The following is a 55,712-nucleotide window of genomic DNA, read 5'->3' on the forward strand; positions in this document are numbered from 1 at the left end:
AGTACAGGACATGGACGTCCTTGAGTTATGTCCGGGCGTCTGGCTTGGAATCAGGGAGGGGATTTATAGCCGGGGTTAGCGCCGATAATGGCCTGCCGACGAGAATGTTTTTTCTCGACGAGCGGACCAACAGAGTCACGGAAATTAATAACGGTGCGGTCACAGTCCATACCTTCAATAACCTTCCTGAAGGAAACCGGGCTGCCGCCGCCCAGCTTTTTTTCGAGAGCAACCGCCCACCGCAGGCCGTGATTTCCCAAGGGGGCGTGCGCGGCTTGGTTCAGGAGTTTCAGGCGCACAACACGGGCGGGGCGCGACTCTCGGAAGGGGTGATCAATTCGGCGGTCCGCACTCACCTGTCTGCCAATCCGGGAACGGTGCCAACCAACATACCCTATGGATCTTCTGCCGATGCTTTACACGCATCCGAGCAGGCGTTGCAGAGATATCTGGGCTGGGCGGACGCTCCTGTGGGGCAGGTTGATGCGTTCAACAGGCTTCCGACAAATATATCAGCGGATACTCTTTCAAGAGTCAGTCCTAACGCTATCGAACCCGTGAGGGATTTGATTCACGCCAAGGAAATGGCGATGAGCCCGGACGCAGCGACGCGCGAAATGGGACTGAAGTTTTTCGACGAGACCTTTAGGGGTATGGATGCTTCGACCAGAACGGCCGTGATGACGGCGCTGGAAACTGTTGCTCGGGCGCCCATTGCCGAGACGGCCCGGGCTGCCCGCGGCTTGGCAACCCTTTCCGACTTGGCCGAGGCGGCCCGGGCGTTGAAGGCTTTGCGCCTGCCCGCGAATATCGGCAAGGCCGGGGTCGTGACGACAGTGGCGCTCACGGCCGCTTCTGTCGCCTTGACGGACAGGGCGAACGCCATGACTCTCGATCTGGCTGGACAGCTTCATGCTTCAGGCCGCCTCACGGACGCGGCTTATCGCGATTATCGTCAGATGATGGGCGAAGTCGGCCCGATGCTGACGGCCCAGGCCGCCGACCCCTTTATAACGTCCATTCCCGGGATGGCGATCGTCGAGCGCATCGCCTACAACCGTTTCAGGGAATTTTCCGACCGCCATCAGTTGCCGCAGGACGTGCACGAAATGCTCAGCCCTTCGATGGTCGCGGGAACGTCCTTGCGCGGCCAGATCGGCAACGACACCTACCGCATGATCCCCACCAACGCGGCCTCAGCGCCGCCGTCCCTCAGGGAACTTGTCGAAGCTAGGCAGGGCGTGGAGGCCGCGCAAACGGCTTATAATCAGGCCTACGAAAGAAACCGCCCTCATTGGTTTACGGAGGCCTTGATGAACATGGGGTCGGGGGAAGTTCCTATGGGGATGCCTCCCTCCCATTATATCATTACAAGCACGCCGGAGGTGCAGGCGGCGCAGCAAAGGCTCGATGAAGCTCGATCGAATTTCCAATCGGAATTCGATCAGGCGCTGGCCAATCCTTCAGGGGCAAGGGCATTGGCAGGGTTGATGACCCCGGATCAGCTTCTCGAGGTCGTAAAATCGACGGCCCGGTTCAACACAGGCCGTCAGGATCCCTTGATTGAAAATCTTGTTAGGGCGCAAGAGCAGGGCTTTTTATCCGGGGCTTGGGCGCGTATGCAGGCGGAAAATGCTCTGCGCCAGAATCCGCAAGTGATGCGGGATTATCTCTCGAACCTCTTCACCCCCCGGCCGGGTCAGCGCGCGTCTCTCGATATCGAAAGCAATTCGGATTATGTAACTGTAGCCAGCGCGTTTGAAAGGCTGAAGACGGGGGAAGACCTCGACTCCTCTGAACACGCGGAAATACGACAAATTCTAAACAGCACAGATCCTGAAAACAGGGCGATCGCGGAAGAAATCTCCGCCCGCTACCCCCAGCAGGCAGCCCAATTCATAACCGCCGGCAATTCTCCTTCAGAACCAGAAGTTCCTGCTGCGGCGTCCCAAGCCTCCTACAGCCCGTCAGCGACAAGAACGCAAGCAATGGCCATTTAAGTCGCCGCTGGTCACCAGAACGCCCAGAAAACGAACGCCCCCGCAAACAGCCTGTAGACCGCAAACGGATAAAACCCGTAGCGGTTCACCACGCCGAGCAAGGCCTTGATAACCACCAGCGCCGTCACGAATGCTACTCCAAACCCCGTCAGCATCAACGCGAGATAATCCCCGGCAGCAACACTGTCCCAGCTTTTGTAAAGATCATAAGCGACGGCAAGAAACATGACGGGAATCGCCAGGAAAAACGACAATTCCGCCGCCGCCGGACGTGAAAGCCCCGCCATCAATCCGCCGATGATACTCGCCCCCGACCGCGACACGCCGGGAATAAGCGCGAGCGCCTGACAGCACCCGATCATCACAGCGGTCTTGAGGGGAACGGACTGGATATTCTCAATCCTGGCCTTCGGCAGGTTCCGCTCGACGATCAGCATAATGAGTCCGCCCAGAATAAGGGTCGTCCCGATCACCAGGGGATTATTATAAAGCGTACCCTTGATGAAATCCCGCCCGATCGCCCCGGCGACCAGCGCCGGAAGGGTTCCGATAAGCAGGATCGTGGCGAAATGCCGCGACGCCGGATCGGAATGAAGCGTGAAAGCGGTTCTGAAAAGCTTTTTCCGGTAAAGCACAACAACGGCAAAAATCGCGCCCAGTTGAATAAAGATCTCGAAAAGATGCCCCGGCGGTCCGGCGAATTTGAAGAGGTCCGTGAGGATCAGCAGGTGCGCGGTCGAGGAGACCGGAAGAAATTCGGTCAATCCTTCGATAAATCCAAGAAGCGCGGCGGTGGAGAAATCGGACATGAGCCTTCGACAAAAAAATTGAAACGGGAGCGGACAGCGCCGGATCATACATCTGCAAGATTAGAGCCACAAGGATCAAAAAAAGAAGCACATGCTTGCAAAGTGACAAATATGTTATATAGTAACACTTAAAGAGAAGGCAGAGTATTAAGGTCCAATGAAGCACAACACACATTTCTTGACCTCATCCGCCTTGGCCGCATTTTTGAACCTGTCCGCCCCCTTCGAGGCAGTCTCGCAGGAACAACGTGGCCCGCAAACGCCGCAGGACCGCGAATTCACCCAGACTCTCGCAAACGGCACACTTGTGCCCATTGATTGTCATAAGTTGTATAAGGTCGCGGATCGCCCGCCCGCTCTCACCGTGGCCTTTATCGCGCAATATGAGCCCCTGGATGAGCAGGCCGTAGAACGCCTCCAGCCGTGGCAAAGGCAATGGCTCATGGCCTCGCGCAATAATCCCTCGACGAACCCGGATCAGATCCGGGGCATGATCAACCATCTGGCCGTCCATAAGATTACACAGGACGACATAGCGGCCGGATATACGCAATGCCTGCCTTATCTGAAATAACCTGAATAACTTCGGAGGAAATTTATGATGAAAATCTTGAACTGCGGATGTGCATTGGCCGTTTGCGCGTTAGTGTTTATCAGCGGCCTGTCCAAGGCGGATTTCGGCGTGAGGGAGGCGGCGCAATCCCTCGAAAAGAACACCGCCACCCACACCCACGGATCGGGCTGTTGCTGCTATAACTGCACTGAAGAAATAAAGTAAACCATTCGATCACGGCCCCGGATCGGCGGCAAGAAAAGGATCGGCATCCACAGTACTGCCGACCTCAAGCGTCACTTCCCCGCCCAAAAGCCCGGCGGGATTGCCCCACCAGTTATTCTCGGCCATAAGATTCCCGCCATCCAGATCGACCCGCAGCTCAGTGCCAGAGTTTCCAAAAATCCGGTTATTCCCCGCGCTGCCCAGCGTCCCGCCGCCCAGATCGATATTAAACGGCGTAAGGCTAATGGCATCGTCATCCACATAAACCCCGTTTGCCGCATTTCCAGTGGAATAGTGGGTTTCAACAGAAGAGTTGATGTGCGTAAGACTCGAGCCGAAGAAATAGAGCCCAACATTGGAGTTATTGTTGGTCTGGCTGTTTTCGATATGTGAAGACAAGAGGCGTGCGGCCAGAAAACGCAACCAGATACCGTTAATATTGCTATTGGCAGTAACATTGTCCAGATGAGCGGAACCTAGAGAATTGCTTGCTCCGATGCCAAAAATGTAAACACCGGCCAGAGAACTGTTTTGGTTGGCGGTAACATCCTGAAGATCGATAGAATTGATTGTGCTGCTGACCCCGCTCAAAGTAACTTGAATACCTGCACCGGTATTCAAGTTTACGGTCGCGTTGCTGATAGACAGGTTATCAAGAAGACTGGAAGTGTTTTGTATCAAGACACCGCCAAAACTGTTGGAGTTCGCGGTAATGTTATCCATCTGTAGATTCCGGATAACGCTGACTCCGGTATTGATAACATATATCCCGCGCAGGCCATTCGAACTGGAATCGATATCGGTAAGCGAAATCGTATTCCACGTGCTGGCACCATTTGTATCGATCTGTAGCCCTACATTCCCGTTTAATTGTGTTGTAAGGTCGCGGATGGTAATAGATCGCGTTCCGCCATCGGTATTCTGGGCATAGATGCCGCGGCCGAGGTTATTGTTAGTCGCGACATCTTCAATGACAGCACCATCAGCATTGACAACCGAGATTCCGATATCTTGAGCGCCGATAACCCTGATGCCGGAAATTCTGACATCATCAGCGGTAACCGTAACCCCATCGCCGCTGACATTGATGTTGGAGAGCACAGGCGCAGTGGTGGCCTCAGCAATCAGCAGGGCGTGGGGTGCCAGACCGTTCCGGGTGGTAAAGAGCGAAGTGTTGTAAAAGAAATCCGCCCCGCTGCCCAAAAGCTGCTGCCCGGTCTGGCTGAGTGTGATTCCGGTATCCTGATTGGCCGCCGTGCCGTCCCCTTCATGGACATAAATAATACTGTGCGGTGTCGCGGCGGCCTGCGCGTTCGCAAGAGTATTGAAAGGAGCCTCGGCGCTGCCATCCCCGCCGCCCGCCGCCGTGTTATCGACGTGCAGGACGACCTGTGCGTTGCCGGTATTCACATTCTCCACCACGACACGCGCACCGGGATCGACGACGCTCTGCGCGGTGACGATATCGATATCGCGCTCCGGCGCATCGTCCAGCCGCGCTTTCAGCCCCTCCTTGCGGTAGCTTTTCTTATGCCCGAAGGGCAGGCGCACCGTAGCCTCAATAAACCCCTGCGACCCGCGCTCATCATCCCTCTGGAACCGCGCCCCGACCTGAAGATCGGGCGTGATATCGGCGGCGATCCGCGTGCGCCATCCGGCGGTCTCGTCCGTATTCGCCCCGTCGAAATAATACCCGCCGCCATAAACCCGCACCGCATCCGTATGCTCACGGATCATCCCGATCGATTGCCCCAGTTCCCATCCGATCTCGAGATCGAACCCGGCCTGTGGCTCCTCGATGGCCGTGCCGTCCGTATCGACGACGATCCCCGTTCCGGAGAAGCCCGCGCCTTGCGGATCTTCATTCGGGATTGTAAAACGCCGCTCGTCCGAAAGCGGGATATAACCGTTGGCGAGAACATCGAGAGCCTCGCCCCGCCATTCCGCACCCATCGTAATTTGGTGGAAGTGTGAATCGTTTTCGGTGATCCTGCGATCGAACCAACCATTAACGCCGACCACGCCCTTGCCCAGGACGGGAGCGGTCGTAATCGTGCGGTACCCGATTCCGAAATTCCCCTCGCGGTTATCGTGATCGTCGCCCATCAATCGGACATCGGCGTAAAGCACACCGTCTTCATCCTGCGCGAGAGGCGCCCAGAAATCGGTCATCAGGATCGAGCGTTCGGTCCCGTACCGCCAGTTCACCTCCGCCCGCCCCTTGAGCGGCGCATCATCGGCCAGAGCAGCCGGACCCGCGCACAGCATCGCGCATCCGGCCAGCAGGGGCAGGAAGGAGCGGGTAGTCCATCTCGGGGATACAAGGAAAATAATCGGAGGCTTCCCAATAATATCAAGCCACTTACAGGCCCAATTATGGCGGCAATTCATTACAATTTAGTGAAAATGCAAGTCATAATAAAGATTAACTTAAGTATTATGAAAATAATACTTAGGGGTAAATTTTGTCTTTTACCTATTGTTTTTATTGATGTTTTCCGTCCATTGCATAACCAGCAGAGCGCCCACCGACAGCGTCAGATACCCGCCCGCCAGCGGCACGACCGTCCCGTCATAAAGCTGCCCGATCAAGGCTCCGCAAGCAATCGCTACCCCCGTGGAAACAAAACTGACGAACGCCGAGGCCGATCCGGCGATATGCCCCATCGGCTCCATCGCCAGCGCACTCATATTCCCGAACATCAGCCCGAGGCAGAAAAAGCACAGTCCGGCATAGGCCAGAAAAACGGGCAGGGGAACGACGGATACCTGCACCGCCAGCGGCAGAAACAAAAGAGAAAGTCCAATCATGCCCAGCAACGCCAGCCGGATCAACCGCCGCATCCCCAGCCGCTGCACAAGAGCCGAGTTGACGAAAGACGCGGCGCCGATCATTGCCGCCATCATCCCGAAATAAAGCGCGAACAGAGGTCCGGCGTGATAGATATCCTGCAGGATTTGCTGGATGCTGTTGAGATATCCGATGATGGCCCCAAAGCAAATCCCGCTCGTGACCGCATACCCCAGCGTCACCCGCGTCCCCGCCGCCTCTTTGAAACCATCGACCAGATCCAAAAATCTCAACTTCTTGGCCTGATCCGGGGGCAGTGTTTCCGTAAGGCGAAAGAAGGTCCAAATCCCGGCCACCAGCGCCGCTACAATAAAAAATCCGAACATCGCCCGCCAGGACGCCACCGCCAGAACCGCCTGCCCGAGCGCCGGCGCCACGATGGGAACCAGAATGAAAATCCCCATGATGACGGACATCACCCGCGCCATCTCCCGCCCGCTGAACGTATCGCGGACGATGGCAATCGTCACGATCCGCCCGCCCGCCGCGCCCAGCCCCTGCACGAACCGCCCGAGCAGCAGAACCCAGAGGGAGGGGGACAGACAGCAGATCAGGCTCCCCAGAATATAAAGCCCCAGCCCCAGATTGAGCGCCGGTTTCCGCCCCCACGCATCCGCCACCGGCCCGTAGATAAGATATCCCGCCATCATCCCCGCGAACAGAACGGTAATCACAAGCTGCACGCTGTTCGCCCGTGCCACTTCAAGGTCAACGCCGATCTGCTCCAGCGCCGGCAGCATCGCATCCACCGAAAGCGCAGCCAGCGACGTCAAAAAAGCCATGAGAACGATGAATTCGCGCATTGCTCAGAAAATATTAGCCAGAATGTAACTCAAATCATTCCGATCGCTTCGGTAAAAAGATGCTCTTCGAGCTGCTCGAAAGCCTCGCTCCATCCGCCTTCGTGCCCGTCCATCGACTCTTTCGAATCCAGACCCTCCTGAATAAACACCATCTTGGTCTTCCCCTCGAAATCCGCGAACGTGACCGTCACCAGCGTTTTCACGCCCGGACTCCCGTTCGCCGTATCCCAGACATGGGTGAACACGATGCACTCAAACGGCACGATCTCCTGATACACTCCGCTCAGCCAGTGTTCCGTCCCGTCCGGCCCCCGCAGACACGTCCGGTACGCCCCGCCGGGGCGGATATCCCCCTCCTGATGCGGAATCGTGAAATCGAAGGGCTTGCACCAGATTTCAAGCTGGTCCGGGTCGGTCCACGCCTCGAACACCCGCTGGCGCGTATCGTCGAACAGCCGCTCGATAACCAGCGTAAAAGTCTCAGGTTTCTTCTCCGCCCCGCTCATGCCGCCTTTTTCAGAACCTCGCCCATATTCCTGAGCCCGTCCTCGAACGGACCGCCGACCATTTTGTCGCAATCCATCATCAGATGCATCCCCTTGGCGATGAAATTTTTATCGCCGGTCATGCTCCACGTCACGCGGGTGCCTGCGCCTTCCGGCGTGAATGTAAAAATGGTTGTGCTGGTAGCCCGGAACGGCTTGATAAATTCCAGCCGGAATTTGACGATTTCATTTGGACGGCTTTCGATGATCGTCATCTTGCCTTCGCCGACAGTCTTGTTCCCCGCCCAGCTCATGGCGGCATCCACCCCGAACTCCGGCCCCTCGAATGAATTTTTCGCATTCGGGTCCATCCGCGCCCATGGCGACCACGCGTTCCAGTTTCGCAAACTGTTCACCTGCGCGAACACCTCAGCGGGAGATCCGGGCACCACTGCGCTGCGCGTAACCTTGAAACGATCCGGCTGGATATTAACAAAAATCGCCAGCCCGACCAGAGCCGCACAAAGAATAAGAAAAATAAGGGTCATGAATCTCTCCGCTGTTACAAAGCAACCAAAGCCTTGAAGCCCCCGTAAGCCATGCGCTTGCAGTCGAACGGCATACTATCAGGCAGACACTTCATCCGCTCGTCCGCCATGACTTTTGCGTTCACCTTGTCGCGGTGGGCGCGGGATTTATAAACGATATAGGCAAACACCACCGTCTCACCCTTTTTGGTCTTGAAGGCATCGGGGAACGTCTTGCAGAATCCCTTATCTTCCAGATCCTCCCCCACGCACTCGACATAAGCCAAAGCGCCGTGCTCCATCCAGATTTTACCGGCCTGCGCGGCCATCTTTTTATACTCATTGATTTTCCCCTCCGGCACCGGAACAACAAATCCATCGACATAGGTCATGGGGTTTCCTCCTCTTGTATACTTGACACTACTAATTATTTCAGCCCTTGGCCAGAAACGCTTCAAGCTGCTCGAACGTTCCGCCCCAGCCCTTGTTCATGCTGTCCTTGCCTTCGAAGAAGATCTGACGCTCCTCCTCCGTCGCATTATAAGCGGTCCATTCAAGAGAGATCGTGGTTTTTCCATCATTTTCAGTGAAAGTTGTGATGGAGTGCATCTGCAGCGGCCAGGCCGGAGCTAGCGGATGACGGGTCATCTCTCCGTTAGAATCGGAAAACCCCGTAATCATGACAAGCTGCTCCGGCTTCACGATCTCCCTGAAAATCCATTTCCCCCACCATTGATCGCCGTTGGGCATATCCATGCGGTACAGATAACTTCCTCCCACGCGGAAATCCATTTTTCCAAAACCGATGGGGCAGCCTTTCGGCCCGAACCACAGGCCCAGTTGCTGCTCGTCCGTCCACGCGCTCCAGACCCGCTCACGCGGCGCATCGAACGTGCGCTCGATAGTAAAGACGAAATTATCCGCCGTCACATTTTTGTCCTTCGCAGGGTTTGTCATGGGCAAAATCCTTTCTGTTGTTTTATGGTCCTATTTCTTTTTCGCGGTGTCTTCCGCTTTAAGCAAAGCCTCAAGCGCATCGAATCGGTCGCTCCAGAATTTTCTCATCTGCGCCAACCACTGTTCCATTTCTTCAATTTCCGAAGCATTGATCGAATAGATTCGCTGCTGGGCTTTCTTTTCCATGTGCACCAGCTCCGCCTCGCGCAGCACTTTGAGATGCTGCGAAATGGCGGAGGGGGTTGAAGAAAAATTTTTGCTGATGTCCGAAGCTGAAAGCGCATGATTCGCGGCCAGCATCTCTATGATGCGTCTTCGGGTCGGGTCGGCAAGGGCAGCAAACTTGTCCATAGGAGTTATATTATAGATTATACTTAATTAAGTAAACACTAAAAAACATTATATAAGGTTCGCCTTAAGATGCAAAGGCAGGTTATTTAGAAGTTTGCTAACAAATATTGGCAATCTACCCCTTCAATTACTGACCTTAAGGATTTTTCTTCCACCAAAAGGACTCTTTTTTATATGATGAATATCTCCGGTTCGCCCGGACCGGAGAAAACCACAGGAGACACGCATGGCCTTCTCGAATGAACGGAAATCGACTTGCGACGGTTACCTGACCGGAAAACTCCTGATTGCCATGCCCTCAATGGGCGATACGCGCTTTCACCGTGCCGTGATTTTCATGTGCTCCCACGATGAAAACGGCGCTATGGGCCTCGTGGTCAATCACAAACTTCCCGGCGTCGCCTTTCATGAGCTGATCAGCCAACTCGACATCCGCTCCGACATTGTCATCGACCTGAAAAAATACCAGATGCCGGTCATGAGCGGCGGCCCTGTGGAATCCGCCCGCGGCTTCCTGCTCCACTCCCCCGATTTCCGCCGCGAGGAAACGGTGGTCATCGACGGTCAGTTCGGCGTGACCGGAACGGTCGAGGCGGTCAGGGAAATATTCACCGGCAAGGGGCCGGATCACCTGCTCTTTATTCTCGGTTACGCAGGCTGGAGCGCGGGCCAACTCGACTGGGAAATCCAGCAGAACGCCTGGCTGGTCACGGACGCGAACCCGGCAATTATTTTCGATAAAGATCTCGACGCCAAATGGACGAAGGCTGTTGGCCAACTCGGCTTCGATCCCGGAATGCTCTCAGGAGCCGCGGGTAGTGCGTAACTAGGCGGCCAGCCTCTTTCTGATCGTTTCGAACCCCTCCAGCTTCTCCAATGGCCCGAGGGCTGCCAAAGTCGGAGGTGAGGAGAAAATGCGCTTCGCCACGTCTTCGATGGCCGCAACGTCCACGGCGTTGATTTTATCGATAACCTCCGCAATATTGCGGACCTTCCCGTTCAGCAGCAAAGCTTTCGCGCACATATCGATGCGCGAGATCATCGACTCTTGCCCCATCAGTGTCCCCGCCCTCATTTGCGCCTTGGCCCGTTCAAGCTCAGCAGAGCTGATAGACCCCGCAAGCTTCCGGACCTCATCGCACACGACAGGAATTAGTGCGGGCAGCTTCTCCGGTCCCGTTCCGGCGTAAATACCGAACTGCCCATCATCCGTATAGGCGGAATGAAAGCTGTAGATGGAATATACCAGCCCGCGCTTTTCCCGCACCTCCTGAAACAGGCGCGAGGACATTCCACCCCCGAGCAAAGTGGCAAGCGTCTGTGCAGCAAAATACGCATTCTCATGTCGCGGAACACCCTGGAAACCGAGCAGGACATGACTCTGCTCCAGATCCTTTTCAAGACGGTCCTCACCGCCCGTATAGAGAGCTGCGGCTTTTCCGTTGACAGTGTCGTTGGGGAGCGCATTGAAAAACTTTTCCGCAAGCGCGACCAGCGCTTCATGCTGCACGTTGCCCGAAGCGCACACTGCCATCCGCCCCGGCGTATAAAATTCGCGGATATAATGCTGCAGCGTTTCGCGGCTCATCTCCGCGATGATGGATGATTTCCCGAGAATAGGCGCACCCAGCGCCTGCCCCGCATAGGCGGTCTCGTAATAATTATCGAAGATCAGGTCGTCGGGTGTGTCGTTGCACATCCCGATTTCCTCAAGAATGACCCCGCGCTCGCGTTCGATCTCCTCGGGCGGCAGCGTCGAATGCTGCACCATATCCGCCAGCACCTCGATGGCCAAAGCCAGATCGTCCTTGAGCAAATGCACGTAATAGCTGGTGAGTTCCCGGCTGGTGTAGGCATTCATGCTGCCACCCACATTCTCGATCGCTTCGGCCAGATCTAGCGCGCTGCGCGTCTTGGTCCCTTTGAACAGCATATGCTCGACCATATGCGCGACGCCGTTATGCGCCATATCCTCGTACCGCGTACCGACATTCACCCACACCCCGACCGCGACGGTCTCAACCGTTGAAACCGGATCGCTGACAACCCGCAAACCATTAGGTAATGTACTGATTCTTAATGTGTTCATGTCAGAATGCATATAGAAGAAGAGGCGAGAAAACAACGTTTGTTTGACAATTTTGTCATAACTTGATGTAATTCCCGTAGAACTAAAAAAGCGATGAAACGGGTATATCGTGGGTAATTTTATTTCAAAAAAACTGGCACCAATCGCTTTGGCGTTTGTGGTTGCCGGGTGCCACTCCCCGAGGGATATCCCCGATGATTCTGAACCCTCGCACGGCTACGCGAACTTTATTACCACTCTGGCCTCCCTCTGCAAAACCAATAAATATATCCTTTTGGGGGACACGGACCACGGTGCCCCTGTCGTGCGAGAGATGACCGCTGATCCTGCTGTTATACAAACCCTCAAGGATTGTGGAAGTACATTGGTCATAGAGGACGGGGGTGTTAAGGAAAACGAGGGATACAAAACTCCTCGCTACACTCCTGAGCCGCAACAGACGAGAGACAGTATTTTAACGGTCCAAAAATTTCTCAAACAAAAGTTTAATGATCCCGATGTTAACCTTACAGGTGTTTGGGATAAGGAAACGAACAAATCTTTCTCCACCTTTATCACTGCGCTGAACAACTCAGGGGACTCTCTATCAGATTTAATGGCCTCATTATCTGCGTCTGAATCCGTCTACGATCCCTCGATTCCTCAAAAAATTACCAAGGATTTCGGCTCCGGACGGGATGTAAAAGCCTTCCTTAAAGCTCTGAAGTATCTAGATGAGACAGCCCAGCTTCCGGTCAAAACAACTGAAAAAACGAAATATCAGGATATTCAGGCTGCAAATGGCGCGAATTGGACGGGGCGGGAGCATCTTGATGACCCTAAACTGGCAGATAATAGGAATTTAGCAAGGGCGCTTCAAGCACAACTCAATCGGTTATATGAGGCTGCTATGAAAGGCGTTCCGATTGTTTATCCCGACCCGCGCCACGAGGAACTTAATAAAGATATGGAACTGGCCAGCGCCATCTTTGAAACAACATATAAGAAGCAGATCAGGACAACCGATGATGAAATAAATCTGGCGATGACCCTCGACGCTCGGGCAAACAAGGATTTGAAATTCAGACAAGCTTTTAACCGACTGTCAAAACTTATGGAGTATAGCTTATCGGAGCCTCTGAATGGCCAGATTGCTGAAAACATTAAAGCTCTAGCGGGAGCAAACCCTGCCGTCATACTTTATGGCTCCGCTCATATGACTGAAGCGAGAGACCTTGACGAAATGCTTGGGCAGGAATCGGCCGTGACAATCCTTCTGAAAACACGCCGCGACCAAGTATTTATAACGGATCCACCGGGCAGCAGGAAAAAACCGACAGTAACCTATGAGGATACTCCGCAATATATCTATGACATCCATCAGGATAGAATGACGAAAATTATGAAGGGCGAGCCTAGCGAACAAGCTTACCGCAGCATGGTGCGCTACGGAATTACAAAACAGGAATATGACCGCAGCATAAAAGCTATGCCGGAAGACTTGCGCCCTTACGCACTACCTTATAGCTACTACGACTCAAACCCACACAACGATGGTATTCCCGTAAACTGGTTGGAGACGGACGTAATCTACAAAAACACCCCGGGATAAATGTGCTTTAAACCTTTTTTCCCGAAACCCGTGATCGTTGCCGGATGAAATCTTCAACTGTCCGCAGGTTATTCTCCAGAACCGTATACTTTTCTTCCCGTTCCATCAGCCCCGCAAGATGGTTGGGGAGTGAAGGTGTAAACGCCAGCCCCTGCCGCACGGCGTCTGGAAACTTGGCCGGATGGGCGGTGGCCAGAAGGACGATGGTGCCTTTGCCCTCTGTTTCCTCCGAAAGCATCCGCGCCCCCATCATCCCGACCGCCGTATGCGGATCAAGGACATAATCGTCGAACACCGAGCATTTCTGCATCATGTCCAGAGTTTCGAAATCCTCAGCGCGTGAGGAATGAAATTTTTCCCGCGCCGCAATCATCTGCTCACCCTCAACGGCAAAATGCCCCGTTTCCTTGAACGAGTCCATCAGTTGCTTGAGTTTCACCGGATCGCGGTCCAGAAGATCGAACAGGTACCGCTCGAAATTGCTCGAAATCTGAATGTCCATGGAGGGGCTGAGCGTCGCAAACGCCTCGCCCGTGGTCATCTCCCCCGTCGCCAGAAAACGGTCGAGAATATCGTTCTTGTTTGTCGAAACGCACAGATGCTTGATCGGGAGCCCCATTTGCTGCGCCGCATAGGCTGCGTACATATTGCCGAAATTCCCCGTGGGAACCACGAACGAAACCTCCTTCTCCGGTGCGCCAAGCCTCACCGCGGCCACGAAATAATAAACGATCTGCGCCATGATCCGCGCCCAGTTGATCGAATTCACGGCGGAAAGCCTAACCCCGTCTCGGAACGGCGCATCATTGAACATCGCCTTCACGAGATTCTGGCAATCGTCGAACGTCCCTTCGATCGCAATATTGAAAACATTTGGGGCATCAACCGTAGTCATCTGCCGCCGCTGCACGTCTGAAACCCGCCCTTTGGGGTGCAGGATGAAGATGTCCGCTTGATCGCACGCCTTGCAGCCTTCGATCGCCGCAGAACCCGTATCGCCGGATGTCGCGCCCACGATGGTCATCCGCTCCCCGCGTGTCTTCAAAACATGATCGAACAACCGCCCGAGCAGTTGCAGCGCCACATCCTTGAACGCGATGGTCGGCCCGTGAAACAACTCCAGAACAGTGATATTACCACCAGCCTGATGGGGCAGGGGATGCAAAGGTACGACATCCGGGTGTCGGAACACGTCAGGTCCGTAAGTCTCTTCAAGAATTTTCCGGTACTCCACCCGTCCGATGGCGCCCTCGACGAACGGAAAAGTCACCGCCTCCGCGATATCGACGTAGGATTTTCCTTTGAGGGCTTCCACGTTAATGGCAGGCCAGCTGTCAGGAACATAAAGCCCGCCGTCAGGGGCCAGCCCCGCCAGCAGAACGTCCTCGAAGGTCCGGGAGGCGCCGCCCCCCCGCGTGGATAGATACCGGATCATAACCCTGTCTTATGGGACTTCGCTCGGGGTGTCAATTCTTCTAGGAGATTGGGGGTGATGAGAGTAATTTGACACATAAGTTTCAGATAGATTATGCTGAAACAGCGGTAAATTATGAAAATTTAATAATATGGCCAATCAAAGCGGCGCACCCGATAAAGGGTCATCAAAAACTCCGGCATCCAGACTTTTGCCAGAGCTTCCAAGCCATGCTTCGGGTGTGGAGTGCAATCCTGATGACGGTTTCAACCGTCTGGATAAGGATTTCATGCGAGCCAAGCTCTCATCGGTCATACAGTCCGGCGAGATTTTTCAGGATGGCTGGACACTGGTCTCCCGCGCCTACAAAATCCCTTATATGCTCGCCTCCCATAACAATCTGGAACTCATTGCGCCCGACGGCCGTATGTTTGCCTCTCTCGACACGCAACAGATTGAAAGAGGTACTGGCGCCATTAAGGGTTATTTCCCCGACGGACAATATGCAGCGCCTGTTCTCGATGATTGCACCAAGGGTAATACGGTCGTGCTGAAAGAAAATCTTCTGGGCGAAACGGTGATTGTGCAGGGACGAGGTACAAATGCCCTTCTTGGATTCGCCAGGGCCGCACAAATCGCCAATGAGTCCCTTTCTGCAGGAAATTTGAACTATCGGGTCTTTCCTGATACAGGGCAGCGCGAAGCGAACTCGAATACCCTTGCCCGCTCCTTTGCGGAAGTATCTGGTGCGCGGGATATCTATCAGGAGATTGTCCGCTATGCAGCCTCGCCGCTCTTGGGCAGCCCCGGCCTCGACGTCGATTTGATCCCCGATAGAAATCAGCCAAAAACACGCTACGATCAGGTCAGCCAGAGCGACATGATTGTTCTTAACCAGGGTCTTTTTGAGGGTTTTCTGAGTGACATGAAAGCCCTGCACCCCGTTGCACAGCAGGAGAGGGCGCTTCAGATGGGAACACAGCCGCCTGCAGAACCATTGTCGCACACTCCCGCTAAAAAATAACAGAACTCAGGGTTTCGGCGCCGCTGTCGGCGCAGGAGCGGGCGGCGCCCCTTGCGGTATGCCGACACCATCCGCAGCAAACGAAAACTCCCCGGTCAGCCACTTTCTGAATTGGGACTCCTCGGGGAAAAGCCGCAGCAGATCCTCGCGGCTCTGATAGCGCCCCTCCAGCATATTGCCGCGTGTACCGGGGATTTTCCCGAACGCGTCCACGAAATCATCCAGAGAAAACCGTCGCGCCCCGCGCATCAGCTTCTGGAACTCGTCAGGTTGGGAAATCCGCATGGCCTGAATATCCATAAGATACCCCTGCATATACTGCTTGGCCATGCCGCTTTCGCTGAAGAACGCCTCGAACGCCGGAGCCAGCAGCTTCGGATCGTCGCGTAAGGCTTGCAAGCCGTGCTTCTCATAGGCATCGCTGACCGCTTTGAAAATCGCGCCATCGGACTCAGACTCGATGTTCTCAAGAATCTCCTGCCGGAATTCATCGTGTCCATTATCCGCGTGTTCCATGATCATCAGGGCAGCAGCGACTTTGGCGTTGGCCTCGACCCCCAGCGACCACAGGCTGATATCCTGACGGTGGTATCGACCGGGTTCCATGTGGCGGTCAACATTGCGGTCCTTGACCTGATCGGCGTGATAAAGCTCCTCATAAAACGTAAGCAGTTTATCGGCGTCAATCTTGCCGTCGCTTAAATCTCCGGTAGTCGCCGTCAGAAGATTGAGGTCCGTGCTGTAAAACCCCGCGATCATCGGCATCGCTTCCTGGGTGCAGGCGATAACGCTGTTTTTCATGGCGCGGTTGATCAGGGCATTGCCCATAGGGATTTCCAGCGCCGTCTGCACGAAGGCGATATTCGCCAGCATCCTTGGGTCAGTATTTTTGATATCCTCGCCTGTGAGGATTTCGGGGCGGGCCGCGATTCGGGCCGCAAGACCAACCGGCAGACACGAATCCGCCGCGCTGTCCCGAAGTTGCCGCCCCAGCTTGACGACATCTTCCGCAGTACCCACGGCAAGCTCCGGCTCATACGTCAACTCATGCCGGAGGTCGAGAACCTTCTGGGCACGAAGAATAGCCTCTTCATATTCCTTGATGATTTGCGGCAGCCGATCTTTATACTTCCCGTCCTCGTAATAATGGCGCTCCAGAGCCCGCCGCTCTGCCTGTAAAGCACGGTCGGCCTCACCCCCCGCCTGTGGAGCCGGAGCCGGTGTATCCTGGCCCTCTTGAGAGGTCGTCATCCCGCTGACCCTGTTTATTCTTTATTATTTACAGAATACCCATTCTACAGGCCTTGACGCACAAGGTCAACAAATCCGGAATGCATGGGGGAGGGATAAGTAATTGTTAATTCAGGATGAAAGGCACTGGCCCAATATTTCCCGCTCCGCACCCACACCGGCGCCCCCTGATGGCGGGCCAGAATCTCGACCCCCTCACCAACATCCGTGAAAATCGGCGCCCGGATAAAGGAGACCTCATAACCGTCAATCAGAGCATGGTGGCTCTCCAACTGCCGACCGTATCCGTTGCGTTCAACGGTGAGGGGCAACAGGCCGAAAGATTTCTGCTGCGGGTGGGTCACGCGTTCGGCAATCAGGATTGCCCCCGCGCAAATCCCCCAGACGGGCTTGGTCTTGAAATTCCGCTCAAGAGACTCCCACAACCCGAACGTCTCGATCAGCTTGAGCATCGTTGTGCTCTCCCCGCCGGGCAGGATAAACCCGTCTACCGCATCAAATTGCTGCGGGGTCTTGACGGCGCAGAATTCAGCCCCCGCCGCTTCGATATGCGGCCTGTGCGGCTCCACCGCCCCCTGCAGGGCCAGCACGCCGATGATGTATTTTTTATTCTCCATAACTAAGACGACCCTTGCCTATGAATGTCACAAGCGCGAAATTTCTTACCTTCTACGAACCAGTATTTTTGTGCGTCTGGCTTACAAAAAGTTCCCATCAATAACAAAGAACTATCAGAAGGTAATGGAATACGGGATCTATACGCATGATTAGTGGAGAGCCATCTCGGAACCTGAAGCTCATTGTCCAACGCAGAACCAAACGCTTTGTTATCATCATCAATCCAGATTTTTGCTTGTTGACCATTCAAAGAAAAAATAACCCTTTCTCTACATATGTTTAAGCATTTTCTCAACATTATGGGCACTAGAGCGTCAACAAGCACCCTATTAAAAAGCACCCCTTCTTCAACGGATAAGTAATATTGCGCCCTAATCCCTGAAATTCCATTAAAAAATTGGTCATATATAGCGTCTGAAATTGGCATTATGCCTTTAAAACGACCAAAACCAATTTCTGGACAATTACTTGCAACTTCCCACTGACAATCTATAGAGTGTGAGTTAGAAGCTTCAGATTGAATTTTTTCAATTAAAGCTTCGGGATCGACCTGCTCTAGAAGCCTATCTCTACGAACGGTATTAGAAAGATTAATGACCCATTCTTCAGGGCAAGCTGACCGCATTGACCACATATAAAAACCAATCGATATAAATTGTTAGCTCGGTACACCAAACGCACAAGATCTGCAAAGCTAGAATGCCATTATTCAGCAATTAAATTTACCCGCAATTCATCTAAATCAAGGCTTTTTTTGTCATTTCAGCGATAGCTAGTTCTCTAGCCTTATCTTCTGGCACCCCCCTCGAAACAAGCTCTGCTATTCGTCCCTTTAATGTTTTAACTTCCCCAGCACCTTTCTGTTTCCTGCCGCGCCGGATATTTTCAGTCTGGGTTACCTCTTCAAGATTACCAGGGCGATTATCATGAGTATTAGAATTTTTGTGATCTATAACCATGCCATCTTTAGGCCATCGCCCTTTAACCACGGCCCAAATCATTCTATGAGCAGCGATTTTGACAGTTTCTCCCTCAAATTGAAACTGAACCTGTTTATACCGACTGTTTGAGGTAGATTGGCCTTTGAAATTATGCAGAACATCAAGCCTTTTTCCTGTTGCCTTACTAAAAATTGCGCCCTCTTTTAAATCGAAATCAAAACGCCTTTTAAGGTCTGCTACAGTCAGCTTTTGTTCTACAAGCTTGCTTTTGCTTTTTTTCAATATTCAACCACCCTCTGTTGTAACCGCTCATCCTCAAAACACCTGAGCTTATCCAGATCGGCCATGAGCATCTCCAAATTCGGTCTAAAACTCACGGCTGATGAAAAATTTGAGGCTGTGATCCGGCGCGTCCTTGGAAATTCCGGCTCGGTAGCCAACTTCATATTTGTATTTTCCGAACATCTCCCCTTTGATCACCGGGCCGATCGTATGCGACTGGGCGCTGTAACCTGATTGCTCAGACAAATTCCCGAAATCATGGAAACTTTCCAGCGCGATTTTGTGCGTATCGGTGATTTTCCGTGAGACTTGCAAACGCAGTTCGGCGCTCACGCCGTCCTCCGCGTCCTCGCCGATATCATGTTCGAAAATCTGGTTGGCGCGGAATTCATAAGGATCGGCAGGGAACAGCTCATATAGCCCGAACGAAACGGCGCTCGGTTTCTTGTCGCCGTCCTTGTGGTTATAGCTGGCGCGGACCCCGAGATCGAACCCGTGATCCTCGGCCTTCAGAACGTAAAAGCGGTTCTCCAGCGTCACGCCTTCATATTCCAGACTGTCTTTTTTTCTCCGGTCGCCCGCGACGATAACCCGTGCAGCATAATGATCCGTGAACCCGTGGTCGAAATGAGCCCGCATCCGCAGCCGCTCATCATCCGAAGAATCCTCGTCCGCCTCACTGTACCCGAAACGAACGACCATCTCGCTTTTGCCCTTAACGACCTTTGCCGAGCCGACATCGCCTGTCGTAGAGGCTGAGGCAGAAGCAGGTAAAAATAAGAGGAGCGCCAAGAAACACGGAAGCGAAAAACGAGAGTATATATTATACATAACAAACCATTTGCGTCGGAGTTTATTGACAAATCAAGTGCGTTTTAAACGCAAAAGACAAGCGATGCAAATAAATTTGTCTCAGGCGTAAAAGGCACAAAAGGGCTCAAAACTTATTGGAAGGTATTAACCGGCGCACCATCAACATCATATAAAAACCGTCCGCCCAAAACGCATTTTCCCCACGCCCCCGTATCGCAGCAAGTCGAGGAAACGATTTTTTCAACCGAAGAGCCGGAAGAAAAACCAGCGCAGGGATCTGAGGAGTTCGAAGGATACATATAAGTGGCGCCGTTTTTATTTGTAATCAGTGCGCCCTTAAAAAAGCGCAGCAAAAACTCCTCGGAGTCCGCCAGAGTACCATCCTCTTTCTTGAATCGTGCATCGTCAAGAGGATCGAGAGCCTCGCAAGTCTGCACTTCGATGGATGCCTTCACCGGTTCACCTCCAACACAATCCGCATAGGCCCGAACAGGCAGGACCAACAGGAAAGCAAAAAAAGTCAAAGCCAGCAATTCCTGAAACGGTAACACAGCCAAACCTCCTTTAAGAAAGCGACAGCCTAAAGAGAAAAAACAAGCTTTACCAGCCTCTATTCGCCATCCGCATCGTCTCTTCAATCTCGCCCAGATCGGTCCCGCGCATCGCCTCGCCCAAGCCTTTGGAGGCTTCGAGAACGATCTTCGGATCGCTGTAATGCGCCGTCGCCTTAACAATCGCCTTGGCAAAATTGGCGGGATTCTCGGACTTAAAGATACCCGACCCGACGAAAACCGTCTCCGCGCCCAGCTGCATACACAGCGCAGCATCGGCGGGAGTCGCAATGCCCCCGGCGGCGAAATTCGGCACAGGCAGTCGCCCTTGCTCCTTCACAAGCTTCACAAGCTCAAAAGGCGCACCGAGATTCTTGGCCTCGGTCATTAGCTCCTGATCGTCCAGCAAGCGGATACGCTTGATATCCTGATGGATCTGACGCAAATGCCGCACCGCCTCCACGATATTTCCGGTTCCCGGCTCACCCTTGGTCCGCATCAGGGCCGCACCCTCGCCGATCCGGCGCAGCGCCTCGCCCAGATTCTTGGCACCGCAAACGAACGGCACCTTAAAATCATGCTTGTTGATATGGTAATCCTCGTCGGCGGGGGTCAGAACCTCGGACTCGTCGATATAATCCACGCCGATCGCTTCCAGAACCTGCGCCTCCGCGAAATGCCCGATCCGGCACTTGGCCATGACCGGGATCGAAACCGTGTCCATGATCGCCTGCACCAGCTCTGGCGGACTCATCCGCGCCACACCTCCGGCCTTGCGGATATCGGAGGGAACGCGTTCCAGCGCCATGACGGCGACCGCACCCGCATCTTCCGCGACCTTGGCCTGATCCGGGGTCACAACGTCCATAATAACGCCGCCCTTGAGCATTTCGGCCAGCCCGGTTTTGATGTTTATGACGTTTCCGCTGTTATTCTGGGAAATCTTGCTCATCTCCGCATATTCCTGCTAATATCACGAGTTTAGGGGCGGTATTTATGCATAGAAACCGCCGAAATGCAAAGAAAACATAACAAAATTCGGCTATAAGGCCGGATGGTGTGCGGGTATGAGACTGACGGATTTTTTTAGGGGCTGCGCGAACGCTATAAAAAGCGCAGTTTTTGGCAGCCCGGATGATAAAAAGCAATCGTCTGAAACAGGATTCACGCCAACAGATGCCCAGGCGCTGGAGTTGTTCGCGGAAATCCGCGCCATGGAGCTTTCTCACAAGTCGGAGCGCGGGAATGGCGCCGGGTGCAACGAGCGCGCACACGCGATATACGAAACTCTCGCAGACCGGGGCGTAAAGAACATAGAGAAGGCATGGATATCCTCTCCTCTGACTTCCAACGGGAAACCGAATTTTCTGATCAAGCCTCCGGTCGAGGTGCTTTATCAGAGAAATGCAAGAAACTTTGGAGAGGGCGCTTCGAACAGAGTAATAGACAATCAACCCTACAATATTCACGTCGCGCCCGTCATACCCACAGTTGAGGGACGGCGTCTGGTCTTCGACACTTATTTCTATGAAACCCCACCCGAACAGGATCAATGGCAGGACGACTTCAAACCCTATGAGGACGGCGTTGTATTGAACTTTCAACTCACCAGCCCGGAGTATGTCTACTTCAATGAAATTGGCTCAAGACTCCCGAAAGAGGGATCATGGACACAGCTTTGGCAACGCAGCCGTGCCTCCTCTCAAGTCCAAAGTGAACTGAGAAAGCTGGACTCCAACCCCGTCGATACACCATTAAAAGCCAAATGGCTGGAGGAAAGACAAACCCCGGAGCCACGACACGATTCAGGCCCGGAGTCAGCTTTATAAGGCACAGACCATGAAAATCTCCTTCTGTACAACCTGCATGGGCCGCGCCCACCACCTGAAAGAAACGCTTCCGCAGAACATCCGCGACAACATCGACAGCAAGGCAAAAATCGAATTTGTCGTCCTGAATTACAACAGCGGCGACGACCTGCATGAATGGATGATGACCGACCGGGACATGAGGCAATTCATGGACCTCGGTATCCTGAAATATGGCCGGACCACAGAGCCGCAGCACTTTCATATGGCCCACGCCAAAAACCTCGCGCACCGCATGGCCACGGGAGACATCGTCTGCAATCTCGACGCGGATAACTTCACCGGAGTCGGCTTCGCGGACTTTCTGGCACGGGCATTCCATGAGGACTCCGAAATCGTCGTCAACCCCTCACATACGCTGTTTCATACCCCCGGCTTCGAGCAGGGGGGCTATTACGGACGGGTGGCATTGACGCGGGAAAACTTCCACCGCCTGCACGGCTACGATGAAAGCCTGCAAGGTTGGGGCGGCGACGATACGGATATATTGCAGCGCGCAAAAGGCCTCGGCCTGAAGCACATGAAAATTGAAAAACAGAGGTTTATGGGGATCATAGAACACACGAACGAAAGCCGCGTCGAGCATATGGCCGAGGGCGAGGAGCGGGAGGCGATGCTTCGCTATGTGGAATCCCACAAATCGCCCGAACGAACGATGGCATCAAAATTATTCAATAAGTTGAAGGTCTTGGCGGTCCCCGTGCAGGCCAATCCCGACGGGAATTTCGGCCTCGGAACCGTCACCATGAACGACGGTGCAGTCAGGCAGTTCCTTCCCGTAACCGAGGACAGGATGTCCCGCTTCAATGTCTGCGCTTGGGGCTTGCCCGAACTTCTGCGCGGCCGCCTGAACCCGCGGATTATTGATGCTCCTGAGGATGCGCCGGAAGACAATCCGGCCCTGGGCGATCACGCCCATGATCTTTAAGACAGTTGATTTTTTTGTCTGACCCCCATAAAAATAACCTACAGCCCAAAGAGAAAGACGTATTAGAAAAAACTAATTTTGTCATTTTCGAAGGAAGTCTTTATAATTGTGCGTATACCATATGGATCTTAGAAATAAGAGGAAAAGAGAAATGAAAAAGATATTAAATATGGTCTTAGCCATAACACTGGTCTTTTCAGTTTTCCCGGCTCACGCTCAGAAAGAATATCAGGATATCAATCTTTACGCGGAGTGTTCGGCCGTTTTTTCTGTGCTTGCGAAGGAAAAAAGCGGAAAACTCCCTCAGGATACAATTGACAGCTATTATTCGGCCTCCGCGACTTTTTATAAGGTCGCCTTGGCGAAAGGCGGAGAGGAAATGAAGGCTGTATACGGTGCGAAAGCGCAGGAACTGGAAAGCATATCCCGCAAAGACACTGTAGCCGTTCAGCAGAAAAAGGCTCTTGAAAAGCAATGTCGCTTAGCTGCAAGGGAACTGGATATATACATAAGAAAGTAGCAAGAGCCTTCTGCAACCAACACCAGCCCTTTACTTGGGGCCAGACCGTAAATTCTAACAACACCCGCACCCGCCTTTAGGACTGGTCGTATCGCACTCTTCATCGTCATCTAACTCTGACTCTGCCGCAGATTTCGCGCTCTCATCCAAAGGCTCAGGACCGCAGCAATCGCCATCATGCTCATGATGGTGGTCGTGTCGATGAGTATGCGCGTGGCCATGCCCGTGATGATCGTGAGAATGATCGTGATCGTGCCCGCAGCACCCGTCATGGTGATGATGATCGTGGTGGTCGCTGTGGGAATGACCGTGCCCCATCAGCCCGCCTTCAAGCCACAACGGCCCTCCGCCCGATCCGGCGGGCAGGGTGGTGGACATCGAAAGCGCCTTCTTGATCCGGCTGAAATTATTGCTCACGGGCAAATCTCCTGAAAATACGTTCTTCTGCCATTTTAGCGCAGAAACCGCCCGCCGCCACAAGAATTATTTACTTGGAGACCAGTCGGCAGCCCTTCTGCTGGAACAACCCGATCAGCCGCTGTTTCTCCGCCTGCGCCTGATACATCTGCTGGGATTTGACGGCATTGCCCTGTCCCCCGCGAGTGAGTGAACCGACGGTATTGGTGAGCATACCAACCCCAGGAACTTTCCTGACGACTCCTGAAGCATAAAGCCCTGTATTCACGGTCTGAGACGCAAGCCCTCCGTAATTCGTCGGCGTTCCGCCGCCATCGATGATGATCTCGTCCATCGCGTGAATGCCCTGCGCGATCTCGTTACAACTCGCCCCCGCCGAAGTCATCTGCGCGTGCGTCAGCGTACTCTGGTTCGCGCTCGTCCCGCTCCCGCACCCGTTAAGGGAAAGCGCAGCACACAGAAGAAAAACGAAAATCCCGGCCCGTCTCATGACAATCTCCCGAATAAATTCAGCCCACGCACGATACGCTAAAACACCCACGCGCGCAAAAAATCGTCGGCATCCGCCGAAAAATTTTCTTTCCGCATGGGCAACGATACAATCAGCGCCTCCGCCGCCGCGAATTCACCCTCCGCAAAATGATCCAGAAGCGCAATCCGCCCCGTCTCCTGCCCCTCGTTCAAATTCGCCTTCCGCACAATAAGCGCGTCGATCTCCCCCCGCACCGCTTCGGGCAAATCGCACCCGCGCATCAGCTCCTGCAGATTCATCGGCAGGTCGCGCAAATCCTCCCCGCGCAGCCGCAGCCACCGCAGCGCCATCGCGGGCCGCAGGACATAGAGATATTTCTTCACCGCAATCACCTCCCGCGTGCGCCAGTTCTGGTCCACCTGCCGCGTCCCCATATTCACGTAATGGTGCAAAAGCGCCTTCCGGTCGGCCACGCGCAGCCAGAAATCCTTCAGCGCGGTGGAAAAATCCGGCGCGGCGCGGTAGATAATCGGCGAGGTCAGCCACTCCATGACGATGGCGTTGGATTTCAGGCAGAGCTGCAACGTCTTGCGCACATCCCACCCGCTGATATCGAACACGCCCGTGATCGGATATTCAATCACATCCCGCCCCGGAAAGACGCTGAGATACCAGTCCCGCGAATGAGCATAAAAAAACCGCACGTCATAATCGCTGTCCGGCGAGGCGAACCCCCACGCCCGGCTCCCCGACTCCGCCGCATGAAGAATCCGCACCCCGTGCTCCCCCTCCGCCCGCGCCAGCGCAGCCTGAATGTCTTTTCCAACAAGAGGGTCGATAAGGGAGGAGCTTTTGATCATGCTGGATTCTTAGGGGCGGACTCTCCCCGCGTCAACCCGCGCCGCTCAAGGCTCAAAATCAGGACCGTTCCCCCCGTCCCGCACGGCAGGAAGCGCGGCCCCCACGGCGGGCGGCCCGAAAAAATCGATCAACGGCGCGGGGCGAAGCCGCGCCCCCTGAAAGGACATCTCCAGCAAACACCCCTGCGCGGCCACCGCGGCGATATCGCGCTTGACCGCAATCACGCGGTCGCGGTCATCGTCAAGCAGCATCTCGCGCAGCTTGAGCATATCCCGCACCTGCTGCTCCGATAGCGCCACGCGGATGACCATGTCCGAGGATTCTTCCGTGTCCGCCTCGGGATGTTCGGCAAACGTAATCCCCGGCTTCTCACGGATCGGCAGCGGATAAAACCCGAGCTGCCGCCGCACGAAATCATGATAATCCCGGTCCACGAAGCGCGAAGACGCCTCGTCATACTGCAACACCTGCCGCCCGCCGCCCTCGCGCAGCGACCACAGGATCAGATCGTGCATATTGTCGCGGGGAATGGCCTGCACCTGCGCCAGCGCATCCGGCCCCAGCACCCCCTCGGAGAGTTTGGCGGAGATATAGGATTTCCCCACCCCCGGCTCCCCGATCAGGCTGATTTTAACTTCCGCCGCCGCCCCGGACTCCAGCACAGGCGTCACCGACCGCGCAAACGCATCGGCCAGATCGGGCAAATTCTCGGCGGTAATGAATTTCTGGCTTTTCAACCCTCACCCCTATTTTCTTTCCAGAATATATGGGCGGGGCAGGGGGTGTCAAATTATTGAGAAAAGAAACCCTTCTAGGAGGCCGCTATTTTTTCTTCACCTTGAGATTGCTCACTATTATCCTGCAAGGAAGTTTCTTTTGATTTTCTTAATAAGTTCCTTTCACTGCGAGAAACCAGTCTCTTTGCCTGAGTAGCCTTATCGCCTTCTATAACTTCTCTTTTAATGATCTCGTTTTCGAGAACGGCTTTAATTTCTTCATTTGTAACTTTTACATCGCTTGCTGTCCTGCGAAGCTCTTTTCGTATGGTTGAAATCACAGAGTCAGATAAAAGAAGCGCAGCGACCGTAAAGCGGTTAAGAACTTGTCTGTAAGAATGATATTCCTGAAGTTTAGCTTTTTTGTGACCTTCTTTAGCCAGCAAGGCAAGTTTCTCGATATCCTCACTGTTTTTATGGGACAACTGCAACATATCAAACTCAACGACAATTTCCGACGTTATAGGCTTTCCAAAACCAACCTTATATATTCTCCAACAAACGCCGTTGGTTAATCCAACCCATTCGATTCCCTTATTGGCAGCATAATCAATCGCCTGTTTGACGTGCGGTTCTTTTAACTCCAGGCCGATAGCTTTAACTTCGATCAAAATGACTATATTGCCGTCAATCTTCACAGCTAGATCGCAATAGGTTCCCCTGATCGAATATTCCGATGTAATATCAGCATATTTATCGTATCCAAAAACATACTCAAGCATATCTGTAACGATTGTTACGGTATCAGACTCATTGGAATCTTTTGCTTTTGCGGACTGCAAGATGGGCTGAAATCTTTTAAGGGAAGACTTAATTCTTTCAACAGCTTTTGACGGAACAGACATGGCAATCTCCTAAATAGAAAGAACAAAATAACAGAAAAAATATTTTGGTTGTAAATAATTTCACTTCTACTCGATCATCCTCGGGGTTGCTCACATAAAGTATTTTCCTAAAACCCCTTCCATCCGACGGAGGTGCTAATCGCCTCTAATTTTCTGTCTTGGTCCAGATACATTCTGGTCGAGGCTACTCCTTCAAATAAACTGAATGTTCTCTGCCGAGTGAAAAGCATGAGTATCTTATCGCAGGGCTGTGTGCCGCCGAGCTTTAGATAATACTCGTAACGCTGGGGGGAGTCGCAATAATTCTTGGTTATTGTCGCGTTGTATTTGATCTTTTTTCCATCGAGGTACTTTTTTATCCCCGCTTCCGTTGTCCCTTTGGAAAGAACAGGCTTAAGCTTTTCCTCGGCAGCTTGCCGATAATGTTCTTGATCCATGGCGCAGGCGGAAAGAAAAGCGCAGGCAAGCAATAGCGGAAAAATGCGCTTGTTTCTTGCAACTAAATTCCATCTCATCACTCCCACTCGATCGTCCCCGGCGGCTTGGAGGTGATGTCGTAAACCACGCGGTTGATCCCGCGCACCTCGTTGATGATGCGCGTCGCCGTGCGGCTCAAAAATTCATGATCGAAATGAAAATAATCCGCCGTCATCCCGTCCGTGCTGGTGACAGCCCTTAAAGCACACACATAATCGTAAGTCCGATCATCGCCCATCACCCCCACGGTCCGCACGGGCAGCAAAACCGCAAACGCCTGCCAGATCGCATCGTACAACCCCGACGCCCGGATTTCCTCCAGATAAATCGTATCCGCCTTGCGGAGAATCTCCAGCTTTTCCGCCGTGATCTCGCCGGGGATTCGGATCGCAAGCCCCGGTCCGGGGAAGGGGTGCCGCTTGATGAAATCCTCCGGCATCCCCAATTCACGGCCCAGCACCCGCACTTCGTCCTTGAACAACTCGCGCAGCGGCTCGACCAGCTTGAGGTCCATATGCTCGGGCAGCCCGCCGACATTATGATGGCTCTTGATCGTCACGCTCGGCCCGCCCGTAAAGCTCACCGACTCGATCACGTCGGGATAAAGCGTCCCCTGCGCGAGGAACTCCGCCCCGCCCACCCGCGTCGCGCAATGGTCGAACACATCGATGAACAACCCGCCGATCAGCTTGCGTTTAATCTCCGGGTCCGAAATCCCCTCCAGCCCCTGCAGGAATTTTTCCGACGCGTCCTCATGAATCAGCGGGATGTTGTAATGGTCGCGGAACAGGCTGACCACCTGCTGGCTTTCCCCCGCCCGCATCAGCCCCGTATCGACATAAATGCACGTCAACTGATCGCCGATCGCCTCATGCAGCAAAACCGCAGTAACGGAGGAATCCACGCCCCCCGACAGCCCGCAGATAACTTTACCCTTGCCCACCTGCGCCTGAATCTTCGCAATCGCCTCGTCGCGGAACGCCGCCATCGTCCAGTCGCCGCTGCAGCCGCAAATCTTGTGCGTGAAATTCTTATACAATTCCGCCCCGTGCGGCGTATGCACGACTTCCGGGTGAAACTGCACGGCGTAAAACCGCCGCGCCTCGTCCGCGACAATCGCATAGGGCGCGCCGCCCGACGTGCCGACGACTTCAAATCCGGCGGGCAGCTTCGTCACCCGGTCGCCGTGGCTCATCCACACCTGCTCGTGCGCGCCTTTTTTCCACGCGCCATCCAGCAACGCGCTCTTCCCCGTCACATCGACATAGGCCCGCCCGAACTCCCGCGTCTCCCCCGGCTCGACCTTCCCGCCCAGATGCTCGACCATCGTCTGCTGCCCGTAGCAGATGCCAAGGACCGGCAGCCCCAGCGTAAACACGCAATCCGGCGCCCGCGGGCTGCCCGTATCCGTCACGCTGCACGGCCCGCCCGACAGGATGATGCCCTTGGGATTGAAGGCCCGGATGCGCTCCTCCGGCGCCTGATTAAAAGGCCAGATTTCGCAGTAAACCCCCGACTCCCGCAGCCGCCGCGCAATGAGCTGCGTCACCTGCGACCCGAAATCGAGGATCAGGATATGGTCGTGCCGGTGCGTAAAATTAAGGGGTTCGCTCATGGGGTCTTGTGCTGCTTTCGGGGGAATCGGATGTGTCTTTGTCATGCTTGCTTTTTAACCTTGCGGGCCAAGGCTGTAAAGCAGGGGTTGCGGCAAAACCGTTGATTTTTTTATGAAAAGCAGATTACACTTGAAGAAAGAATGTTTTGGAAAACCATGTTTGACGCGGGCAGCAAAAAGATATCGCTCCTTCTGGTGATGGATATGCAAGACGGGATGTACGACATCCCGCCGGAGGAAACGACCCTGCCCGAGTCTGAACGTCTGGCCCGCATCGAACAAAGAAAAGCCGCTATGGAATCCCTCGCGGCCGACCTCCGGCCCTTCATCGATCAAATGCGCGACAGCGGCGCGGAGATCATCTGGGTTGTGATGGATGAGGAACGCAACACACCCTACGGCGGCCTCTTCAACCTCACCCCCGACCCGCAGGATCGATGGGTCGTCAAATCCGTCCCCTCCGCCTACGAAGGCAACGAGGATTTTTTTGACAGCTACGTCTGGCGCGCCGAAGCCGAGGGCAGGGAGCTGGAAATCAACACCTGCGGCCTCTGGGCGCTGGAATGTGTCAACGCCACACATACCAGCTTTCATAACGCAGGCTAAGACAGCCGCATTGTCGGCGACATGATTTTGGACAGTCATAATCCCGGCGGGAAAGGCCAGCGCCCCAATCGCGGAGAAAAACAGATTCTCAACCAGATCGCGCAGGAAACCGGCGGCGACTCCGCCATTAAATGGTCGGGCGAACTCCTCGAAGAACATCGCGCCCGTACCCCCCGACACACCCCCTTGGAACTTTCTCTCTGATTTTCGTCATTGTCCCCCGCCCGAAATCTTTATTGTGTTTTCGAAAAGACAATGGTGTAATCGCGCCGTGTTAATTTTTGCAAGGGTATAAAGTGCCGTGAGTAAAACGACGAGCTACAGTTTCGAATATTTCCCCCCGAAAACCGAAAAAGCCGGAGAGATGCTCTGGTCGGCCTTTCCCGAATTGGTCGCCCTCAAGCCCAAATATATGACCGTGACCTACGGCGCGGGCGGCACAACCCGCGACGGCACCATCCAGACCATTTCGAAAATGATGGACCAGACCGAAATCCCCATCGGTTCGCACCTCACCTACATCAATACGACCAAGGAAGAACTCTACGGCTACGTCGACGGCCTCTGGAAAAAGGGCATCAAGCACATCATCGCCCTGCGCGGCGACATCCCGGCGGGGCAGGAGGCGCCGCCCGAACCCGGCGCCGAATATTTCCGCTACACCTCCGACTTCGTAGAGGGACTGGTGGCAAGGCACCCCTTTGAAATCTCCGTCGGCGCCTACCCCGAAAAACATCCCGACGCCAAATCCCTCGACGACGACATACAGGCGCTGAAACTCAAATGCGAGGCCGGATCGACCCGCGCCATCACGCAATTCTTCTTCGACAATGACGTCTATTACAAATTCGTCGAACGCTGCCGCAAGGCGGGGATCACGGCTCCCATCTGTCCCGGCCTCCTGCCCGTGCATGATTTCACCAAGATGCTGACCTTCGCCGAACGCTGTCAGGCAGGCGTCCCCCAATGGATGCACGAAAAATTTGCCGGCACGGAAAACAAACCTGAGGAAGCGAAGAAAATCGCCATCGACCTGCTGGTGAACCAGAGCCTTGACCTCAAGGCCAACGGCGTGGACCATATCCACTACTACACGCTCAACAAGGCCGACATCACAAAAGAAGCCTGCGAAGCCATCTCTTGATGACAGCAAACAGGCGGGAATGAAAAAATGTTGCGATGCACAATTTTTTCTCTTTGCTCCCTAACGCTGACATCTGCTACCTTTTCATAAGAGATAATGAATTTAGCAAGATTTTTGGGGTAGAGTCTCCTGATGACACATCCAGCGCCACATGTTGTAGTTATCGGGGGCACGGGCATGGACCGTGTCCGCCTCCACCCGAATCTCGACTCGATTGAGGACGGAAAATTCCGAGCCGAACATTCCTATTCTGCTGTCGGTGGCGGCGGCGCGAACGTGGCCATCGCCATGAAGCAACTCGCAAGCGTCATGAATATGCCGCTCCACGTCTCCTTCTTCACCAGAGTGGGGCGCGAGCATCAGGATTATAATCTGCGCCACGAAGTGTACCGCGAAATGGAGAATGTCGGCATCGACATGCGCGACATTGCCGCCAATCAGGATTTTCGCATCGAGGATAATACGGTTATTTCTTTCGGCAAAGGCCGTTTCATCTCCCTCGAACAGCAATTTGGTAAGGCCAAAATGGCCTCCAATGGCCCGCTCGATCATATGCTTCCCGGAGCGGCAAAGCCTTATGACCCCGGCGCGATCGAACAGGTGTTGCAGGCCGTCAAGTCCGCAGACTTCGTCATCGTGACCCACCACTACCCGGAAATATCCGAAGCCGCGGCATTGGCCGCCCACGAATCGGGCATTCCGGTCTTAATGGACTATCCGGTAACCAAATACGACGCTGCCTGGCAATATCAAAGGACTCTGGAAGCTTGCGACTACATATTGGCCCCGGCGGAAGCACGGCTGCCTGACATGGTTGATGGCGCTTATAAAAACGGCAACAGCCTCTTCTCCCGCCTCTCAAATCGGTTTGGCGACAAGTTTATCGCCGTCTCCGATGGTCTGGAGCCTGTCCTGACCAGCGACCACGGGCGCAAGGGCCAGTTCCCCGTCAAACAATTCCCCATCGTCGATGCACTTGGCACCGGCGATGCACGCACCGCTTCTTTCGCGCTCTTTTTGATTCGCGGCGCGGAACCCGAAGTGGCCCTCAAACAGGCCAGCCGCATCGCCAGCTATTCCGTCCAGTATCCGGGCAGACAATGGATCGACAGCGCTCCACTGTTCATGGCCTCCGATGCTGCGTTTACTGATCCCGCCGCGAACGATAGGGACGCACACGGTCCGACCGAAAACTACCTGGGCTGATTCTTGCATGGACCGCCGTTTTCCTTTTTTTCCGCCAAGGCGCGGACAGGCGCTTTTTTCTTGATCTTTGCGGCAAACCGTTCTATCCCATTCATGATTTATTTTTGTAAAACCCCCCTTATGGAGGAATGAATGGTTCTCGCTACCAACTTGGGCTTCCCGCGCATCGGTGATATGCGCCAACTGAAAAAAGCCGTCGAAGATTACTGGAAGGGCAACAGCTCTCAGGAGGCGCTTCTCGCAACGGGCAAATCCCTGCGCGCTCATAACTGGAAATTGCAGAAGGATGCGGGAATCGAACACATCCCCTCCAACGACTTTTCCTTCTATGACCAGATTCTTGACCTGATCTGTACGCTGGGCGCAATCCCAGAGCGTTACAAGTGGGACGGCAAGAACGTCGACCTCGACACCTACTTCGCGATGGCCCGTGGCCGTCAGCAGGGCGGTGTGGACGTGACCGCGATGGAAATGACCAAGTGGTTCGACACCAACTACCACTACATGGTCCCTGAGTTTACGGAGAAGACCTCCTTCAAACTCTCCTCGACCAAGATTTTTGACCAGTACAAAGAGGCCAAGGATCAGGGCATCGAAACCCGCCCCGTGATCGTCGGCCCCATCACCTTCGTGCGAATCGGCAAGAAACAGGCCGGATTTGACGCCTGCCGTTGCACGCTGGTTCCCAAGCTGGTTCCGGTCTACGTTGAGATCCTCAAAAAACTCAAAGATCTCGGCGCCCAGTGGGTCCAGATCGACGAACCCGCGATGGTTCTCGACCTTGAGCCTCAGTACCGTGACGCCTTCAAGGCGGCCTACAAGGAAATCCGCGAAGCCGTCCCCGGCCTCAAGATCATTGTCACCAGCTACTTCGATACGCTGCGCGACAATGCCGACACGTTCTTCTCCGCTCCGGTCGATGCCTTCCATATCGATCTTTGCCGTGGCCCCGGTCAGGCAAATACGGGCGCGAACAACGCCGAAAAGGATCTCGATGCCGCTCTGGCCAAAATCCCCTCGGGCAAGATTCTGTCTGTTGGCGTGGTCGATGGCCGCAACATCTGGAAGAACGACCTCTCCAAATCGCTAAAGCTCGTAGAAAAGGCCGTAGCGAAACTCGGCAAGGACAATGTCTTTGTCGCCGGAAGCAGCTCGCTCATCCACACGCCTGTGGACCTCAACAGCGAAAAGGAAATGGACAAGCAGATCAGAAGCTGGCTCGCCTACGCGACCCAGAAACTCTCTGAAATTGCAACCATCGCCAAAGGTGCTAATCAGGGTAAGGACGCCATCGCCGCCGAAATCAAGGCGAGCGATGCCGTACAGGAAGACCGCCGGACCTCCACCCGCATTCACGACCAGAAGGTCAAGAAGCGCGTCGAGGGCATCACCCCGGACATGAAGCAGCGCAAATCGCCCTTCGCGAAGCGTCAGCAGGTCCAGCACAAGGCGTTGAACCTTCCGCTCTACCCGACGACCTCGATCGGTTCCTTCCCGCAGACTCCTGAAATTCGCAAGGCCCGCGCCGACCATAAGGCCGGAACCATCAACGATGCGAAATACAAGGAAGCGATGCAGGCGGAAATCCGCTCTGTTGTGGAGTTCCAGCATGAAATCGGCATTGATGTTCTCGTGCACGGCGAACCCGAGCGTAACGACATGGTCGAATATTTCGGCGAACAACTGGCGGGCTTCACCTTCTCGAAATTCGGATGGGTGCAGTCTTACGGCTCCCGTTGCGTGAAGCCGCCGATCATCTTCGGCGACGTCTCCCGCCCGAACCCGATGACCGTCGAATGGTCCAAGTACGCGCAGGATCAGACCCAGAAGATCATGAAGGGAATGCTCACCGGCCCCATCACGATCCTGCAATGGTCCTTCGTCCGCGACGACCAGCCGCGCAGCCTGACCTCCAAGCAGATCGCACTGGCGATCCGCGACGAAGTCTCTGACCTGGAAAAAGCGGGCATCCGCATGATCCAGATCGACGAGGCCGCCTTCCGCGAGGGTCTGCCCCTGCGGAAAGCCGACTGGAAAGCCTATCTCGACAACGCGGTTGAGGATTTCCGCATCACCGCCTGCTGCGTTGAGGACGAAACCCAGATCCACACGCATATGTGCTACTCCGAGTTCAACGATGTGATTGACTCGATTGGTGCCATGGATGCGGACGTGATCTCCATCGAAACCTCCCGTTCGCAAATGGAACTGCTCGATGCCTTCGCGCAGTACAAATACCCGAACGAGATCGGCCCCGGCGTGTACGACATCCACTCCCCCCGCGTGCCCAGCACGAAGGAGATGGTGGACCTGCTCGAAAAAGCCAAGAAGGTTCTGGACGAACGCCAGATCTGGGTCAATCCGGATTGCGGTCTGAAGACCCGTGGCTGGCCGGAAGTCAAGCAGGCGCTCAAGAACATGGTGGTTGCCGCCGACGAAATGCGCGCAAAGGCGAAATCGAAAGCCGCCTAACAAGCTGATAAATCAGCTAAAAAATCCCAAAAGGCCCGCTTTTTGCAGCGGGCCTTTTCACGTATCGAAACCGGAAAACGAATTTTTTTGACATAAACGCATTCTACAGCAATACTGTGTAAAATTATAAAAACTGAAAACAGGGTTAAACCGATGACGGTTCTGTTCAACAAAAATAAGCCGTTTCGCCACGCCGCGATGATCGAAGGCGTGATTCTCGACAATGACGGCACACTCTATAAGGAACCCGAGAACGCCCACGATGTCCACACGGAGGCCGCCGTTCTGGCCGTAAAATCCCAGCCCCAGATGAGCTTTCGCAGCGCTCTGGAAATCGAAGGCCTCATCGACAAGAGCAAAAAACATTACGGCGGCGCCCTCGAAATCTTCGCCGAGGAATACGGCATGGACGGCGAACAGCTCCGCCGCGACCATTACAGCAATTTGATCGAACTGACCCGCCAGCAGGACGGATACTTCGACCACGCCGATGCGCCGGAGCAGGCGTTAACAGAACTCAAAGGCGCGGGCGTCGGCCTCTATATCGCCACCCACGGCAACGAGGAATGGACCGATTATTCTCTGGATCGCAACCGCCTCAGCCACCTCTTCAGCAAGGCGCACGACGACGTCATCCATAAGGATGACGTCCCCGGACGCCCCGGCAAAAACCAGAGCCCCGCGATGTACGCGGCTCTTCTCGACAAGATCGGTGTGCCGCAAACTCAAAATCCGGCGGAGCGTGGTGTCAATTTTGCGATGGTCGAGGACAGCGTCTCCAACCTCAAACACGCCAAGGCGCTGGGCATGATGACCATTCTGGTCGATACCGTGGGCAAGGTGAACGTCAGGAAACTCCCCGATTATGTGGATGTTGTGGTGCGTAACCGCAACGACATCGCCGCCGTGATCCTGGGCAATAACGGCCTCCATCATGAGGAAGATCTGGAACAGGAAAGGGCGGGCTGGACCCTCGAAGGCCCGGAAAAACAAACGCCGCTCCATGTGCGCGGCCACGACCACGACTGAAATTCTCTAAACCTCTTCCCGCTTCATAACCGCCGCGAAAAACCCGTCGGTTTGATGCCGCAGGGGCGTCAGGCGCATAAAAGGACTTCCAAGCCCCCGCGCCTCATCAACAGGCACAAGCGTAAAATCAGGATGCCGCGCCAGAAAAGCCTCTATCTGCGCCTCGTTCTCCTCGCGCAGCAGGGAGCAGGTGGCATAGATCAGCCGCCCGCCCGGCTTGACGCACGGCGAGGCCTTCTCAAGAATGTCCGTTTGCAGCGTCTTAAGCTCCGCAATCTCCGGCCCGTAAACCCGCCAGCGCATATCGGGATTCCGCCGCCACGTCCCCGTCCCGGAGCAGGGCACGTCCAGCAGCACGACATCGAACGTCCCCTTCTGCCGCTTGAGCCACCGTCGGTGCCGGTCATCCGACAACGGCCGCACCTCGATGATATCCGCCAGCTGCGCCTTCTTGTAACGCGCACGTCCTTTCATCAGGCGATTCTCGTCCGTGTCCATCGCCACGATCCGACCCTTACGCATCATCGCCCCGGCCAGGGCCAGAGTCTTCCCGCCCGCCCCGGCGCAGAAATCCAGAACCTGCATCCCCGGCTGGGCTTCGCACAGCGCAGCGATCATCTGCGATCCCTCGTCCTGAATCTCGATCCATCCTTTTCGAAAGGCTTTTGTCTTGGACAGAAACGCCTTCCCCGCGCACCGCAATCCCCAAGGGGAGTAGGGGGTTTCAGAAGTTTTGACGTTATCCTGCTCAAGTGCAGCTTTAACCTTTTCCTTATCCATCAGAAACAGATTCACCCGCAGATCAAGCGGCGCGGGCTGCAGCATCGCCTGCATCTCCTGTAAAAAATCATCGCCGAATAATTCGCGCAGCCGCGCCTCAAACTCCGGCGGGCACTCCGCCAATACGGCTTCCGGCATCTCAGGGGAGTCCAGCGCCTGTCCCTCCAGCTTCCTGATAAGATAAAGCTCTTTCTCCGATAAGAGGTCCGGCGAGTACTGCGAAGCATCGAACAGATCGGCAAGTCGCTTTTGCGGCAGCTTTTCGCCCAGCACCAGCCAGGCGATGACACGGTGGCGCGGCTTATTCTCCACTCCGGATTTATCAAGCCACCACCCCAGCCGCGCATGAGAGCGCACGATATTGTAAACGCGCTGTGCAATTTCATTCCGGTCCTTCGCCCCGATATACCGCCGCACCCGCATATAATCGCCCACGCTGGAATCCAGCGGTACACGGGCCAGATGCCCCTTGCTGAGAATTTCGACTGTGGCTTCGATGCGCGATGAAGGTTTCATGACTGTGGGTGTAGACCTAAAAATCTAAAATGAAAAGAAAAAAGCCTGACCGCAGATCGCTGGTCAGGCTTTTTATGTCTGTACGACTCAATCTGAACGCCCGAAGGCGAAGAGATTAGTGAGCCGGCTCTTCAGCAGGGGCTTCTTCGCCGGCTGCAGGAGCTTCTTCAGCGATCACGCCGCCCATGGTTTTGATTTTCGTGCCGTCAGCAAGTGTGTGCTCGCCATCGGGAGCAGGGGTCTCGGTGCCGTCAGCGCCGACAACGGTGACTTGGCCTTCTTTGACGTGAACTTTCGTGCCGTCAGCAAGGGTCAGTTCTTTAACTTCGGCAACTTCGGTCGCAGCAGCGTCAGCAGCAGCTTCCGTTGTAGAGGCTTCCGCAGGAGCGGCAGCGTCTTCAGCGAAGGTGACTTGGCTTGCGCCGAACAGGGCAGCAGCGGCAACGCCGGCGGCCATCATCAGGTGGTTCAGTTTCATGTTTTTCTTCCTCAATGAAAAAATCCGCGAAAAATCTCGCAGAGCGAAGGGAATATGCTACAAACCTCAAGAAAGATCAAGGGGAGAGATAAGTATCAAATAGTTTATTTAAATCAATAAGTTAAGAGGGGTCAGTCTTATCTTCAGAGGGAACTTTCTTATCTTTTGCTTTGAATTTTCGATAGAGTTTTAGGATAGGAAAGGATAAAATCATGGCTATTCCGGCCACAACAGCAACCACTGGGCCAAGAAGGTAAGCGATAAAAGCAATCGCAGGGCCGATATAGGCAAACGCAGGAAAGCTCACCAACGTAAGCCCGCTAAAGAGCGCCAAAAAAACTACAAACCGGAGCCTTCGAGACATCATATATCCATGAAAAAAGAAAAAAAAGCTTCATACAAAGATTATATCGACAAAAACATTGCGAACAACGCGCAAAGCTACCAGATCAGCACACCACTACACTATGCCGGAATTATCGCAAAAGCAATGGAACCCTTTTGGTTTTTTCTGGGCAAGCTTGAGTCTGAATACTTCCAGCCAAAACTTGATAATATAGACATCCTCAAACCAGTCTATGTCTCCGGTCTTGCACGTTCAGGCACGACGATAACACTGGAACTCCTACACAAAAGCAATATTTTTTCCAGTTTTACATACCAGTATTATCCCTTTATTTCCTTCCCTTTGCTCTGGAATATGATCGCTGGATCACGCGGCGACAGTCAGGCTGTCGAAAGGGCGCATTTGGACCGGATTAAGGTGACGGCAAAAAGTCCTGAGGCGATAGAGGAAATGATATGGATGCATTTTTTCCCGGGCCGCATCACCGACCCGGATATTTCCAGTGTGCTGACGGAAAACAACAGCAACCCCGCCTTCGAGAGCTTCTATAAAAACAGCATAAGGAAAATGCTTCTTCTGGGAAAAAAGGAACGCTATCTGGCCAAGGGCAATTACAATCTGGCCCGCATACCCTACATTCTGAAACTTTACCCCGATGCCCGCTTCATTCTGTTGATCAGAGAGCCGGAAGCGCACGTTGCCTCTCTGATGAAACAGCACTACCTCTTCTGTAAGGTTGCCAACCCGAGGGTGCTAAGATACATGAAACAGATAGGCCATTATGAGTTCGGGCCGCACAGAATCCCCCCCAATTATAATTCCTGCCAAGATGCCCGGGAAATAGTGAAGGCATGGTCGGAAAACAAGGAGGTGGAGGGATGGGCGCATCTGTGGAACAACACATACGGATTTCTGCATAACACCCTCTCCTCCTACAGCCATCTGTCAAAAAATATTCTCTTGATCCGGTACGAGGATTTATGCTCGGAGCCTCTCGAATACGCAAAAAAAATCACGGATTTTTGTGACATTCCATTCTCGGAGGAAGTAAGAAATTTTGCACAAAAAATCAGCGCCCCGGATTATTACGAAGCGGGATTTACCGAAGAGGAAAAAAAGAAAATTAGAGAAATCACAGAAAGGACGAGAAGCCTATTTTATTGACAGAAAAGGCAGATCGGAAAAACGGTAACGCTTTGCCGTGAAGAGAGAGGGAATTCTAATCTTGTCCTTGTGAAAAATAGATCGGCCTTTACCCGTATACGGATAGCGCCCGGGAGCATAGTACTCCCAAACAATATTTTTATCGCGCGTAATCTCGAAAACACGCCCGCTATGCGTTTCGGTAACAAGATAGTTCCCGTTGGGTAAAGGATCGACCATACCATTGTAAATGCTGCTGAACGGGTTGTCCTTTGTTCCATGGTATGACCACACGATGCCCATCGTATTCAAATCGATCTCAAGGATCCGCGCAGCATCCGTTTCGGCCATCCCTCCAAGATTATCGAGTAGAACCAAATGACCGTTCTCGAGGAACTTAGGGCTGTGCTGCCCGTGCCATGGTCCAAAACTGGACCACTCGGCCTCAAGGGTTTCAACATTAATGATTGTCAAAAGATTTAGGTTACGGAAAGAGATTAGAAGACGGTTCGCCTTGAGCATAGGCGCCTTGCCGATAACAAAGTCGGGTATTGGGGTGATCGTGTTAGGGTGAAGAACATCCCCGGCCCTCAAAAACCCGTCGAGTGGAATACTTCCAAGCGTTTTCATGAAAGCCTTGGCATTTGACTGACTCAAAGCCTCAAGAAGGGGCGATTTTTTAAGAACCTTACCCTCGGGGCTGATAAAAAGCAGGGACTCGTTAAGGTAGGGAGGATCAAAACTGTAAAGGTTGGTGTCTACGGAGGCCACATACTCCGAGATAAACGTAACAAGCGTTCCATCGGGCAGAAACGCCAAATCATGATGAACTGGCAGAGGGAGATCCCAGAGGATATTCGAATCTTTGTCGATTTTTGCCATCCCGTACTCATACACATTGCCGCCCCCGCCGAAGAAAAAAACATAAAGATCCCCATTACCAGAAGGATCAAGAAAGGCACGGTGAAGGGTGATGTGCTGCGCGGGCAGCAGGACAGGGACATGAGTGGGGTTGGGCCAGATATCATAAAATTTCGCCGTCCAGTGGTGAAGGACTTTGCCGGAATGGTCAATCAGGGAAACCTCATTCCTGTCGGCGGATGTCAACAGGGTCGCATCCCCCCAGACAGCTTGAATTTCATAGGTAAAGGCTCCCTTCTTCTCGTTACGCTCAGGGAAGAAAAACCATTCCGGGAACGGGACATCGCTCATAGCCTGAACAGTCCTGAGGCTGGAAAGACCGATGGAGGGCTTGACTAGAATGTCGTTGAAAGCAGCAGGATTGAAAAAATGAACAAGAATAAAAAACAGGTAGGCAGAGATAATTCCCAAAAAAAAGAGTCTCATAGAATTCCGAGGGTAATTTGTTTCACTTCATGACAATCTATAAAAGCCTTGCGGAAAAGACAACGCCAATAATAGCAAGGAGTTGATGTCTAAAGCAGAGCCTTCACTGTCAACGAAACCGCCGTAAACGCCAGCAACGCCTCAATGACCGCAAAAAACCGCTTCTGCGGGATGCGCGAATGCAGCCTCTGCCCCAGCGCCAGAGCCGCTAGAAAGAAAGGGTAAGCCACAAGCGCGGTGGTAAAAATCCCCCAATCCATCACATCCCCGTCCCGAACGTCCCGGCCAGCCGCGGAATATTGGAGAGAAACAGGATCGCCGTGATATTCGCCCGGAACGCCGCCGCGCTCCCGCCCTTACCCTTGAGGTAAAGAATGAACGCCGGCCCGCCGCCGCCGATCATCGCGTTCATCGTCCCGCCCAGAAATCCGGCCAGATGCGCCCCTCCCGCCTGAATCACCCGCCCCAGCGGATCAAACCGCGTATGCGTCCGTGCCAGATGCAGCAAAATATACCCCGCCAGCGCCAGCCGGATAAGGTCTTCATCCAGATATTTCAGCAGCAGGATGCCGAGCGCGACCCCGATGACCGTCATGGGCAGCAGGGCGCGGATATGCGCCCACGCCGTCTCCTTATAGGTGCGGAAGATCAGAAACCCCATAGAAAACTGAAAAAGACTGGCCAGCGTCACGGCATCCTGCACCGGCATATAAAGGCTCAGGATCGGAATGGAGATCAGCCCGCCCCCGAACCCGAACAAACTCTGCGCGAAAAACGCAAAGGTCAGGATGAAAACCGTGAGGAGAGTCAAACCCGTCAATTCTCCGTCCGGTAATTCGGCGCCTCGCGGGTGATCGTCACGTCATGCACGTGCGACTCGCGGTACCCCGCCGAGGTCATCCGCATGAACTCCGTCTTCTCCTTCATATCCGCAATCGTCGCCGATCCCGTATACCCCATGGCCGCCCGCAAGCCCCCCACCATCTGGTGAATGACGTTCCCGATCGGCCCCTTATAGGGGACGCGCCCCTCGATGCCTTCCGGCACCAGCTTCTGCGACTGGTTGATCCCCGCCTGAAAGTAACGGTCCGCCGAGCCTTTGACCATCGCCCCGACCGACCCCATCCCGCGGTAGGATTTATACGACCGCCCCTGATAAAGGATCACTTCCCCCGGCGCCTCGTCGGTTCCGGCGAACACCCCGCCCATCATCGCGGCATCGGCGCCTGCAGCAACAGCCTTGGCAAAATCGCCCGAATATTTCATCCCGCCGTCCGCGACGACCGGAATACCCTTTTTGCTGCACACGGCCGCCACATCCATAATGGCTGTAAGCTGCGGCACACCGACCCCGGCCACCACCCGCGTGGTGCAGATCGACCCCGGCCCGATCCCGACCTTGATCGCATCCGCCCCGGCCTTGATCAGCGCCAGCGCCGCCTCGCCCGTTGCCACGTTCCCGGCCATGATCTGCAGGTTTTTGTGCTTCTTGCGGATCGCGGCCACCGTCTCGATCACCTTTTTCGAATGTCCGTGCGCCGTATCGACCACGACAAGGTCCAGACCAGCCTCCGCCAGCGCCAGCGCCCGGTCGGCCCCGTTGCCCTCGCTTGTCCCGACAGCGGCGCCCACGCGCAGCCGCCCGAGCTCGTCCTTCGTCGCAACGGGAAACAGGTTGGATTTCTCGATATCCTTGACGGTCATAAGCCCGATGCACCGATTCGCCTTATCGACGATCAGCAGCTTTTCGATCCGATGCTGGTGCAGCAATTTTTTTGCCTTCTCCTTGCTCACCGACCCCGTGACCTTCACCAGATTTTCGTGCGTCATGAGTTCGCGCACCTTCTGCTTCGGGTTCTCGGCAAAGCGCACGTCGCGGTGCGTCAGGATGCCGACCAAAGTCCCGTCCTTTTCCGTCACCGGAATCCCCGAAATCCGGCTCATATGCATAAGCTCAAGCGCCTCGGCCAGCGTCGCCTCGGGCCGGATGGTAATCGGGTCCACCACCATGCCGGATTCAAACCGTTTGACCCGCCGCACCATCTCGACTTGCTGCGCCGTATCCATATTGCGGTGAAGAATGCCCAGTCCCCCGTTCTGAGCCATGGCAATCGCCATCTCCGCCTCGGTGACCGTATCCATCGCCGCCGAAAGAAGGGGAACTTTAAGCTGGATATTTCGGGTCAGGAACGTAGATGTATCCACCTCCATCGGCTGAACGTCGGACTCGCCGGGAACCAGCAAGACGTCGTCAAACGTCAAGCCTTCGCGGATATCCTGGGTGTTTTTTGGGGAATGTCTGATCTTGGCCATGCAAATCTCCACTCAAATCTTCGGGTCGCGCTGCGCGGAATTTGCAGGTGAGTTATACGGGTTTTTCGTGCAAAGTAAAGAAATTACTACTCTCAGCAGCCTAAAATGTGAGCGCCGGGATAAATATCTCCTTTTTTCGATTGAGCTATGCTAAAAAATAACAAAATCTGATTATTTCTCAACCTTTAGGACTTCTTGTGAGAAACGGCTGGCTGGACTATCTTAAAGTTGTTCTGGCAGTAATGGTGATAGGACTACATTCACTGGTATTCTTGGAGTCTTTTCCCGCTCTTTCATCATTTCTATGCAATGGGGTGTTCCGTGCAGCCGTACCGTTGTTCTTTGTCATCAGTGGTTATTTTCTGCCTCGTGAGACTGACAGCAGGAAGCTCTACAACTGGCTCAAGAGGATACTCGTGCTTTATGCCGTATGGACGCTTGTTTATCTTCCCGTATTCATATGGCAGATACCTCTCACGGCAGTCGGGGTTTTCCGCTTATTAAAAGTCATTCTCTTCGGTTACGGTCACTTATGGTATCTGCCGGCTCTGGCAGTGGCTGCTTTTATTACCATAAAAACAAAAAAACTCGGGTCGCGCTTCAATCTTTTACTGGCATTAGGCTTATATTGCACCGGCTGTACGCTTCTCTTCTACCTATTGTCATCCTCTCCCGGAATACCGCCATTTTACTACTATCGCAATGCGGTTTTGTTTGGCCTGCCTTTCGTTCTCGCTGGTTACTATTACAACGATCTGGAGCATTTTTTCGAAAAAAGCCGCCCTGTGGTTTTGCTTCTGGCATTCGCTTTATTTCTTGTAGAAATTTCAATCGTCAAATATTTTGCTCTAGGTCGCTCTGTCGATATGTACTTCTCGCTGATAATTCTGTGTCCCGCCGTTTTCGGCTGGGTGAAATCGCACAGACCTTTTGAAAGCAGTCTGCCTCTTGGAAAATTGTCCTTGGCATTATACTTGGTCCATCCCTTTTTTGTAATTTATGGTAAATACTGGGGAGTCCCGGAGGGCAGCGCTCTCTTCTTTTTTTCACTGATATCAAGTACGTTCGCTGCCATAGCTCTCGTACTTTTCTCCAGACGCTTCCGTTTCATCCTTTAAGAGAACGGCTTTTCAACCCTTAAACCCCGTTGCCACGATATATTGCTCCGAGGAATCCTTCCGGCTCGCCGGCGGCTTGATATGCTTGACCTTGGTAAACCTCTTTTTCATATCCTTAAGAATCTCACCTTCTGCCCCGCCTTGGAACACTTTCGCCACAAACGCTCCGCCGGGCTTGAGAACCTCGGTGGCGAACAGATACGCCGCCTCCACCGCCGCCATGATCCGCAGATGATCCGTCTGCTTGTGCCCGATGGTGTTCGGCGCCATATCGCTCAGAACCACATCGGCCAGCCCGCTGTCATTCAGCTTGAAGATCTCTGCCCTCAGCAGGTCCGGCGCGTCGTCCTCCATGAAATCCTTCTGGAAAAACACCACCCCCGGCAACGCGTCAATCTCCAGCAGGTCAATCGCCACCACCTTGCACTTCTTCTCCAGCGCCACCTGGCACCACCCCCCCGGCGCGGCGCCAAGGTCCACCACAACCATTCCGGCCTTCAGCAATCCCGCTTTTTCATCAATTTCCTTAAGCTTGAACGCCGCCCGCCCGCGGTAGCCCATCTTCTGCGCCTCGGTCACATAAGGGTCGTTCAGCTGCCGTTGAAGCCATCGCGTTGAGGAGCTTTTGCGTTTTTTCGCTGTTTTAACGCGGGTTTTGGGTTTATTACGCGACATCCTATAAAGCCATCACAAGAGTGGAGGTCACAAACGCCATAAAGAAAACCGCGAGGCACGCCGCCATGAACACCACGCCCTTCGTGCCGGGCGAAAAATGCGCCATCAGCAGGAAAAGGATATAAAAAACGCTATACGTAATCTGCGCCCGCGTATGGACATCAGACGCAAGAAACCCCATAATCCCGTTTTCTCGGTGGATGCCTTGAAAGATTTCGGATTGCAGCCGCAGCATCATAAAACAGGCGACACCGAACCCCAGCGTCCACCAGCGGTGCGGTTTATGCACCAGCATGAAAAGGATCGGCAGCCAGATGACGTCTAACCAATATCGGATGAACTCGTCCATAAAGTGCAGTGTAGGATAAGCCCTTGTTCAAAAACAGCATAAAAATAACCGCCTTCGGGGTTTTTTTCGCCCTGCTTTTTCTGCTTCAGGCCTCCCAAGCCCACGCCCAGCCGAAATCGACCACGGTCATCCGCGACACCGAGATCGAGAACATCATTAAAAAATGGTCTGCACCGCTCTTGCGGGCTGCGGACCTCAACCCTGACAGCGTCAGGATCGTCCTGATCCAGAGTCCGGACGTCAACGCCTTCGTCGCGGGCGGATCGAACATCTTCATCTACACCGGCCTGATCGAACTCACGCAAACTCCCGGAGAGTTGATCGGCGTACTGGCTCACGAAATAGGCCATATCTCGGGCGGTCACCTGATTAAGACCCGCGATGCGCTCGAACGCGCCTCTTACGAAAGCATGATCGGTACTCTGCTCGGCATCGGCGCGGCGATTGCCACCGGCGAGTCCGGAGCGGTTCCGGCACTCTCCCTGGGATCGAACTCGATGGCGATGCGCCGCTTTCTCGCGCACAGCCGGGTACAGGAATCCAGCGCGGATCAGGCCGCCCTGACCTTTCTCGAAAAGGCGGACATAGATCCGGCAGGGCTGGCAGGTTTTCTCGACAAGCTGAAATCCGAATCCCTGATGCCCGCCGACCAGCAGAGCGAATACATCCAGACCCACCCGATCCTCGAGAACCGTATGGAGGCGCTCCAAACCCGCATCAACGCCTCGCCCCATAAGGGAAAGGGTTACCCCGAAGCCTGGAAAAGCGAACACGCGCTGATGAAGGCTAAGCTGATGGCCTTCATCAATCCGGGCCAGATCCCGTGGGCTTACGACGACCGCGACAATTCCGAGGCCGCAGCGTACGCTCGGGCAATCGCCGCCTACCGCAACAACGAGGTTGAAGACTCCCTGAAAAAAATCGGCGCCTTGATCGACCGCGCCCCGGAGAACCCGTATTTCTTGGAGTTAAAGGGCCAGATGCTCCTCGAATACGGCCGACCGGAGGAGGCGCTCTCCGCCTACCGCAAGGCTCTGACGATCATACCGGACGCCCCCCTGATCCGCGCCGCGCTGGGCCACGCCCTGATCGAGAGCAAACCTTCCGGTCCTCAGCAGGAAAAACAGTTTCTCGGTGAGGCGATCAAGGAACTGGAGCGGGTACTCAACGACGAGCCGCGCTACGCACTGGCCCACCGCTTGCTCGCCACGGCCTACGGTAAAAACGGTCAGACCGATATGGCCAAGATTCACCTCGCCGAGGAAGCCCTCCTCCAGCAGAACTTCGACTACGCCCGCCAGCAGGCGGAAGGCGTGGTCAACTCCGCGCCGAAGGACAGCAGGGAGTGGCGTAAGGCAAAAGATGTGTTATCTTACCTCGACACGCATGAAAAGGGGTGACTTTTACGCCCCGAGCGACGAATATGCTTTGATGATGACCTGTGAGTTTCGAAAGGAGAAACCCTTGATCCGCGCCCCTAAAACCTTGAAAAATACGATGTTATTGATGTCTGTGGCCGTTCTGACCATCTCCACGCCACTCTCCGCGCGTGCCGAAGGAGCCTTCACCCCCGAGCAGAAAAAGGAATTGGAGGGTCTCTTCAAGGACTACATCATGAACAACCCGCAGGCCATCATGGACTCCGTTCAAGTCTATCAGATGAAAGAGCAGGAACGGGCGCAGAAAAGCGCTGAGGAAAAACTCTCAGAATACAAGGATAAGCTGACCCAAAGCGACCTCCCTTTCACCGGAAACCCTGAGGGCGATGTGACGGTCGTGGAATTTTTCGATTTCAACTGCGGATACTGTAAGAAAGCATTCGAGGACGTGACGAAAGTCCTTGAGGAGGACAAAAACCTTAAGGTCGTGTTTATTGATATGCCGATCCTCAGTGACAAGTCCCAGGTGATGGCAAAAATGGCCATGGCTGCGTATAAACAGGGCAAGTATTTCGAAGCCCACAAGGCCTTGATGAACTTCCGCGGCACTCAAACCGAGGAGAATTATCTCAACGCCTTGAAGGAAGCAGGCTTGGACGTAGAAAAAATCAAGACCGACATGGCCAGCCCGGATATCGACATGGCGATCCAGAAACATCTTAAAATCGCCAACGAGTTGAACATCCGCGGTACGCCGGGCTTCGTTATCGGGGATCAACTCCACCCCGGCTATATCGGCTTGGATGGTCTGAAAATGGCAATTCAGGATGCCCGCTCCGGCCAGAAGAAACAATAGATCTGGAGAGGAGAGGGGCCGGAATGTTTTTCAGAGGCCTCAGTATCGCGCTTCTGCTGCTCGCGGTTTATGTTGGCATAAGTTTTTTCCAGCTTAGGTCTGAGCTTTTTAAAGTCTACGACGCTCCGCCGGAAGCCGTTATTGGAGCACAAGACGCTGACCTCACGATTGTGGAGTTTGTGCTCTACAGTTGTGAGGCTTGTCGATCTATATTCGGTCCCTTCCAGGCCGCGATGAAGAAAGATGGCAATATCCGCTACATCCCGCGCCCTGTGGCCTACGAAGACGAAAATCCCGGACAGTCCGAGCGCGTCTATCTGACCTATGCCGCCGCCAAGCAGGGGAAATTCGAGCAAACCTTCAACTACCTGATAACCAATGACGTCACGCTGGATCAGCGCGGGTACGAGGACTTGGCGGGAGAATTAGGTCTCGACCTTGTGCGCCTGAAAACCGATATGGAATCCGAAGATGTCAAAAAGTCTCTGGCGGAAAATGAAAAATTTTTCGAAGAATGGAGGCTCCAATCAGCTCCAGCCTTTTTGATGGGCGAAAAGGCCATTTTCCGCATCAGATCGACAGACGAAATCCCGACCGAGGAGGAATTTATCGGGATGTTTGAAAAGGCCCGCAGTTTTTTCTAGACTGGGTCGGAAAGTAACGTAACGAAAAAAATATAAAGTCTCTCACATGAAAAAAATCATCATCCTCAACGGCCCGAACCTTAATCTTCTCGGCATCCGCGAACCCGAAATCTACGGCACGACAACCCTCCGCGATCTGGAGGATATCTGCCACCAGAAGGCCTACAGCCTGGACATGAAAATCGACTTCCGCCAGACCAATCACGAAGGCGAGCTGATCGAATGGGTGCAGGAGGCGCGGGGCATTTTCGAAGGCATGATCCTTAACGCCGCGGGCTACACGCATACCTCGGTCGCTCTGCACGACGCCCTCAAGATTGTCGATATGCCGATCATCGAGGTGCATCTGACCAACCCGAAGCAGCGCGAACCCTTCCGCCATTTCTCCTTTGTGGAGTTGGCCGCGTCCCATTCCATCGTCGGCAAGGGGCCGGACGGCTACACCGAAGCCATTGATAAACTGTCGGAAATATTGGGAAAATAGGGTGCCAGACTTCCTCCTTCCCCTTTCGGGCGGAAGTCGCTAATATGCGCCCGTAAAAAAGAATTAACGGAATACCGGAATGAAAATTGACGCGAAAGCCATTAAGGAACTGGCGGAGATCCTTGAGGAAACCGGCCTGACGGAAATCGAAGTCGCGGACGGGGACAAGATCATCCGCGTCGTGAAGGGATCGAGCTTTGTGGGCGCCCCCGCGGCGGCGGCCCTTCCCGCCTATATGCCCTCCGATCCGGCGGTGCCGCAGATCGCCAATATGGAATCCCCCGGCACCGTGGCCACCGCCCACCCCGGCGCAGTCAAATCGCCGATGGTCGGAACCGTCTACCTGCAATCCGAACCCGGCACGCCGAAATTCGTCGACAAGGGCACCAACGTCAAACCCGGCGACACGCTCCTGATCATAGAGGCCATGAAGGTCATGAACCCGATCAAGGCCGACCGCGCCGGCACGGTCACGCAGGTGCTGGTCGAAAACGGCCAGCCCGTGGAATTCGGCGACGTCCTGCTGGTCATCGAATAAGGCGCAGGCACAAACCGTCATGTTCAAGAAAGTCCTGATCGCCAACCGTGGAGAAATCGCCCTGCGGATCGTTCGCGCCTGCCGCGAGATGGGCATCCGCACCGTTGCCGTCCATTCCACGGCGGACGCCAGTTCCATGGCCGTGCGCCTTGCCGATGAGTCCGTCTGCATCGGCCCGCCCAAGGCCAAGGACAGCTACCTGAACATTCCCTCCATCCTGACCGCTGCGGCATTGACCGGATCGGACGCGATCCACCCCGGCTATGGCTTCATGTCCGAAAACGCCGACTTCGCCTCGAAGGTCGAGGAGCATGGGTTTACCTTCATCGGCCCCTCGCCGGAGATCATTGAGAAAATGGGTGACAAGGTCCGCGCCAAACAGACCGTGCAGGAACTCGGCCTCCCCGTTGTCCCCGGCTCGGACGGCAGCGTGGAGAGCGCAGCAGAAGGCCTGGGAATCGCCAAGGGCATGGGCTTTCCTGTCCTCATTAAGGCTGCCAGTGGCGGCGGCGGCAAGGGAATGCAGATCGTCCGCCATCCTGACTACTTCAAGGAGGCCTTCGAAACCGCAAGGTCTGAGGCCGCCGCGAATTTCGGCGACGACACCGTCTACATCGAAAAATTCCTCGAAACCCCGCGCCACATCGAAATCCAGATTTTCGGCGACCAGCACGGCAACGCCATACACTTGGGCGAACGCGATTGCTCCATCCAGCGCCGCCACCAGAAACTGGTGGAGGAGGGGCCGTCTCCGGTCCTGACGCCCGAGCAGCGCGAGGAAATCGGGACTCTGGCCGCCGACACGGTCCGCCGCCTCGGTTATGTCGGCGCAGGCACCATCGAATTCCTCTACGAAAACGGCAAGTTTTATTTCATGGAGATGAATACGCGCATTCAGGTCGAACACCCCGTGACCGAAATGCTCACCGGCGTTGACCTCGTCGCCGAGCAGATCAGGGTCGCCGCCGGCCTGCCCCTCTCGATCCAGAAACAGAACATCCGCTTCCGCGGCCACTGCATCGAAATCCGCATCAACGCCGAAGACCCGAACGATTTCACGCCCTCACCGGGCCGCATCGACACCTTCCACGCCCCCGGCGGTCTGGGCGTAAGGTTCGACAGCGCAATATATGGCGGCTACACCATCCCGCCCTATTACGACTCCATGATCGGCAAGCTCATCGTCCATGGCCGCACGCGGGAGGAATGTATCAGCAGGCTGCAACGCGCCATCCGCGAAACCGTGATTACGGGCATCAAGACGACGCTGCCCCTCCATCAATGGATTCTCGAACAGCCCGAATTCCTCAAGGGCGAATACACCATCCACTGGCTCGAAAAGAAGCTCAAGGAAAAATCCGCCGCGTAAAAGGCCTGAAACCATCAGAATCTGCGGATTTTTTACAAATTCCTGTAAATTCGTCATAATAGGGCCATGCAGCTGGTCCTCACCACCGAACTCTTGCTCGAAGCCTATAAACAGGGTCTCTTCCCGATGGCCCAGAGCGCCCACAGCAAATACATCCACTGGGTCTGCCCCGAACTGCGCGGCCAGCTCCCGATCGCCGACCTGAAAATCTCCCGCAGCCTCCAGAAAATCGTTAAACGCCAGACGATGCGCTCCGTCTTTTACACGATCCGCATCAACACGGCGTTTGAACAGGTCATCGACGGCTGCGCCCGCAAAATGCCCGACAGGCCGGAGACCTGGATCAACGGCCAGATCAGGGAGGCGTGTGTAAGGATGCACAGGGAGGGCCACGTCCACAGCGTCGAATGCTGGCAGGGCGACGAACTCGTCGGCGGCCTCTACGGCCTCGCGATTGGCGCAGCGTTCTTCGGCGAAAGTATGTTCTCCATCCAGCCGAACGCGAGTAAGGTGGCATTGGTCCATCTCTGCGCCCGCCTCTGGCGCGGCGGCTTCACTCTTCTCGATACGCAATTCGTGAACAACCACCTGCAGCAATTCGGCGTCTATGAAATGCGCTACGAGGACTATATTAAGGTGCTGCGCGAAGCCGCCAAAACCCCCGCCGACTTCCTCCTCCCCGGCACCAGCGAGGCCGAACTCATCGCCCGCTATTTTAAGATGCGGGAGGACGAAAAGATTTACGGGGAATAACAAACAATGTTTATGTTAAGCTCTACACGGAAAAAACCCAAAGGCCTGCCCGCCTATCGGGAGTATTTGTGGCAAAACAAAGATAAATTCCCGCCAGACCTCTTTGAATGGATCATCTGTGGATTATATTACGATTTTGATAGCCACCTCTGGCCTCACGACGCATGGCTGGAATCCTTTACGTTTAAGGAACACGCCTCCGGCGAAAGGGATGAAATCAGAAAACTCGGCCTCGAGATCAAGCTCCTCTGCGCCTGCCATGATCACAATATAACCCTTACTTACAGCAACATCCGATCCTATAAGCTATCTGGAATCGATATGCATAGTGGTTTCATGCTTAATTGCCACTGTGACTGGATTATGGACGAATACAGAATATCTAAAAACGGCTTTTTGATTCACGAAATCGAATGGGCAGGCTTAAAACCCACCGCCCGCTGGTTGATTGAGTGCGAAGACATAACTTTGAATATCGAAAAAAAACTTGAGAAAAAATGAAAATTGAAGATTTAGTCCAGGAGATACACCGCTGCTTCGGAAATGCCGACTACCCCGGCGATGACCGGATCACCGATCGCGATAAATTCGATGATGAGGCAAAAGATATAAAAGAAGCTTTTCAAGGTGTACGCTGGCAGGAAATCACACTCACATGGTTGCAGGATACTTTTAGGGGCGACAAGGGTGCTGTACTCGTATTGATGTCGGAGGCGGGCGCATTATATTACATTCCTGCCTTTATGATGATATGTATCAAAGATCTTGAAGAGTCTGACACCGCTTACGATAGTTTGATAAAATACCTGACTTTGACTTCATACAACGAAGCCGAATTTCTCTCTGCTTTCAAAAATATTGAGAAGGAAAAAGGTGCGTGTATCGCGCACTTCCTGCTTAAAATGAAAGAAATGACTTCGGGAAGTATTGCTTCTGATGACGCCCGATGCGCCTACGAAAGCTACTGGAAAAAGTATATCACCGAGTAGACAATATTTTCTAATCCGGAAACCCCTGCGTCTCGTCGTCGATAATCTCAACCTCCACCGGCGTCGGCTCCGGCACACGGTTGACCTCCTCTTCCGGTGCAACCTCCGCCTCCGGCGCCTCTTCAACATCCGGCGCAACCGGAACCTTCAACTCCTGCATCCCGTCTTCCGCCCCGTCGCCCTCGACCGCAGGCGCCTCGGGAACCTTCAATTCCTCCGTCGCCGCCTCAGGCGCAACCGCATCCTCCGGCTTCTCCCCGCTTGTCCCCGTCGTCGTCAACCCCTGCAGCAGACTGTCAAACGTCTTCGGCTCTGGCGGCTGCGGGGCGTCCGTCGCCACCCCGTCCCCGCTGGCGGTCGCGCTCGGGGTCGGGGCACCCTCGGCCCCCATGCAATCCAAAACCCACACATCATAAATAGCGTGGTCCATGGGCGAGAGAGCGGGGGAGGACGAAAACATCCACCCGCTGAACACCCACTCTGACTCCCCATCGTCCTTTTTGCGCCCCTTCTCCGGCGTATCTTCCCAGATTTGCAGGAACGCCGCGGCTTCGGGCAGATCGACGGGCGAGGATTTCTGGCACGATTGCACCTTGATGAACAGCGACCCGAATTTCAGGGTGCTGCCCACATCCGCCTCGAACGTCATGGTCCGCGCCGTGGTTTTCTCAAGCGTCCGCAGCTTGATGCGCGGCTGCTCGCTCATCTCCCGCGCATGAGAAATGCCCGCGAAGACCAGAGCGGCGCAAACGGCGATAAAGGTCAGGCCGTTTTTAATCCGGCACAGCCTCTTCGGAATTATCGGAGGAGGATTTCTTTTCATCTTGCAGGCTGAATATGAATTTACCCAAAAGCTGTTCAAGGTTCTGCGGCGCTTGCGTGTATTGAATGCGCCCGCCCGGTTCGATCATGGCCTCGTCCGCCCCCGGCTCCAAAGATAGATAAAGCCCGCCCAGCAAACTCTCGCTGCTGATCAGCGCGGCGGTGTCGGAGGGGAGCTTATACGCCGGGTCGATATCCAGATGCACCCGCGCCAGATAGGTATCTTGCAGCAATTCCACGTCGCGCACGGTCCCCACCTTCACCCCGCTGATCTGCACCTTGTCGCCGGATTTCAGCCCGCCGACGCTGGAAAAATCGGCCGTGACTTCATAGCCGCCCGTGCCGCCGACATCCGCCTTCTTATAGCCGTAGGAAAGGAACATCCCCGCTGCGGCGATGACCACGCCACCCAGAACCGTTTCGACCACACTGCGCTTCATCTTGACCTCGTAAACAGACAGAAGAATAAGAACGGATGATTGAGGGTTAAACAAAAACGCAGCAAATCTCAAGCCCCCTCAGTCGGCTCATCAATCGGGGGGAGTCCAGGCTTCATAGTCCCCGGTAGCTTTATCCCGCCGTCCGCCCTGCAGAATATGCCCCGGCGGGCGATAAGCGCCCGTCGTCCCCGTCATATTCGGCTGATGCGGCTGCTGCCACGTCCGGCGGAAAGAGGGCGCATCGTCGCGGGGCAGGGCATCCGTCTGGTGATGCAGCCACCCGTGCCACTCCGGCGGCACCTTGGACGCTTCAGCCTCCCCCTGATAAACCACCCAGCGGCGCGTATATTTATAACCCTTGCGCGGCTTGGCCTCGTAATAACGGTTGCCGTAAGGGTCCGTGCCGACCTTCTTGCCGCTGGAAAACAGCGTGATCAGCATCGTATAGGCCGGGGACTGCGCGCCGAAAAAACTGAGAAAACCCATAATCCGAAAATCCTTAAAAGGCTTGCTAAGCCGTGGCGATTATGGCAGAGGAAGAGTCAAACGAAAAGGACAAAAAATATGGATATCAAGGCCAAACTCAAGGAACTCGGACATGACCTGCCGGAGGCGGCATCACCGGCGGCGAACTACGTGCCCTTCGTGATGTCCGGCAAATCTCTGCACATCGCGGGGCAGATTCCCTTCCTGAACGGCCAGCCGATGCACAAGGGCAGACTCGGTGAAACCCTCTCCAAAGACGAAGGCGTAAAGGCCGCCGAGGCCTGCGCCCTCAATATTCTGGCACAGGTCAATAAGGCCGTGGGCGGCGACTGGTCGAAAATTGCCCGCTGCGTCCGCCTGGGCGTCTTCGTCAACTGCACGGGCGATTTCATCGACCAGCCGGAGGTCGCCAACGGCGCCTCCAACCTCATCGCCGCCGTAATGGGCGAGGCGGGCAAACACGCAAGAGCGGCTGTCGGCGTTCCCTCCCTCCCCCGCGGCGTAGCCGTAGAAGTGGACGCCCTGTTCGAACTCAAATAAGTTGGTCGCATCTCCATCTTTATGTATAATTCCCGCAGGGCATAAACACTAGGCGGGAATCCGATGGCCAAACCCATCTTTATGTACCATCTGACCTCGGCGGGGCAGGGCGATGAAACCCTGCGCTCCCTCTTCGAGCACCACGCGCAGACCATCGGCCCCGAATGGATCCCCGAGGCCGGGCAGCGCAACGGCTTCTTCGTCTCCAGCAGCCTGACCCGCACCCGCAATATCGGCCAGATCCCGCCCGATAAAGATATGCTCAAGGAAATGAAGCGCCCGAAAGTAGGGCGGGAAATCATCGCCACCGTCGAATGCGATTTCTCCGAGGGGTGGGACATCGATTACGAGGACAGCCCCGAACTCGCCAAAATAGCCTTCTTCAACTTCGCTGAGCAACTCGAACAGGTGCCGCCCGGCCGCATCGTGCTGTTCGACGGTACGGCAATACAGGCCATCCGCGCCGTGAATGACGCCACCCGCGACGGTCTGGAACTGGACGTCGTCACCCCCGGCCAGCCGGGGCAGGAGACGCTCTTCATGCCGTGGGATTCCCCGATGGACACTCCGCATTTGAAAAACCTCAGAACCCTGTCCCCGCAACGCCTGAACGCGTATATACAGGAACTGAAAAACCAGCCGCGCTTTTCCGAAAATGCATTGCTGCAGGGTCTGCGCGACTACCTTGTCGAAACAAAAGGGGCCGAATACCGCACCCACGAGGAAAAAATCATCCGTGACACCATTGCGAGCCTCGAACGCCGCGCCGAACGCGACAATCCGATTCAGCCGCAAGCGGTCAGCCTGAAATACAGCGGCGCGCAGCCCCTCAAAATCATCAGCATGGAAATGCTCGGCCCCCGCAACCGCTGGGAGCCCGTCGAGCCGCCGCCCAATCCGCCCGAACAGACTTAGGATTCAGACCATGAAAAAAGTTTTTATAGTCGTGATTTATATTGTCACAGCCTCCCTTCTGATCCAGCAAGTGGCTGATCAAAACTTAATTTCAAAAGCTTATGCGAAGAGCGCAGAAACTCAAGCAGTAAGCGCAACCGAAGCTCATAAAGAAAACGCGCAAGAAAAAGAAGAAGCAGTCCTGGAGCAGCTCAAAACGCTGCTTTCAGAGGATTATTGCCCAAACAACGGAGCGGGGAACTGGGACTGGAACATCGAAAAAGCGGCTCCTGAGTGTTTGCTCGAACAGGCAAAAAAGATCAGACTCGCGGTTTTCGGGCCTTCCGAGTTTTCGGATGAGGAAGAACAGAAGCTTAGAAAGCTAATCGCTAGTGCAAGGGAAGCTCAGGCAAAGCTGAAGGAGGTTGGATGCAAACCGGGTGAAGTTAAAAAATGGACAGATAATGGTCAAGTCGATGCTCCCCCGGAGTGCATGCAGACAGAGGCACGTATTGCGCAAGAGCACAACCGAAAAAATGGCATGGGAGGGGGGAAAACCTTCATACAGGTCTATGTGTTGGATACAAAGCTTAGGCACTTGGAAGATATGGATAAGCTAAATTATATTCTCGCGCAGGTGCTGTACCAATATTCGTGTGATGCCGATATGCAGACTAGCGAAGATTGTGTCTCGAATTTTTACAACTCTATAAAAAGCAAATGGTGAGTTTTTATACAAGAGGCAACACTCATGACCTTAAGCGATCAATACCCGCTGGAAAACCCTAACCGACCCCCTCGCCGGACCAGCCCCGCCGCCCGATCCCCCGGAACAGACTTGAAAAAGGCGCACGATCCGTCCGATGGGTTCTAAAGGGGCAGATTTGACAATAATCCGCGTAATCATATACCATGCTATGGTATTGAAAATTAAAAAGATATTGCATCAGCAGGGGCAAGAGACCGGGAACTCCAGATGACGGAAGATTATCAAGCCAGAGATAGAAACCTTCCCGCCCGCTATGTGATCGGGCAGGATGCTGACGGCACCCCTCAAGGCTATGCCCTGTTTAATATAGGAG

At 54.4% G+C, this 55,712-nt stretch carries 65 protein-coding genes and 1 pseudogene (2 of these 66 cut by a window edge); 30 read left to right on the forward strand and 36 right to left on the reverse strand.

Annotation, left to right across the window (positions count from 1 at the left end; all coding sequences use genetic code 11):
* Positions 1-2,000 carry the 3' portion of a hypothetical protein gene (locus IPN28_02185; GenBank protein ID QQS57653.1) on the forward strand. It extends 535 nt beyond the left edge of the window, so the window shows 2,000 of its 2,535 coding nt (coding positions 536-2,535); its start codon lies beyond the left edge, outside the window; it ends in the stop codon at positions 1,998-2,000.
* Positions 2,001-2,011: 11 nt separating this feature from the next.
* On the opposite strand, the gene IPN28_02190 is transcribed toward IPN28_02185, so the two are convergent.
* A complete protein-coding gene (locus IPN28_02190) occupies positions 2,012-2,809 on the reverse strand; it encodes an undecaprenyl-diphosphate phosphatase (protein QQS57654.1) in 798 nt (265 codons plus the stop codon).
* A 157-nt stretch (positions 2,810-2,966) separates the two neighbouring features.
* On the opposite strand from IPN28_02190, the gene IPN28_02195 reads away from it, so the two are divergent.
* Positions 2,967-3,383, forward strand: coding sequence for a hypothetical protein (locus IPN28_02195; GenBank protein QQS57655.1), 417 nt, complete (start codon positions 2,967-2,969; stop codon positions 3,381-3,383).
* Positions 3,384-3,407: 24 nt separating this feature from the next.
* Positions 3,408-3,587, forward strand: a complete 180-nt coding sequence (locus IPN28_02200; protein ID QQS57656.1) for a hypothetical protein — start codon at positions 3,408-3,410, stop codon at positions 3,585-3,587.
* A gap of 9 nt (positions 3,588-3,596) precedes the next feature.
* On the opposite strand, the gene IPN28_02205 is transcribed toward IPN28_02200, so the two are convergent.
* From IPN28_02205 to IPN28_02235, 7 genes are all read right to left on the reverse strand, one after another.
* The gene (locus IPN28_02205; GenBank protein QQS57657.1) at positions 3,597-5,855 is read right to left on the reverse strand and encodes an inverse autotransporter beta domain-containing protein; all 2,259 of its coding nucleotides are present in this window, start codon (positions 5,853-5,855) and stop codon (positions 3,597-3,599) included.
* A 204-nt stretch (positions 5,856-6,059) separates the two neighbouring features.
* The gene (locus IPN28_02210) at positions 6,060-7,220 is read right to left on the reverse strand and encodes a multidrug effflux MFS transporter (GenBank protein QQS57658.1); all 1,161 of its coding nucleotides are present in this window, start codon (positions 7,218-7,220) and stop codon (positions 6,060-6,062) included.
* 50 nt (positions 7,221-7,270) lie between these two features.
* The gene (locus IPN28_02215; protein QQS57659.1) at positions 7,271-7,747 is read right to left on the reverse strand and encodes an SRPBCC domain-containing protein; all 477 of its coding nucleotides are present in this window, start codon (positions 7,745-7,747) and stop codon (positions 7,271-7,273) included.
* A complete protein-coding gene (locus IPN28_02220; protein QQS57660.1) occupies positions 7,744-8,274 on the reverse strand; it encodes an SRPBCC family protein in 531 nt (176 codons plus the stop codon). The genes IPN28_02215 and IPN28_02220 overlap by 4 nt, the downstream gene beginning before the upstream one ends.
* Positions 8,275-8,288: 14 nt before the next feature.
* Positions 8,289-8,645 carry a DUF1428 domain-containing protein gene (locus tag IPN28_02225; GenBank protein QQS57661.1) on the reverse strand — a complete coding sequence of 119 codons (357 nt, stop codon included), beginning with the start codon at positions 8,643-8,645 and terminating at the stop codon, positions 8,289-8,291.
* A 40-nt stretch (positions 8,646-8,685) separates the two neighbouring features.
* Positions 8,686-9,210, reverse strand: a complete 525-nt coding sequence (locus IPN28_02230; GenBank protein QQS57662.1) for an SRPBCC domain-containing protein — start codon at positions 9,208-9,210, stop codon at positions 8,686-8,688.
* Between the two features lie 30 nt (positions 9,211-9,240).
* On the reverse strand, positions 9,241-9,582 hold the full coding sequence (locus IPN28_02235) for a winged helix-turn-helix transcriptional regulator (GenBank protein QQS58510.1): 342 nt from the start codon (positions 9,580-9,582) through the stop codon (positions 9,241-9,243).
* A gap of 205 nt (positions 9,583-9,787) precedes the next feature.
* On the opposite strand from IPN28_02235, the gene IPN28_02240 reads away from it, so the two are divergent.
* A complete protein-coding gene (locus IPN28_02240; protein QQS57663.1) occupies positions 9,788-10,387 on the forward strand; it encodes a YqgE/AlgH family protein in 600 nt (199 codons plus the stop codon).
* Here the strand turns inward: IPN28_02240 and IPN28_02245 are convergent, their stop codons facing one another.
* The gene (locus IPN28_02245; GenBank protein ID QQS57664.1) at positions 10,388-11,650 is read right to left on the reverse strand and encodes an insulinase family protein; all 1,263 of its coding nucleotides are present in this window, start codon (positions 11,648-11,650) and stop codon (positions 10,388-10,390) included.
* A 109-nt stretch (positions 11,651-11,759) separates the two neighbouring features.
* On the opposite strand from IPN28_02245, the gene IPN28_02250 reads away from it, so the two are divergent.
* On the forward strand, positions 11,760-13,241 hold the full coding sequence (locus tag IPN28_02250; protein ID QQS57665.1) for a hypothetical protein: 1,482 nt from the start codon (positions 11,760-11,762) through the stop codon (positions 13,239-13,241).
* Between the two features lie 7 nt (positions 13,242-13,248).
* Here the strand turns inward: IPN28_02250 and IPN28_02255 are convergent, their stop codons facing one another.
* On the reverse strand, positions 13,249-14,673 hold the full coding sequence (locus IPN28_02255; GenBank protein ID QQS58511.1) for a threonine synthase: 1,425 nt from the start codon (positions 14,671-14,673) through the stop codon (positions 13,249-13,251).
* A 133-nt stretch (positions 14,674-14,806) separates the two neighbouring features.
* On the opposite strand from IPN28_02255, the gene IPN28_02260 reads away from it, so the two are divergent.
* Complete coding sequence (locus IPN28_02260) at positions 14,807-15,679, forward strand: hypothetical protein (GenBank protein ID QQS57666.1); 873 nt, start codon at positions 14,807-14,809, stop codon at positions 15,677-15,679.
* A 6-nt stretch (positions 15,680-15,685) separates the two neighbouring features.
* Here IPN28_02260 and IPN28_02265 read toward each other — a convergent pair whose 3' ends face one another.
* The 7 genes from IPN28_02265 to pdxS all read right to left on the reverse strand — a co-directional run bounded on the left by IPN28_02265 (position 15,686) and on the right by pdxS (position 21,087).
* Positions 15,686-16,930, reverse strand: a complete 1,245-nt coding sequence (locus IPN28_02265; protein ID QQS57667.1) for a hypothetical protein — start codon at positions 16,928-16,930, stop codon at positions 15,686-15,688.
* A gap of 44 nt (positions 16,931-16,974) precedes the next feature.
* A complete protein-coding gene (pdxT, locus tag IPN28_02270; protein ID QQS57668.1) occupies positions 16,975-17,547 on the reverse strand; it encodes a pyridoxal 5'-phosphate synthase glutaminase subunit PdxT in 573 nt (190 codons plus the stop codon).
* A gap of 2 nt (positions 17,548-17,549) precedes the next feature.
* The gene (locus IPN28_02275; GenBank protein QQS57669.1) at positions 17,550-18,182 is read right to left on the reverse strand and encodes a hypothetical protein; all 633 of its coding nucleotides are present in this window, start codon (positions 18,180-18,182) and stop codon (positions 17,550-17,552) included.
* Between the two features lie 103 nt (positions 18,183-18,285).
* On the reverse strand, positions 18,286-18,771 hold the full coding sequence (locus tag IPN28_02280) for an HNH endonuclease (GenBank protein ID QQS57670.1): 486 nt from the start codon (positions 18,769-18,771) through the stop codon (positions 18,286-18,288).
* An 84-nt stretch (positions 18,772-18,855) separates the two neighbouring features.
* Positions 18,856-19,473, reverse strand: a complete 618-nt coding sequence (locus tag IPN28_02285; protein ID QQS57671.1) for a hypothetical protein — start codon at positions 19,471-19,473, stop codon at positions 18,856-18,858.
* Between the two features lie 242 nt (positions 19,474-19,715).
* Complete coding sequence (locus IPN28_02290) at positions 19,716-20,135, reverse strand: hypothetical protein (GenBank protein ID QQS57672.1); 420 nt, start codon at positions 20,133-20,135, stop codon at positions 19,716-19,718.
* Positions 20,136-20,184: 49 nt separating this feature from the next.
* Positions 20,185-21,087: a pyridoxal 5'-phosphate synthase lyase subunit PdxS gene (pdxS, locus tag IPN28_02295; GenBank protein ID QQS57673.1), complete on the reverse strand. Its 903-nt coding sequence runs from the start codon at positions 21,085-21,087 to the stop codon at positions 20,185-20,187.
* A 115-nt stretch (positions 21,088-21,202) separates the two neighbouring features.
* On the opposite strand from pdxS, the gene IPN28_02300 reads away from it, so the two are divergent.
* The 3 genes from IPN28_02300 to IPN28_02310 all read left to right on the forward strand — a co-directional run bounded on the left by IPN28_02300 (position 21,203) and on the right by IPN28_02310 (position 23,451).
* Positions 21,203-21,964, forward strand: a complete 762-nt coding sequence (locus IPN28_02300) for a hypothetical protein (protein ID QQS57674.1) — start codon at positions 21,203-21,205, stop codon at positions 21,962-21,964.
* A gap of 10 nt (positions 21,965-21,974) precedes the next feature.
* The gene (locus IPN28_02305) at positions 21,975-22,931 is read left to right on the forward strand and encodes a hypothetical protein (GenBank protein ID QQS57675.1); all 957 of its coding nucleotides are present in this window, start codon (positions 21,975-21,977) and stop codon (positions 22,929-22,931) included.
* A 151-nt stretch (positions 22,932-23,082) separates the two neighbouring features.
* On the forward strand, positions 23,083-23,451 hold the full coding sequence (locus IPN28_02310; protein QQS57676.1) for a hypothetical protein: 369 nt from the start codon (positions 23,083-23,085) through the stop codon (positions 23,449-23,451).
* A gap of 54 nt (positions 23,452-23,505) precedes the next feature.
* On the opposite strand, the gene IPN28_02315 is transcribed toward IPN28_02310, so the two are convergent.
* From IPN28_02315 to guaA, 7 genes are all read right to left on the reverse strand, one after another.
* Positions 23,506-23,868 carry a hypothetical protein gene (locus tag IPN28_02315; GenBank protein ID QQS57677.1) on the reverse strand — a complete coding sequence of 121 codons (363 nt, stop codon included), beginning with the start codon at positions 23,866-23,868 and terminating at the stop codon, positions 23,506-23,508.
* Between the two features lie 70 nt (positions 23,869-23,938).
* Positions 23,939-24,358 carry a hypothetical protein gene (locus IPN28_02320; protein QQS57678.1) on the reverse strand — a complete coding sequence of 140 codons (420 nt, stop codon included), beginning with the start codon at positions 24,356-24,358 and terminating at the stop codon, positions 23,939-23,941.
* Positions 24,359-24,396: 38 nt separating this feature from the next.
* A complete protein-coding gene (locus IPN28_02325; GenBank protein ID QQS57679.1) occupies positions 24,397-25,200 on the reverse strand; it encodes a nucleotidyltransferase domain-containing protein in 804 nt (267 codons plus the stop codon).
* A gap of 45 nt (positions 25,201-25,245) precedes the next feature.
* Positions 25,246-25,938: a hypothetical protein gene (locus IPN28_02330; GenBank protein ID QQS57680.1), complete on the reverse strand. Its 693-nt coding sequence runs from the start codon at positions 25,936-25,938 to the stop codon at positions 25,246-25,248.
* A 74-nt stretch (positions 25,939-26,012) separates the two neighbouring features.
* Positions 26,013-26,822, reverse strand: coding sequence for a type I restriction enzyme HsdR N-terminal domain-containing protein (locus tag IPN28_02335; protein ID QQS57681.1), 810 nt, complete (start codon positions 26,820-26,822; stop codon positions 26,013-26,015).
* Positions 26,823-26,929: 107 nt separating this feature from the next.
* On the reverse strand, positions 26,930-27,337 hold the full coding sequence (locus IPN28_02340; protein ID QQS57682.1) for a hypothetical protein: 408 nt from the start codon (positions 27,335-27,337) through the stop codon (positions 26,930-26,932).
* On the reverse strand, positions 27,337-28,914 hold the full coding sequence (guaA, locus tag IPN28_02345) for a glutamine-hydrolyzing GMP synthase (protein ID QQS57683.1): 1,578 nt from the start codon (positions 28,912-28,914) through the stop codon (positions 27,337-27,339). Before guaA ends, IPN28_02340 begins: the two co-directional genes overlap by 1 nt.
* A 156-nt stretch (positions 28,915-29,070) precedes the next feature.
* Here guaA and IPN28_02350 point away from each other — a divergent pair, with 156 nt between their 5' ends.
* From IPN28_02350 to IPN28_02375, 6 genes are all read left to right on the forward strand, one after another.
* On the forward strand, positions 29,071-29,520 hold the full coding sequence (locus IPN28_02350; protein QQS57684.1) for an isochorismatase family protein: 450 nt from the start codon (positions 29,071-29,073) through the stop codon (positions 29,518-29,520).
* A gap of 21 nt (positions 29,521-29,541) precedes the next feature.
* Complete coding sequence (locus IPN28_02355; protein QQS57685.1) at positions 29,542-29,724, forward strand: hypothetical protein; 183 nt, start codon at positions 29,542-29,544, stop codon at positions 29,722-29,724.
* Between the two features lie 97 nt (positions 29,725-29,821).
* Positions 29,822-30,664, forward strand: coding sequence for a methylenetetrahydrofolate reductase [NAD(P)H] (gene metF, locus IPN28_02360; protein QQS57686.1), 843 nt, complete (start codon positions 29,822-29,824; stop codon positions 30,662-30,664).
* Between the two features lie 177 nt (positions 30,665-30,841).
* Positions 30,842-31,870 carry a carbohydrate kinase family protein gene (locus tag IPN28_02365; protein ID QQS57687.1) on the forward strand — a complete coding sequence of 343 codons (1,029 nt, stop codon included), beginning with the start codon at positions 30,842-30,844 and terminating at the stop codon, positions 31,868-31,870.
* Positions 31,871-32,002: 132 nt separating this feature from the next.
* On the forward strand, positions 32,003-34,342 hold the full coding sequence (gene metE, locus IPN28_02370) for a 5-methyltetrahydropteroyltriglutamate--homocysteine S-methyltransferase (protein QQS57688.1): 2,340 nt from the start codon (positions 32,003-32,005) through the stop codon (positions 34,340-34,342).
* 153 nt (positions 34,343-34,495) lie between these two features.
* Complete coding sequence (locus IPN28_02375) at positions 34,496-35,371, forward strand: HAD family hydrolase (protein ID QQS57689.1); 876 nt, start codon at positions 34,496-34,498, stop codon at positions 35,369-35,371.
* Between the two features lie 6 nt (positions 35,372-35,377).
* On the opposite strand, the gene IPN28_02380 is transcribed toward IPN28_02375, so the two are convergent.
* The 3 genes from IPN28_02380 to IPN28_02390 all read right to left on the reverse strand — a co-directional run bounded on the left by IPN28_02380 (position 35,378) and on the right by IPN28_02390 (position 37,452).
* The gene (locus IPN28_02380; GenBank protein QQS57690.1) at positions 35,378-36,667 is read right to left on the reverse strand and encodes an RsmB/NOP family class I SAM-dependent RNA methyltransferase; all 1,290 of its coding nucleotides are present in this window, start codon (positions 36,665-36,667) and stop codon (positions 35,378-35,380) included.
* Positions 36,668-36,782: 115 nt separating this feature from the next.
* Positions 36,783-37,145 (reverse strand): hypothetical protein, encoded by a 363-nt coding sequence (locus tag IPN28_02385; GenBank protein ID QQS57691.1) that lies wholly within the window; start codon positions 37,143-37,145, stop codon positions 36,783-36,785.
* A gap of 121 nt (positions 37,146-37,266) precedes the next feature.
* Positions 37,267-37,452, reverse strand: a complete 186-nt coding sequence (locus IPN28_02390) for a hypothetical protein (GenBank protein QQS57692.1) — start codon at positions 37,450-37,452, stop codon at positions 37,267-37,269.
* A 66-nt stretch (positions 37,453-37,518) separates the two neighbouring features.
* Between IPN28_02390 and IPN28_02395 the strand changes: the two genes are divergently transcribed.
* Entirely contained in the window at positions 37,519-38,655 is a 1,137-nt protein-coding gene (locus tag IPN28_02395; GenBank protein QQS57693.1) for a sulfotransferase, read from the forward strand.
* Here the strand turns inward: IPN28_02395 and IPN28_02400 are convergent.
* From IPN28_02400 to guaB, 4 genes are all read right to left on the reverse strand, one after another.
* Positions 38,644-39,981 (reverse strand): hypothetical protein, encoded by a 1,338-nt coding sequence (locus IPN28_02400; protein QQS57694.1) that lies wholly within the window; start codon positions 39,979-39,981, stop codon positions 38,644-38,646. The genes IPN28_02395 and IPN28_02400 overlap by 12 nt on opposite strands.
* An 89-nt stretch (positions 39,982-40,070) precedes the next feature.
* On the reverse strand, positions 40,071-40,241 hold the full coding sequence (locus tag IPN28_02405; GenBank protein QQS57695.1) for a hypothetical protein: 171 nt from the start codon (positions 40,239-40,241) through the stop codon (positions 40,071-40,073).
* Positions 40,241-40,792 (reverse strand): sulfite exporter TauE/SafE family protein, encoded by a 552-nt coding sequence (locus tag IPN28_02410; GenBank protein QQS57696.1) that lies wholly within the window; start codon positions 40,790-40,792, stop codon positions 40,241-40,243. Before IPN28_02410 ends, IPN28_02405 begins: the two co-directional genes overlap by 1 nt.
* 5 nt (positions 40,793-40,797) lie before the next feature.
* Complete coding sequence (gene guaB, locus IPN28_02415) at positions 40,798-42,294, reverse strand: IMP dehydrogenase (GenBank protein ID QQS57697.1); 1,497 nt, start codon at positions 42,292-42,294, stop codon at positions 40,798-40,800.
* Positions 42,295-42,491: 197 nt separating this feature from the next.
* On the opposite strand from guaB, the gene IPN28_02420 reads away from it, so the two are divergent.
* Entirely contained in the window at positions 42,492-43,412 is a 921-nt protein-coding gene (locus IPN28_02420) for an acyltransferase (protein QQS57698.1), read from the forward strand.
* A gap of 12 nt (positions 43,413-43,424) precedes the next feature.
* On the opposite strand, the gene IPN28_02425 is transcribed toward IPN28_02420, so the two are convergent.
* Both IPN28_02425 and IPN28_02430 read right to left on the reverse strand, forming a co-directional pair.
* Positions 43,425-44,087, reverse strand: coding sequence for an RlmE family RNA methyltransferase (locus tag IPN28_02425; GenBank protein QQS57699.1), 663 nt, complete (start codon positions 44,085-44,087; stop codon positions 43,425-43,427).
* A gap of 1 nt (position 44,088) precedes the next feature.
* A complete protein-coding gene (locus tag IPN28_02430; protein ID QQS57700.1) occupies positions 44,089-44,436 on the reverse strand; it encodes a hypothetical protein in 348 nt (115 codons plus the stop codon).
* Positions 44,437-44,459: 23 nt separating this feature from the next.
* On the opposite strand from IPN28_02430, the gene IPN28_02435 reads away from it, so the two are divergent.
* From IPN28_02435 to IPN28_02475, 9 genes are all read left to right on the forward strand, one after another.
* Positions 44,460-45,836: a M48 family metalloprotease gene (locus IPN28_02435; protein ID QQS57701.1), complete on the forward strand. Its 1,377-nt coding sequence runs from the start codon at positions 44,460-44,462 to the stop codon at positions 45,834-45,836.
* Between the two features lie 64 nt (positions 45,837-45,900).
* Positions 45,901-46,671, forward strand: a complete 771-nt coding sequence (locus tag IPN28_02440; GenBank protein ID QQS57702.1) for a thioredoxin domain-containing protein — start codon at positions 45,901-45,903, stop codon at positions 46,669-46,671.
* 23 nt (positions 46,672-46,694) lie between these two features.
* Positions 46,695-47,315 (forward strand): thioredoxin domain-containing protein, encoded by a 621-nt coding sequence (locus IPN28_02445; protein ID QQS57703.1) that lies wholly within the window; start codon positions 46,695-46,697, stop codon positions 47,313-47,315.
* A gap of 46 nt (positions 47,316-47,361) precedes the next feature.
* Positions 47,362-47,799, forward strand: coding sequence for a type II 3-dehydroquinate dehydratase (aroQ, locus tag IPN28_02450; GenBank protein QQS57704.1), 438 nt, complete (start codon positions 47,362-47,364; stop codon positions 47,797-47,799).
* 79 nt (positions 47,800-47,878) lie between these two features.
* Positions 47,879-48,337 (forward strand): acetyl-CoA carboxylase biotin carboxyl carrier protein, encoded by a 459-nt coding sequence (gene accB / locus IPN28_02455; protein QQS57705.1) that lies wholly within the window; start codon positions 47,879-47,881, stop codon positions 48,335-48,337.
* A gap of 19 nt (positions 48,338-48,356) precedes the next feature.
* Positions 48,357-49,706 (forward strand): acetyl-CoA carboxylase biotin carboxylase subunit, encoded by a 1,350-nt coding sequence (accC, locus tag IPN28_02460; protein ID QQS57706.1) that lies wholly within the window; start codon positions 48,357-48,359, stop codon positions 49,704-49,706.
* 66 nt (positions 49,707-49,772) lie between these two features.
* The gene (locus IPN28_02465) at positions 49,773-50,459 is read left to right on the forward strand and encodes a leucyl/phenylalanyl-tRNA--protein transferase (protein ID QQS57707.1); all 687 of its coding nucleotides are present in this window, start codon (positions 49,773-49,775) and stop codon (positions 50,457-50,459) included.
* Positions 50,460-50,471: 12 nt separating this feature from the next.
* Complete coding sequence (locus IPN28_02470) at positions 50,472-50,960, forward strand: hypothetical protein (GenBank protein ID QQS57708.1); 489 nt, start codon at positions 50,472-50,474, stop codon at positions 50,958-50,960.
* Positions 50,957-51,448, forward strand: coding sequence for a hypothetical protein (locus IPN28_02475; protein ID QQS57709.1), 492 nt, complete (start codon positions 50,957-50,959; stop codon positions 51,446-51,448). Before IPN28_02470 ends, IPN28_02475 begins: the two co-directional genes overlap by 4 nt.
* A gap of 388 nt (positions 51,449-51,836) precedes the next feature.
* Here IPN28_02475 and IPN28_02480 read toward each other — a convergent pair.
* The 3 genes and pseudogenes from IPN28_02480 to IPN28_02490 all read right to left on the reverse strand — a co-directional run bounded on the left by IPN28_02480 (position 51,837) and on the right by IPN28_02490 (position 53,196).
* Positions 51,837-52,154: pseudogene (locus tag IPN28_02480) on the reverse strand (DUF2155 domain-containing protein).
* Between the two features lie 67 nt (positions 52,155-52,221).
* Positions 52,222-52,710, reverse strand: coding sequence for an outer membrane lipid asymmetry maintenance protein MlaD (mlaD, locus tag IPN28_02485; GenBank protein QQS58512.1), 489 nt, complete (start codon positions 52,708-52,710; stop codon positions 52,222-52,224).
* Positions 52,711-52,800: 90 nt separating this feature from the next.
* Positions 52,801-53,196: an NADH:ubiquinone oxidoreductase subunit NDUFA12 gene (locus IPN28_02490; GenBank protein QQS57710.1), complete on the reverse strand. Its 396-nt coding sequence runs from the start codon at positions 53,194-53,196 to the stop codon at positions 52,801-52,803.
* A gap of 78 nt (positions 53,197-53,274) precedes the next feature.
* Here IPN28_02490 and IPN28_02495 point away from each other — a divergent pair, with 78 nt between their 5' ends.
* From IPN28_02495 to IPN28_02510, 4 genes are all read left to right on the forward strand, one after another.
* On the forward strand, positions 53,275-53,736 hold the full coding sequence (locus tag IPN28_02495) for a RidA family protein (GenBank protein QQS57711.1): 462 nt from the start codon (positions 53,275-53,277) through the stop codon (positions 53,734-53,736).
* 63 nt (positions 53,737-53,799) lie between these two features.
* Positions 53,800-54,651: a hypothetical protein gene (locus IPN28_02500; GenBank protein QQS57712.1), complete on the forward strand. Its 852-nt coding sequence runs from the start codon at positions 53,800-53,802 to the stop codon at positions 54,649-54,651.
* Between the two features lie 10 nt (positions 54,652-54,661).
* A complete protein-coding gene (locus IPN28_02505; GenBank protein QQS57713.1) occupies positions 54,662-55,357 on the forward strand; it encodes a hypothetical protein in 696 nt (231 codons plus the stop codon).
* 249 nt (positions 55,358-55,606) lie between these two features.
* On the forward strand, positions 55,607-55,712 hold the start of the coding sequence (locus IPN28_02510) for a hypothetical protein (protein QQS57714.1). It continues 956 nt past the right edge of the window; only the first 106 of its 1,062 coding nucleotides appear in the window; its start codon is at positions 55,607-55,609; its stop codon lies off the right edge, out of view.

The organism is Alphaproteobacteria bacterium, from assembly GCA_016699735.1.
Taxonomy (GTDB): domain Bacteria; phylum Pseudomonadota; class Alphaproteobacteria; order Micavibrionales; family Micavibrionaceae; genus JAGNKE01.

Excerpts from the sequence above, each read along its gene's own strand:
- IPN28_02190 (QQS57654.1), bottom strand. The coding sequence starts at position 2,809 with ATGTCCGATTTCTCCACCGCCGCGCTTCTTGGATTTATCGAAGGATTG.
- IPN28_02195 (QQS57655.1), top strand. The coding sequence starts at position 2,967 with ATGAAGCACAACACACATTTCTTGACCTCATCCGCCTTGGCCGCATTT.
- IPN28_02200 (QQS57656.1), top strand. The coding sequence starts at position 3,408 with ATGATGAAAATCTTGAACTGCGGATGTGCATTGGCCGTTTGCGCGTTA.
- IPN28_02205 (QQS57657.1), bottom strand. The coding sequence starts at position 5,855 with ATGCTGTGCGCGGGTCCGGCTGCTCTGGCCGATGATGCGCCGCTCAAG.
- IPN28_02210 (QQS57658.1), bottom strand. The coding sequence starts at position 7,220 with ATGGCTTTTTTGACGTCGCTGGCTGCGCTTTCGGTGGATGCGATGCTG.
- IPN28_02215 (QQS57659.1), bottom strand. The coding sequence starts at position 7,747 with ATGAGCGGGGCGGAGAAGAAACCTGAGACTTTTACGCTGGTTATCGAG.
- IPN28_02220 (QQS57660.1), bottom strand. The coding sequence starts at position 8,274 with ATGACCCTTATTTTTCTTATTCTTTGTGCGGCTCTGGTCGGGCTGGCG.
- IPN28_02225 (QQS57661.1), bottom strand. The coding sequence starts at position 8,645 with ATGACCTATGTCGATGGATTTGTTGTTCCGGTGCCGGAGGGGAAAATC.
- IPN28_02230 (QQS57662.1), bottom strand. The coding sequence starts at position 9,210 with ATGACAAACCCTGCGAAGGACAAAAATGTGACGGCGGATAATTTCGTC.
- IPN28_02240 (QQS57663.1), top strand. The coding sequence starts at position 9,788 with ATGGCCTTCTCGAATGAACGGAAATCGACTTGCGACGGTTACCTGACC.
- IPN28_02245 (QQS57664.1), bottom strand. The coding sequence starts at position 11,650 with ATGAACACATTAAGAATCAGTACATTACCTAATGGTTTGCGGGTTGTC.
- IPN28_02260 (QQS57666.1), top strand. The coding sequence starts at position 14,807 with ATGGCCAATCAAAGCGGCGCACCCGATAAAGGGTCATCAAAAACTCCG.
- IPN28_02265 (QQS57667.1), bottom strand. The coding sequence starts at position 16,930 with ATGACGACCTCTCAAGAGGGCCAGGATACACCGGCTCCGGCTCCACAG.
- pdxT (QQS57668.1), bottom strand. The coding sequence starts at position 17,547 with ATGGAGAATAAAAAATACATCATCGGCGTGCTGGCCCTGCAGGGGGCG.
- IPN28_02275 (QQS57669.1), bottom strand. The coding sequence starts at position 18,182 with ATGTGGTCAATGCGGTCAGCTTGCCCTGAAGAATGGGTCATTAATCTT.
- IPN28_02285 (QQS57671.1), bottom strand. The coding sequence starts at position 19,473 with ATGGTCGTTCGTTTCGGGTACAGTGAGGCGGACGAGGATTCTTCGGAT.
- pdxS (QQS57673.1), bottom strand. The coding sequence starts at position 21,087 with ATGAGCAAGATTTCCCAGAATAACAGCGGAAACGTCATAAACATCAAA.
- IPN28_02300 (QQS57674.1), top strand. The coding sequence starts at position 21,203 with ATGAGACTGACGGATTTTTTTAGGGGCTGCGCGAACGCTATAAAAAGC.
- IPN28_02305 (QQS57675.1), top strand. The coding sequence starts at position 21,975 with ATGAAAATCTCCTTCTGTACAACCTGCATGGGCCGCGCCCACCACCTG.
- IPN28_02310 (QQS57676.1), top strand. The coding sequence starts at position 23,083 with ATGAAAAAGATATTAAATATGGTCTTAGCCATAACACTGGTCTTTTCA.
- IPN28_02320 (QQS57678.1), bottom strand. The coding sequence starts at position 24,358 with ATGAGACGGGCCGGGATTTTCGTTTTTCTTCTGTGTGCTGCGCTTTCC.
- IPN28_02325 (QQS57679.1), bottom strand. The coding sequence starts at position 25,200 with ATGATCAAAAGCTCCTCCCTTATCGACCCTCTTGTTGGAAAAGACATT.
- IPN28_02335 (QQS57681.1), bottom strand. The coding sequence starts at position 26,822 with ATGTCTGTTCCGTCAAAAGCTGTTGAAAGAATTAAGTCTTCCCTTAAA.
- IPN28_02340 (QQS57682.1), bottom strand. The coding sequence starts at position 27,337 with ATGAGATGGAATTTAGTTGCAAGAAACAAGCGCATTTTTCCGCTATTG.
- guaA (QQS57683.1), bottom strand. The coding sequence starts at position 28,914 with ATGAGCGAACCCCTTAATTTTACGCACCGGCACGACCATATCCTGATC.
- IPN28_02350 (QQS57684.1), top strand. The coding sequence starts at position 29,071 with ATGTTTGACGCGGGCAGCAAAAAGATATCGCTCCTTCTGGTGATGGAT.
- IPN28_02355 (QQS57685.1), top strand. The coding sequence starts at position 29,542 with ATGATTTTGGACAGTCATAATCCCGGCGGGAAAGGCCAGCGCCCCAAT.
- IPN28_02365 (QQS57687.1), top strand. The coding sequence starts at position 30,842 with ATGGACCGTGTCCGCCTCCACCCGAATCTCGACTCGATTGAGGACGGA.
- metE (QQS57688.1), top strand. The coding sequence starts at position 32,003 with ATGGTTCTCGCTACCAACTTGGGCTTCCCGCGCATCGGTGATATGCGC.
- IPN28_02375 (QQS57689.1), top strand. The coding sequence starts at position 34,496 with ATGACGGTTCTGTTCAACAAAAATAAGCCGTTTCGCCACGCCGCGATG.
- IPN28_02380 (QQS57690.1), bottom strand. The coding sequence starts at position 36,667 with ATGAAACCTTCATCGCGCATCGAAGCCACAGTCGAAATTCTCAGCAAG.
- IPN28_02385 (QQS57691.1), bottom strand. The coding sequence starts at position 37,145 with ATGAAACTGAACCACCTGATGATGGCCGCCGGCGTTGCCGCTGCTGCC.
- IPN28_02395 (QQS57693.1), top strand. The coding sequence starts at position 37,519 with ATGAAAAAAGAAAAAAAAGCTTCATACAAAGATTATATCGACAAAAAC.
- IPN28_02400 (QQS57694.1), bottom strand. The coding sequence starts at position 39,981 with ATGAGACTCTTTTTTTTGGGAATTATCTCTGCCTACCTGTTTTTTATT.
- IPN28_02405 (QQS57695.1), bottom strand. The coding sequence starts at position 40,241 with ATGGATTGGGGGATTTTTACCACCGCGCTTGTGGCTTACCCTTTCTTT.
- guaB (QQS57697.1), bottom strand. The coding sequence starts at position 42,294 with ATGGCCAAGATCAGACATTCCCCAAAAAACACCCAGGATATCCGCGAA.
- IPN28_02425 (QQS57699.1), bottom strand. The coding sequence starts at position 44,087 with ATGTCGCGTAATAAACCCAAAACCCGCGTTAAAACAGCGAAAAAACGC.
- IPN28_02430 (QQS57700.1), bottom strand. The coding sequence starts at position 44,436 with ATGGACGAGTTCATCCGATATTGGTTAGACGTCATCTGGCTGCCGATC.
- IPN28_02445 (QQS57703.1), top strand. The coding sequence starts at position 46,695 with ATGTTTTTCAGAGGCCTCAGTATCGCGCTTCTGCTGCTCGCGGTTTAT.
- aroQ (QQS57704.1), top strand. The coding sequence starts at position 47,362 with ATGAAAAAAATCATCATCCTCAACGGCCCGAACCTTAATCTTCTCGGC.
- accB (QQS57705.1), top strand. The coding sequence starts at position 47,879 with ATGAAAATTGACGCGAAAGCCATTAAGGAACTGGCGGAGATCCTTGAG.
- accC (QQS57706.1), top strand. The coding sequence starts at position 48,357 with ATGTTCAAGAAAGTCCTGATCGCCAACCGTGGAGAAATCGCCCTGCGG.
- IPN28_02465 (QQS57707.1), top strand. The coding sequence starts at position 49,773 with ATGCAGCTGGTCCTCACCACCGAACTCTTGCTCGAAGCCTATAAACAG.
- IPN28_02470 (QQS57708.1), top strand. The coding sequence starts at position 50,472 with ATGTTAAGCTCTACACGGAAAAAACCCAAAGGCCTGCCCGCCTATCGG.
- IPN28_02475 (QQS57709.1), top strand. The coding sequence starts at position 50,957 with ATGAAAATTGAAGATTTAGTCCAGGAGATACACCGCTGCTTCGGAAAT.
- mlaD (QQS58512.1), bottom strand. The coding sequence starts at position 52,710 with ATGAAGCGCAGTGTGGTCGAAACGGTTCTGGGTGGCGTGGTCATCGCC.
- IPN28_02490 (QQS57710.1), bottom strand. The coding sequence starts at position 53,196 with ATGGGTTTTCTCAGTTTTTTCGGCGCGCAGTCCCCGGCCTATACGATG.
- IPN28_02495 (QQS57711.1), top strand. The coding sequence starts at position 53,275 with ATGGATATCAAGGCCAAACTCAAGGAACTCGGACATGACCTGCCGGAG.
- IPN28_02500 (QQS57712.1), top strand. The coding sequence starts at position 53,800 with ATGGCCAAACCCATCTTTATGTACCATCTGACCTCGGCGGGGCAGGGC.
- IPN28_02505 (QQS57713.1), top strand. The coding sequence starts at position 54,662 with ATGAAAAAAGTTTTTATAGTCGTGATTTATATTGTCACAGCCTCCCTT.